The organism is Acinetobacter sp. YH16031, from assembly GCF_013417335.1.
In the GTDB taxonomy this organism is placed as follows: domain Bacteria; phylum Pseudomonadota; class Gammaproteobacteria; order Pseudomonadales; family Moraxellaceae; genus Acinetobacter.
Genome location: NZ_VPED01000016.1, coordinates 1 through 57,241 on the forward strand (window position 1 = coordinate 1; position 57,241 = coordinate 57,241).

A 57,241-nucleotide genomic window follows, 5' to 3' on the forward strand; every position below is an offset into this window, starting at 1 on the left:
TAGCAAGAGTGAACCACCTGATCCCTTCCCGAACTCAGAAGTGAAACCTCTTAGCGCTGATGGTAGTGTGGGGTCTCCCATGTGAGAGTAAGTCATCGCCAGCTCATTATTCCAAAAGCCCTCTGCTCACGCAGAGGGCTTTTTTATGCGTGGGATTTCATGGTTATAGATTTTTCTATTGACACTTTATGATCTAAAAAAAGAGTTAAAGAGTAACAAGGTGCAGCCAAAACTTCAGAGCTATTAGCTGCACCATATTGTTTGAAGTAATTAAATTTTATCTATCCTTCTTTAAGATATTTAAGAATTGTCAATTACTTCCTGTTGATCAAGCTGACGACGAGCATGTTTAAATGCTGTTCTTAGCCCTTCTTCTAAAGTCGGATGATAGTAAGGCTTTGCCAGAATCTGATGAATATCCTGCTCTGCATCAATCATCCAGGCTAGTATGTGTGCTAGATGTTCGGCTTGAGGGCAGAATAATTCAGCACCTAATAATTTTCCTGACATTTTATCTATATATACTTCAGCCCCACCTTTATTTTCTGAAAGAATTAACGCGCGTCCCTGTCTTTCATAAGATACAAAGCCTCTAATATATTCCGTATTTTTCTCTTCTAGCTGTTTGAAACTTTGTCCAATAATCGCCATTTCTGGTTGGCTAAATACGATTGCCAAAGGAGTTAGGACAGAAATAGGCTGAACATCTGGAAAATTTAAGCAATTTTGGACCACTTCTTTACCATTATGGGCAGCTTCATGTTGAATTGGGGCATCAGGGGCTGCATCTCCAACAATAAAAATAGGCAAGTTTTCTAATTGCTTGGTTTTTTTATTAATAGGTAGTTTTCTAACCTCTTGAAATTCAGAATTAATTTTTTCCAAATCTAATCGATCTAAATTAGAGCTACGACCAGTGGCTGAGAGTACATAATCTACTTCAATACTTTGCTTTTGATTATTCTTTATATAGTCAATTTTCACCTGATTATTAAGGAGTTTGACTTGATTTGGTAACGTTTTAAATTTGATATCTAGCTCGTTATTTAACTGCTCTCTAACCAATGCTTGTAAAGTTGGGCTGGTGAGTGCACCTATTTTCTGACTACGAGTAAATATAGTAGTACGCACCCCTAAACGTTGCATGGCTTGAGCCAATTCAATTGCAATAACGCCACTACCAATCACTGCTAAGGATTTGGGCAAATATGAAAGCTCAAAGATTTCATCAGATGTCAGGAGTTTATCGCTTATTTTATCTTTTAAGGTAGCATCAAAATTTGGTCGAGAGCCTACTGCAATAATAAAACTTTTAGCTTGATAAGATTTTCCCTCTACTTGAACTGTTTGAGCATTAGTAAATTTGGCGTGACCAGATAACTTATGGGCTGAATCCCATTGTTCTACTTCTTTTAAAGTGGCCCGAATATAATGATCACGAAGCTTATGTAAGCGATCCATGACAGCTGAGGTATTTATTACTGCGTCGTGTTGTAGTCCGAGGTTTTCTGCGGTTTCAACCTCATGCATACGGTTAGCAGAAGAAATCAGAAGCTTGCTCGGCATACAGCCTACACGAGCACATGTAGTCTCCCATGAACCGGCATTAATAATTAAAATATTTTGGGTATGCTTAATAGCTTCTTTATAGGCACTGATTCCTGCTGTGCCTGCGCCGATGATGATTAAATCGTACATTTATTGCTCTTATCAAATTTATTTGATTGTTATAAGCTAGCATATAAAACATTTGGCTTACCTTTATTTACATAAAAGCTTAACTGTGGTTACATAACGCATAATTAAATAAAGATTGATAACAAACTCTAAAGATAGAGGAATTTGGGGATTTAAATGATTAGTAAACAATTAAGTACGAAGTTATCTGCTCTTACTTTGGCACTAATGTTGGCCGGCTGCGGCGGCGGTGGTAGTGACGGATATTATAATAACAGTGGATCAAATTCTGGTAATACTGGGGGAGGTTCAGATAATGGTATTGAAAATCCTGAAGTTTTTAAACTTAATATTAGTAATGTAGAAATCATTGATGAGAATGGCAAAATAACTACAGTAATTACAAGTGCTGGTGCTATTGCGCAGGTTAAAGTGACAGATGAAAATAAATTACCTTTAAGTGGTGTATTAGTTACTTTTTCAGGTGAAGGAATTGCATTTAGTACTAGCAATGCTTCTGTATTGACAGATATGAATGGTGTCGCTGTCATTGCAATTAAACCAGCTGATGATCAAATAACAGGTGCGTATAAAATTTCAGCTGCAGCTGAGATGAATGAAAATACTGCTCAATCCGCGGCAACAAACTTCACTATTGGTCAATTACAAACTAAGTTTGATAACGTTAAATTAGAAAGTACATCAATTGAAGCGGGTGGCTCAGTTAGATTAACTGCAAATACTGTTGATAAAAATACTGGTGCACTTTTAAACAATATTAAGGTTAACTTTGAAGCTGAATGTGGAACATTTAGCACGAATGAAATTTTTTCTAATCAAGGGATTGTTGAAACTATCTATACTGCTATTTCAAGCGGTGGTCAATTATGTACTGGTACTCAAAAATTAACACTTTTAGCAAACAATGGGGCTGTCACTACAACTCAAAATGTGAATATTAATGCGATTAAGGCAAACTCCATAGTTTATACTTCTGGAGAGTTAAAATTAGGCATTCTAAGTAGTGGATCAAGTTCATCTGGAAAAGTTGAATTTACAGTATATTCAAACAACATTCCTGCACGCAATCAGGATGTGAACGTTGAGTTAGTTTACGCACCAAATGATTTTTCATTTGTTTCTTTAAATAATAAAACAAGTAAAGTAATTAAGTCTGATGATCAAGGGCGAGTTATTGTTGATGTATTCCCAGGAAGTATTCCTGGCCCTGTAGAAATTAAGGCGACTTTAGTAAGTGACTCACAGGTTACTGCATTATCTAAAGATGTTTCAGTAGCAACAGGCCGTGTAACACAAAATGGTTTTAGTCTTTCTGTAAGTAAAAATGCTTTACAGTGGAATGTAGATGGGGATAAAGCTACTATCACAGCTCGACTACGTGATCGTGTAGGAAATAAAGTACCAGATGGTACAGTCGTAAGTTTTAATACAGAGGGTGGTAGTATTACACCAAACTGTTCAACTGTGAATGGCGAATGCAGTGTGGAATTACAAACACAAGATCCACGTCCTGCTGACAATCGTGTAACAGTATTAGCGTATGTTGAAGGGGATAAATCTTATATCGACAAGAACTCAGATAATTTATATACAGCGGGTATTGATGAATTAACTAGTAACATTGGTGATTTTTTCCGCGATGATAATGAAAATAATATCTTTGAAAATGCGCTTGGTGAGTTTTTATATAAGAGAGGTGCCATCGGTAATACTTGTACACCAAGTAGTATCACACAGCCTAATATACAAGGTACTTGTAATCAGAATTTGCAAGCAGTAATACGTCAACAGTTAGTATTTGCTTTCAGCTACGACACCCCTACTGTAGTAGATGAGAAAATTACAGATAGAGCTAAATTCAGTTTTAATGTTTTTGGTAATAATGCTCAATCAGTACCAATGCCAACAGGAACAGTAGTATCAGTGACTGCTGAAGATAATACTAAAGATAATGAAAAATCATGTACTGCAGAGTTATGGAGCGGAAACGCTACAGTGCCAAATGTATTTAATCTTTTAACTCCTAATAGCTTTAAAACAAGTTCTCAAGTTTATTATGAATATAAGCTTAAAGATTGTGATGAACGCGATAGTCTGATTTTAAGTATTACTGCGCCAAATGGAAAAGTACGTAAGAAAGAATATATTCTTAATTAATAAAAAAACAGCGCTTCGGCGCTGTTTTTTTATGAAAGCTAAAATTCAAAAAATTAAATAGAAGTTCCCATACTGACACCCACAGTAGGCTTAAAATTCATGGAACTACAACCCATCAATGCAAGACTGCAACATATAACCAGTAAGAATTTATTCATAGGTCGATCTCTGAAATTAAAAGGAGATGTTGACTAAAAGTACATCTCCCCCAAATATCTTAATCATCCAGCAGATCCATCTGTTTCGCCAGCTGATATAAATTGTTGGAGCGATTTCCTGTACGGCAGAACATCAAGATCGGTTTTGGTAATTCGTTATAATGGTTAGCAAAGGTGCGCACATCAAGCTCGGTAATCTGGCCGGCAACTACAGGCTGGAAGACATAATCCAGACCTGCACTACGAGCAGCTTCCTCAATTTGTACGCTGGTTGGCTGTTCAGGGCCACCTTCCATATCTGGACGGTTATTGATAATTGATTTAAAACCTTTTTCAACTACTTGAGAGATATGTTCAGGACCAATTTGGCCAGCAAAGCCTACATTTTCGCTCATGATGTCACTCCATTATGTCATTTATCTTGATATGCTTTATGATAGCATTAAGCTGAAAACATGATGGCCTAGTTCTGAAAAATTTATAAACGATTACAACTATAAAATAACGCAATGGAGCGCGTATGTACGCCTATACAGTCGAACCACTGTATGTCAAAAGCGGTCAGGAAGTGATTGCTGCGGATTTCTATCGTCCTCAACAGATTGACAAACCAGCTGTGATCTTGATGGCTCATGGCCTGGCTGCTTTACGTCATTTTAAACTGGTACAATATGCCCAACGTTTTGCCAGTGCAGGTTATGCGGTGGTTCTGTTTGATTATCGCTATTGGGGAGGCAGTACCGGGCGTCCGCGTGAACTGGTATCGATCGGTGCTCAACTTGAAGACTGGCGTACAATGATTCAGCATTTGCAGGCACGTAAATCCATTGATGCTAAACGGATTGTATTATGGGGAACAGCATTGAGTGGCGGGCATGTACTGACATTGGCCGCAGAACTAAAAAATATTCAGGCGGTAATGGTACAGGTACCCTTTGTTGATGGTGCAGAAAGTGCCAAACTTTATCCTTTGCAGCAATTGCCCAAAGCCCTGAAGATTTCCAGTCAGGATTATATGGGGGCAAAGGTAGGAATGGCGCCCAAGACCTTGCCGGTGGTTGATCGTCATGAACTCTGTTTTATGCCGACACAAGACAGTTATGAAGGATATCTATCCATTGTGAATCCAGATTATTACTGGAGTGGTCATATCCCAGCCCGGGTATTCTTTAAATTGATGCGATATCGTCCTATTCAGGAAGTCCGCAAAATCACTATTCCTGTCCTGTTTATCGCAGCACAACAAGACAGCCTGATTCCCATTGAAGCCAGTCGGGAAACCGCAACCAATATTGCACCATTTGTACAATATCATGAGTGGAATATGCGGCATTTTGATATTTATCATGGTGAATGGTTTGAAAAAGCAGTCTCGACCCAATTAGAATTCTTACACCAACATATTGGAGTGCGCTAGATGATCATTGTATGCCCGAATTGCCAGGCTAAAAATCGTGTGCCTGAAGAAAAATTAACGGCCGATCCAGCATGTGGTCAGTGTCATCAAGCTTTAGTTCCATTAGCGCCGATTGAGCTAAATGAACAGAACTTTAGTCAGTTTGTCACCCATAGTGATCTTCCCATCCTGATTGATCTATGGGCAGACTGGTGTGGTCCATGTAAAATGATGGCACCGCATTTTGCTGCTGTAGCAAAAGAAAATCCACAAGTGGTATTTGCTAAAATTGATACCGAAGCCAATCCGCGATTAAGCTCAGCATTTAATGTACGTAGTATTCCGACGCTGGTTTTGATGAATAAAACCAATGAAATTGCTAGAATAAGCGGTGCATTACGTTCAAGCGAACTACAAAAGTGGCTTGATCAGCAGTTAAATAATGCTCAATCCTAATTTAAAAAGCCTGGAGTTCAAGTGACAGATTCTCATATTAAACCAGAGGGAGTACTTTCCCTGCAGACGATTGCAATGCCTGCGGATACCAACTGGAGTGGAGATGTATTTGGTGGCTGGATTGTTTCACAAATGGACTTGGCGGGAGCAATTCATGCAGAGCGCTTTAGTAAAGGACGCTGTGCAACGATTTCGATTAACCAGATGACCTTCCTGGTTCCTGTGAAAGTCGGCGATGTCATTAGCTGCTATACCAAAATTCTAAAAGTCGGTAATACTTCAATCCAGATGCAAATCGAAGTATGGGACAGTCATGATAACTCACGTGCACCTGTACGCGTGACTGAAGGGGTATTTACCTTTGTCGCAGTGGATGTCAAAGGCAATAAACGTCCAATTCCGGATGAAGCAAAACAGAAATTTGCAGAATCTCAGCAGAACTCATAATTCATTAAATAAAAAATCCCAGATCAATAATCTGGGATTTTTTTGTCTGTATTGAAATTAGCCTGGCTTCAACTGGTTCTTGGCAATCCAAGCCCAGAGCATTTCACATTGAATCGGTGCTTCACCAGATTCATCAGTTACAATAACTTGTACTAGCGTTTCACCTTTTTCTGAACTTTGCATCAATTGCTGCTGTTCAGGAGTCAACGTAGCCACCGCAGTCATGGCACCTTTGGTTGGACGCTTAAAGTCCACTTTTAGGCTTTTAATCAGAACCACTGCGCTGTCAGGTACATTCATCGCAGTCACAAAGCCGGTTGCTGTTTCTGCCAGCAGTGCCATCGCACAGGCATGAATCTGACCGATATGGTTCTGCATGGCCTTATGATTGGCCATACTCACCACAACTTTGGCTGCACTGATTTCCTGATAGCGAATCTTGGCAGAGCCAACCATTGGAACCACTCGGCCAAAGGTCTTACTTAATAAAGCAGTACGTATACCTTGCGGTAATCTTGATGTCGCTTTGACCAGTCTGGTCAGTCGGTTGCTCTTTGTCATAATTCCATCTTCAGACGTTGAGATATCTTAGTCTTTAAAGTTGTTGAACTGTAAAGGCAGACCGAATTGTTGTTCTTTCAGGAATGCCATGACTTGTTGCAAGGTATCGCGTTTTTTATCAGTCACACGAATCTTGTCACCCTGAATTGAAGATTGCACTTTAATGCCGCTTTCTTTAATGGCCTTATTAATTTTTTTCGCCGTATCTGAGTCAAGGCCATCTTTAAGCTTGATCACTTGAACTACATTTTTGCCTGAAGCGGTCATTTTTTGTGGATCTAGCGCCTGAATATCCACTTTACGCTTGAAGAAATGGTTTTCCAGCATGGTATACACTTGCTCACATTGGAAATCACTTTCTGTGCTAATTTTGATTTCCTTGTTTTTTTCATTTAGTTCAATAGAAACATCCTGTCCACGGAAATCGAAGCGGGTTGCAATCTCTTTTTGGGTATTTTGAACTGCATGATTTACTTCAAAAATTTCTAATTCAGAAACAATATCGAAAGAAGGCATAGTTTAGACCTTTACAAAGGGAAAGAATATCTGAGATGCTAGGGATGTTTTCTTAATTTGCCAAGTGTTGTTTACATCAAAGGAGTGCGCAATGATCCGTAAACAAGAAATTACAACATTTGAGTTCCCAGAAAATGCTGTAATCTGGGATGTACGAGATGCAAGTGCTTATGCTGAAGCACACGTGAAAGGGGCGGTCAATCAGCCCATTAACGATCTTTCAGCAGACAGCCTGACTCAGGTGTCAGCGGATCAACCGATTTACATTTTATGTGGTGGTGGGAGTAAAGCTCCACGTGCAGCTGAAAAGTTAGAAGGTTTTGACAGCTCACGTGAATATGTCATCCTGATGGGTGGTACTCGTGCTGCTCGTGATGCAGGTATGCCACTGGAACAAGGTGCATAATTGACCTTGTGAAAAAAAGCGCCTAAGGGCGCTTTTTTGTTGTCTGGATTTCTTCAAAGTCCCCCTTCTTTAAAGGAGGATTTAGGGGAATTAAACTCTTTCTAAAACTTCCTCCCTTGCGGAACAGTGTTCCTCACTCTTTATTAAAGGGAGGAGCTCTTTAATTTTGAGGCTTAAAATAAGGCTTCTTGGCTTTTACCTTCTTTTGAAAACGTGTTACGTCGAGTTTTTTTACCAAGTTTGAAGGTGCGGGGCAGGCTTCTCCCAAAATCTGGGCTGCCAGAATTTCACTACACAGTGGTGCAAATAGAAAACCTTTAGAGCCAAGACCCGCAAAACTGTAAACTTCTTGATCTACATTCATCTTACCGAGCAAGGGAAAATAATCCTGACTCTGGGCGCGTACTGCTGCTCGACCTTGCCAGGTTTCGGTAGAGGGTAATAACTGTGCATATTCAGGAAAGACACTGTGGATAAGTTCATAATTATGCACATGATCTTCTATTAAGACTTCTGCATCATCCCGACCCGGATAGAATGAAGCACCCAAAATCAGTTGTTCTGGATTGAGTTGCATACAGTAACCGCCATAACTATAGGCTGTATCCTGATTTAAGGGCTGATCTTGATTATTGACCCAGCTGACCTGTCCGCGAATTGGTTTCAAGACTGGATAATTTTTAAAGAACTGTTGCGTATCACGCGCGGTACATACAACGATGTGATCAAACTTGCCTAAGGATTGCTGATCTGCAAATAACTCAGGTTGTTCAGCAGCCTCAATATGACTAATTTTGGCTTGTTTATACTGAATAAGAGGATGCTGCAAAATTTCATCACGCAGTTGATGGGGTAAAACTGCACCCGCTGCTAATAGTTTTAAAGCTGGAAATTCAGTTTGAATCTCTTGGTCTGTTGCACTTTGAGCAGCAAGAATTTCTGCGGGATATTCATCTGCCAATCCTAAAAGCTGTTCAGGATTTTTTAAGGCAAGCTGATTGACCTGAATTGAGCGAAAAGCTTTAAATTTCTGATAATGATTTAAGGCATGCTGCCAGGCCACCGTCATCAGATGTTCAGCACTTTGCTCAACTGGACACAGTTTAGGATTAAGCAGAGCAAGGGGATTGCCGGAACCACCTGAAAGCGGCGCTGACTGGTCGTAAATCGTGACTTGATGACCACGATGAGCAAATGCCCATGCTGTACTTAAACCTGCGATTCCAGCGCCAATCACAGCGATTTGACGAGGTCTGGTAGGACGCTCTAGATCGGGTTCAGTTTTTTTTTGAACAATTTCCTGTTCTAAAGCTGTTTCATTACCTTTATTTTCTTCAACAGGATTCCAGATCGCTTTCAGCATTTCACGTTTATGGCCAAATCCACATGGACGGGAAATAGAGATTCCATGCTGTTTTAAACCACGCTTTAACACACCTGCAACACTGAAAGAAGCAAAAGTCGTTCCGATCTCGGATAAACGCACGATGTTATTTAAAACATTTTCTTCCCACATGTCCGGATTGCACGAAGGAGCGAAGCCATCCAGAAACCAAGCATTAACGGGTGCAGTTTTTTCAATGACAGGAAAGACATCATGTGCATCTCCCAGCCACAGGTCCAGACTGAAACGCTCTTCAGGAAAGCTGAGACGATGACAACCGGCAATCGGCATTGGATATTGGGAGATGAGTTGATCTGCTAGTGGTTTCAATTCTGGCCAGGCATTTAAGGCACGGACTAAATCTGCTCTAGAAAGCGGAAATTTTTCTACTGAAATCGCATGCAGATGGCTTTGGTTATCCGGACGAACCTGTTGCCAGAGTTGCCATAACGCCAGAATATTTAAACCCGTACCAAAACCCGTTTCACCGACACAGAAATATGCAAAAGGTTTTAATTCGGCAAGGCGGGTACTAAGGTCATTACCATTCAAAAAGACATGCCGGGTTTCCAGCAATCCATTGTCTTTGGAAAAATATACATCACCAAATTGCTTGGACACAGGCACATCAATGCCATCCACCAATTGCCAATCCAGATCGGCAGTTTGAATTGCATGCGACAAAACGGGTACAACCTTAAAGATATTTGGATGGCTTATAGATTACCACTGACGGCGACGTTTGGTATAAACATAGCTCGCAATCAGAAAGCCAAGTAATACACCGACTGCCAAAGTTGCCGCGCCATAGAGAAACATCTGGGCACTACGTTCACTTTGCAGGACCTGTACCTGAACCCCCAGATTGTCGTTCTTGAGCTGTAATTCCTGATTTTGTGACAGGGCTTCCAGATTGGCTTTTTCCAGTTGCTGTAGACGCGTTGCTTGATCTTTGACTAAAGCTTTGACTTTGGCATCTTGCTGGGCTTTCTGCTTAGCAATTTCTTCTGCAGTGAGCGGCTTTTTTTCAGTTGGCTGAACTGTCTGAGCTGTTGTCGCAACTGCTGGAATAATTCCAGCCTGCTGTGCAGAAGCGCCCTGAGCAGGTGCTTGTGTGGTAACAGCTTGTACAGGAGCAACTGCTGGCTGTGTAGCCGGGGCAGAAACTTCAACAGCCCAGGCAGAAGGAATCATGAAACAAAAGCCAATGAAACTGGCGGTAACAGCGCGCATGAACCTTATCCTTTAGGAAATGCTTTATTAAATGGTTTCACATCAATATGCGCGTACACGCCTTCTTTCAGGAATGGCTCATCCTGTAACCATGCATCCAGCGCTTCACGACTGTCAAAATCAACGATGATGGTGCTGCCATAGAAACCGGCTTGCGAATTGGCTGGATCTTTAGGCATGGCACCTGCAACAATCAGACGACCTTCAGCATCTAACTGTTCCAGACGTGCAAGATGCTGTGGACGAATCGCAAGGCGTTTCTCAACTGTACCTTCCCGGTCGGTACAGCTAACGACGAATAATGGCATGATGACTCTCTATCGTTTGTAGTTGGACTTATTCAGCTGTTCTAAAGTATTTGCGCAATACAATAAACTGAATAATGATAAAGGAAAACATCACAATCATGTCACCGAATGCAGTAAATTCGCCCCAATATTTTCCATCCATCCATAAATAGGCGAAGAATGTGTGCAGAAATGACATGAGAGTAAACATACCGACCCAGGCATAGTTCAATTTAAGCCAGCCTTTGGCGCTCAAATTAAATACCGGACCAAACAGGCGCTGGATGAGTGGCTTCTTATCTTTGCTAAACCATGGCGATAACAGGAAGACACCAGCAAAAACCAGATTTAATAGAACTGCTTTAAGACGGATATAGAAATCATCGCTGAGCATCAGGGTGATCCCACCGAAGATCACTGTCATAAACAGAACGATCCATTGCTGTTTGTCTAGGCGGAATTTTTGCATGACAAATAACGCACCATAGACCACCAGCATGGAAATGATCAGACCCGTAGTTGCAACGAGAATATTGTTATTGTCGACACCCCCCGCAGAACCGATCAATTGTAAAAGTTGATGGTCAGTGTCTTTTGGATCTACAGTTTTATATAAATAAAAGAAAATAATGAGTGGCACAAAGTCTAAAAGTGCTTTCATGTTAGAGTATCTAAATCTGATCAAATAAATGTCATAGTATAGAGATGCACGGCGTAGATTTACATACACATAGTAATATTTCTGATGGAACTTTGAGTCCTCAGCAATTGGTCGAAGCGGCTGCGGACAAACTTATCCATACTTTGGCCCTGACTGATCATGACACTATGGACGGTTTAGTGTTGGCTGAAGAAGCTGCCAAAAATCATGAGATTAAGATAATTTCTGGAGTCGAGATTTCCAGCCAATGGTCACGTCCAGCGACCAAGAAAAATTATGGCGTGCATATTGTGGCACTCAATGTTCAGAATCCTGAGCCGTTACAAAAAGCCCTCAATCAGCAGAAGATCATTCGTGCCGAACGCTCTAAACAGATCTGTGACCTTCTGGTTCCTTTAATTGGTCAGGATATTTATGCTGACGTGATTGCCAAAGTCGACAATATTCCTGATCGGGTTACCCGAACTCATATTGCCAAAACGCTGGTAGAAAAAGGCATTGTGACTCGTCCCCAACAGGCCTTTGATAAGTACATCAAGGAAGGTAAAAAGGCCTACGTCAAATTTGATGGTCTGGGCCTGGAAGAAACCATTCAGGTGATTCATGACAGCGGTGGCTTTGCCGTGTTGGCGCATCCAACCCGTTATGATTTGTCAGCCACCAATATTCGCTATCTGATTGAGATCTTCGCCAAGTTTGGTGGAGATGCGGTGGAGTTACCGCCAACCATTGATCCAAGTTCAACCCGTCAGATGGTCGACCGGATGATTGCAGAGCAAAGCCTTAAAGTATCAATAGGAAGTGATTTTCATGGCGACAATATGCCCTGGGTTAAACTCGGTCAGGTGCCAAGCCTAAAACCAGGACAGGTTGGAATTTGGGAGAGTTTTGTTTAATGAGTTAAGCAGCAGTCGCAACACTGCTACCCATCCCAGTATGAAAGAATTCCCTCTTTTGATAAGAGAGATAATCTATTAAAGCAAATTATTATCTTGAGCCTGAATCGGCGGAGGTGTCGGTTTACCTAAAGTTCCCAAGAGTTCAATTTCAATAGTACGAACCATAGAGTCAAGTGGTAAGTCATTGCTTTGGGTACCAAAAGGCTCTTCAATTTCTGAACTTAAAGCGTCCAGTCCTAGGAAGGTATAAGCGAGAATGCCGACCAGAAAAGGAGTGAATAAACCTAATGTGGCACCAAGGCTAAACGGCAAAATAAAACAGAAGAAATAAACAGTACGATTCAGCAGAACTGAATAAGCAAAAGGTAAAGGAGTCGTCGCAATTCGGTCACAACCTGTCTGCACAATACTGAGTTCTGCGACATGATTATTCATCTGCATATAAATGATGTCAGAGATTTCACCTTCTTTGAGAGCCTGCATCAGCTCCCATTGAATCAGGCTCAAGGTATATTGCGGTGCATTGGCCTGTTGATAGAGCTGGGTAATTGCCTGCTGGCTCATCCCACTGGTTTCCACCAGTTCAGTCGGATTGGCTGTCTGATGGCGTAGACGGTCACGCAGGACATTTGCGAAAACGATGACGTGCTGAATGACACGTTCACGACGGCCTTGAGACAACATCCGGCAGTCCCGGTCAAAATGACGTGCATTGGCAATCAGAATACCCCAGAGTTTACGTGCTTCCCACCAGCGGTCATAACAGGCGGTATTTTTAAATCCGAGAAAGATAGACAGCACCACGCCGATGAGAGTAAAGCCGACGAGAGGGAGTTCTGGAAAATGAAAATAACCTACACGTGAAAAACCACCAATAATGGCTGAAATCAGCATGACCACACCTAAAGGAGGTAAAACCTTAGGTAAAATCGTTCCTCGCCAGGAAAATAATAATTTAAAAACGTTCTGCTGGTCGCGTACGATCATTTATTGGAATCATCACAATTTTTTTCATGATCTTCTTGAGTTGTAGCTGCTTTGTCAAGTGCTATTCCCCCTTAGACTTCAGGTTTGATGAGTTGCTGCTCAGCAAAGGAAAAACTGCCTTCCAGAGCAATGATGCAATGGTCAATTAAACGGATATCGACCAGTCGACATGCCTGCTGAATCTGGCGGGTCAGATACAGGTCAGCTTTAGAAGGAGTGGCTTGGCCCAAGGGATGATTATGCGCAATCACAATTGAAGTTGCCTGTTGCGTAATGGCATATCGGAGCAACTGATTAATCGAAATATCACATGCATTCACAGAACCATAAAACAGCTTTTTAAATGCAATTTTCCTTAAACTGGCGTCCAGACACAGGACCGCGAACACTTCCTGATTTTCCCCCAGTAATTCGAAACGTAAATAATCCCGCAGTCTATTTGAATTACTCAGTTCTAAGGCATCCTGTTTAAGATGCTCGGCAATATAACGCCGTCCTAATTCTTTAACCGCCATCAGTTGGGTATATTTGCTAATGCCCATGCCATGAAACTGGCTAACTTCTTTTAAAGGTGCATCAAGTAAAGCAGTTAAATGGCCAAAATGTTGAATCAGTAGCCGGGCTAATTCTACGGCTGAATGCTGTTGTGAACCTGATCGGAGAAAAATGGCCAGCAGTTCTGCATCAGATAAACTTTCTGCCCCATATTGAATTAAACGTTCCCGCGGCCGTTCCAGTTCAGGCCAGTTTTTGATTGAAAATTGCATAGTTATTAGACTTATTTATTATGAATTATGAGTTTTCCCTGAAGCTGATCTCTTGGGAATGCAATTATTTAATGCTATTGTGAGCCCCACTGCAACAGAAAGGTAAGCTGTTCGTGAGCTTTGATCTAAGTGTAATTCCTCATAAAAATATCATTTTAGCAGTCACTGGCGGTATTGCTGCCTATAAAAGTGCCATTCTGGTTCGCCGTCTGAAAGATGCCGGGTTTAATGTGCGGGTTGTCATGACTCAAGGCGCACAGGCTTTCATTACCCCTTTGACCTTTCAAGCCTTGTCAGGCAATCCGGTACATACCGAGTTGCTGGATCCTGAAGCTGAAGCGGGCATGGGGCATATTGAGCTGGCACGTTGGGCTGATCTGTTATTGGTTGCGCCAGCCAGCTGCGACACGCTGGCAAAATTTGCAGCAGGCCTTGCAGATGATTTGCTGAGCACTTTGTATCTGGCAACCAATGCACCGGTCTGGGTCGCACCAGCCATGAACCAGCAGATGTGGGCTGCCAAAGCAACCCAGCGTAATCTTGCGACTTTGATTGAAGATGGCGTACATGTGATTATGCCGGATGCCGGTTCACAAGCTTGTGGTGATGTAGGCTTGGGCCGTATGCCGGAGCCGGAAGAGCTGGCACGTCAGGTCACAGAATATTTCCATAAAGCTCAGCGCGCGATTGCAGAAAAATTTGGCATGCTGGCGGGTAAGCAAGTCACGATTACAGCTGGTCCGACCCGTGAAGCGATTGACCCGGTACGTTATATTTCCAACCATAGTACCGGGAAAATGGGTTTTGCATTGGCAGCAGCCTGTTATGCAGCTGGAGCGAATGTCACCCTGATTGCTGGTCCGGTGAGCCTAGATACCCCAAATGGCGTCAAACGTAAAAATGTTTCTTCGGCAGTGCAAATGCTGAATGAAAGCATGCAGATGCTGGAGCAGGGTTGTGACATCTTCATTGCGACCGCTGCAGTAGCTGATTATCGTGTCGCACAGGTAGCCGAGCATAAAATCAAGAAAGCAGGCGATGAGCTGAATGTCGCTTTAATAAAGAATCCGGATATTGTGGCGACCATCGCACAGCAGGAAAAACGTCCATTTATGGTAGGCTTTGCTGCAGAAACCCGAAATATTGAAGAATATGCAGCGGGTAAACTGGTGGCGAAAAAACTGGATATGATTGCCTGCAATGATGTTTCGCGTGCGGATATTGGCTTTGCATCCGATGAAAATGCCATGACGGTATTCTTTGCCGAACACTATCATCTGGATAAGCGTGATCTGGACAAAGCCTCTAAACAGGAAATTGCCCAGCAACTGGTTGAAGCGATCCATGATGCCTTGCACCATGATCCTGCTGCAGAAGATGATTTTTAAGTTTTAAATGACGATTAAAGCCCTGACTGGTTCAGGGCTTTTTTATAGGGTTTTTTACCATGAAGTTAAAAAGCCAGTACAACATAAAAATAAAAACGACTTTATAGACTAAGGATTTATTTATTCATTTATTTAAAAAAAGTATAAAATGGATCACAGAATAATCCAAAGATGAAAAGTTTTACACATCTGTAAAGCAGTGAGAGAACACAAGGGGGCGGGATGAAAAAAATCATAATGATATTGATGATCGCCTGTCTGGCTGGATGCAGCTATTTTGTATCGATTGATGAACTGGCCAGAAATATTCAAGGACAAATGCAGCAAGAATTTAATGCCAATCCGAATTATCAGCATTATCGTCTGACTGTAGTAAATGTAAAAATCCGCCATCGCAAAGGCAATGAGTTTGAAGCAGTTTCACATCTGAATTATCAGGGTAATGAATATCCCATTAACGTTAAAATTTCAAAGGTGAATGGTGGTTATAGCTGGGCCATTGAAGATGATGCTTTTGCCTTTATCGATGAAATCGAGATTGAAAAATATCGTCAGCAACTGGATCGTGAACTGGAACAGTTGGCCTCATCACTTGATGATCTGGAACCTGTGCATGAACCTACCAATATTGAGTTAGGGCCAGATGTCCGTCCAGTTACAGAGCCTGTTCTGCAAGCGGCTTCCTATGATGAAGAACCGATTCCGGTCGGAAATATTACGGCCTATACCCACTAATTTTTATTTTAGGTCATAAAAAAGCACCGGATCTCGGGGCTTTTTGATTTTAAGGCTGAACTTGATGTTCACGCAGATAATCTTCAGTGCGCTGCATGGCTTCCTGAATATTCAATAATGCTGTTTCTATATCTTTTAGCGTTTTGGCATTGCCACCGCTTAAAGCCTGACGCCATTTACGTGCACCTGGTAAGTTCTGAAATAAACCTAAAATATGACGGGTAATAATCGACAATGGTGCACCTTCAGTCATACGTTGGGCAATATAAGGCAGCATCTGTTGCATAATCTCAAAACGGTCCGGTGCTTCGAGATTCCATAGTTGACCCAGCTCGGCTAACAGGTACGGGTTGTGATAGGCTTCGCGGCCAATCATCACGCCATCAACATGCTTGAGATGTTCAAGCGTGTCTGCGTAGGTTTTAATCCCGCCATTAATTTCAATGGTCAGTTCCGGCCGGTCCTGCTTCAGACGGTAAACATCTTCATAGCGCAGTGGCGGGATTTCACGGTTTTCTTTAGGCGAAAGACCTTGGAGTAAAGCAATTCGGGCATGTACAATAAAGTTATCGCAACCGGTTTTGGCAACCGTATCCACAAAATGCAGCATTTCTTCATAAGAATGCATGTCATCAATACCAATGCGGTGTTTCACACTCACCGGAATATCAACGGCATTACGCATTGCATCAATACATTCTGCGACCAGATCAGGTTCGGCCATCAGGCAGGCACCGATTTTATTATTCTGTACCCGATCACTCGGACAGCCGACATTCAGGTTAACTTCGTTATATCCCCAGTCCTGAGCCATTTTAGTACAAGTTGCCAGATCTTGAGGATTTGAACCGCCGAGCTGTAACACAATTGGATGCTCTTCTTGATTGAAGTCCAGATGACGTTTGGCATCGCCATGAATGATGGCGCCTGTCGTCACCATCTCGGTATATAAAATGACATTTGGATTAAACAGGCGCGCAAAGAAACGATAATCTTTGGTGGTCCAGTCCATCATCGGCGCAACACTGATGCGAGGTTGAAGTTTGTTTTCAATGGTGCTGAGATCAGTCATTCAAAATCACGCCTTAAATGAAATGGAAGAGTAATAGCAGTACAAGAATGAGCGGGAATTGCTGGAAATCTGCTCAAAAAAGCAGTACTGCAAAAAGAGGGCGTAATACTAGCATAAAATTTGCATGACCAAAGGCTGAACTGCATGAGGAACTATAACTGTCATTCCAATAAAGATATTTAACAAGAGAAACTGTGGGAACGGAAAAAATAAACTCCCAGTCATTCTGCAATGCTATATTTTGAGATATTTAAGATTAAGATAAAGAAAACGAGATAAATAAGGAGAATAACGATGCTCATGTTGGAGGAGATTTATAAAAGCAAAAAACCTCAGCATTCAGACTATTTTAATTTACGGATTCAACGGGGACTTAGCTGGTTTAAAAAAGCATTAGAGTTGGATCAGGAATTAGAGTTTAAGTTTATTAGCCTGTGGATTAGTTTTAATTCGATTTATGCACAAGAAACAGAGGTTCGTCAGGATCAACGAAGCCTACATCAATTTCTGGAAACCCTCTGTCAAAAAGATGTGGAACGAAAACTTCAGCATATTGTCTGGGAAAAATACAGCCAGCCAATTTCTGCACTGTTGGATAGCCCTTATACCGATCAAGGTTTCTGGGATTATCGTCATCATAAAGTCAGTCTGGAAAGCTGTCGTGAAGCATTAGACCAGCAACAGCAGAAAATACAAAAGGCTGTACAGGAACGGAATTTAAGTGAAATTTTATTGGTGATTTTTAACCGTCTTTCCACTTTGCATTATCAGCTTATGCAGGGCGGTGCGACTTATCAAAGTTCATTTAATATAAAGCAGCTACAAGACAGCTGTCGGGTTTTGGCCGGGTTACTGCCCACTTTTATCTGCATCCTTTTAGACAATGCAGCAACTTGGGATTCCGGTAAACCTTATTATCCCGTGGTACAAGTCAGCTAAATTTGTTTAAGCTCTTGCTCGATGTTGCTGCCATTGATCAATTAGCGCAAACAGGGTAGCGCATAGTGCCAAGCCAAGCCCAAACAGACAGGTCATGCTCCAGCCACCATGATGCCAAGCATATACCCCCAGAGCTGAACCACAGGCACCACCAATAAAATACAGCGTCATGTAAATAGAGTTCAGTCGTGATTTGGCATCCGGGCGCAAGCGGAAAATCACGTTCTGATTACAGCTATGAGTAATCGCCAGACCTAAGTTAATCAGGGCATAACCCAGAATATAACTGAGCAGAGATATGCCACCAAAATATAAAAATAGCCAGCTTCCTGCCAGAATTGAACAGCCAATCCAGGTCAGGATATTGATATAACCACGATCCGCCCATTTGCCTATAACTTGAGTTGATAGCGCACCGAAAACACCAACTAGGGTTACTAGGCCCACCATCACATCAGAAAGATGAAAAGGTTTTTGGGTCAGCAGCAGGGCAATGGTTGAAAACAGCATGCTCATGGCTGCAAAGGCACATGCACCAATCAGGGAGCGTAAGCCCAGTCGAGGTTCCTCACGCAGTAACATACCCATGGATTTAAAAATTGCTGCATAGCTGATGCGCATACGCGGCATGCTAGGTAATTGTCCTTTTAAGTAAAAGCCCAAAACCAACAGTGCCATACTGCTGAGCGCATAAATGGTTTTCCAGTGAAACAGGTCTGAAAGCAATCCGGCAATACTGGTCGACAATAAGATACCGACTAATAAGCCACTCATGAGAAAACCGACCACTTCTCCGGTTTTTTCAGGTCGGACGGCCATCGTAGCTAAAGGAATCAGAATCTGGGCAGCAACAGAAAATAGCCCGGCAATGATAGTCCCCACCCAGAGCATTGGCAGGTTGACTGCTGTGGCACAGATCAGCAAGCCTAAGGCGGCACCAAACATCAAAAAAGGAATGAGTCTGGACTTATTCAGCATGTCTCCTAAAGGCACAATAAACAGCAGGCCCAAGGCATACGACACCTGCGCAAAGGTCACGGTCAGCGCCACTTGGGATTCTGGTACCTGATAATATTGCTGAATCGAGGAGATGAGCGGTTGGCAATAATAGTTTGCACCTGCACATAAACCACATGCGATCGCCATCAGCCATAACAAAGATTTATTTTGACTGATATCGAGAGGAGGAGTCATGGCAAGTACCTTAAGCTCAGGGAGAATTTTTATAAAGAACATCAAAGATGATGCATAAGTTGCAGGCACTATAGGCGAAAACCCGTCAGGATAAAAGTAGAAAAATAGTGCAAAGTACTCGAACTCATAGAAGGGAAGTGCTACAAAAAAGTACTTTTCTGGATTAAGAAGAGATGAAAATTCGCTAGAAATTTAACTTTTTCACTTAAGAAAATGTACGTGGAAGCGCTTTGTATTAAGTCATCTCATTTAAAACCAAGTGACAGAGATCAATCTAAATCATTGATTGCCCAAAAATGGTGCAAAATAAAGAATTTGTAAATCTGACAGTGGGCTAAGTATTAATATAATAAATGTTGCAGAATATTTTTTTCACCTATTTCAGGCAAGTCTTAAGACTTGAGCTGAATAAGTCAAATAAGTGAATCCCCAATCAATTTTTTCATCATCAATTCATATTTTTTATGAGTGAAAAATGAAAAAGTTATAGGAAAACAGTATTTTTAGATATTAAAAATGGATATTCCAAAGTAGATTAAATTTGTCAAAAAGGTCAAAAACAGAAAACTGCCCTAGAAAAGCGCCTTAATTTAAGCTTTATCAGTTCATTTGAAATAAAGATTTGCTTAGCAGGAAAAATGAAATATCTGTCAGAATGATCAATGTAACAAAATAAAACAAAAAGTAATCTAATAAAAAATAACCAGGAAAACAGTCATCGTTCAAGAGAATGAATATCGTTTATAAATTCAGCAAATCAAAATAATCAGGCTCAACTAATAAATGCTATATGACAGCATCATTTTTATGAATCGTCAGTTCAAAATATGGGTATTTATTAAATAAATAATAGGTAGTAATTTCTAGAAGTTTAATTAGAATCCAAAAATTCAACAAAAACACATCCTGAGGGGAAGCACCGTAAATCACGGTGTTTACTTAAGAAAAAATTAGCTTGAGGGACGCTCATGCAGATTGGAATTCCAGCCGAAACTGTCGTCGGTGAAAATCGCGTCGCTGCGACGCCTGAGACAGTAAAGAAATTGATCAGCGCTGGTCATAGTGTGGTGATCGAACGTGGAGCAGGTGTTAAAGCTGCCTACATCGACAGTGCCTATGAGCAAGTTGGTGCCAAAATTACGGATGATGCCTACACCGGTAGCCAGATAGTTTTGAAAGTTCGTGCACCGAAGGGTGAGGAAATTCAAAAGCTGTCAGCCAACACCACGGTTGTAGCGATGTTTGACCCATACCGCAATACCGAGCTTGACCAGTTCGCGGCACAGAATGTGTCTGCCTTTGCTCTTGAGCTTTTGCCACGTACGCTGTCACGTGCGCAAAACATGGACGTATTGTCTTCGCAAGCGAACCTTGCAGGTTATAAATCAGTGCTATTAGCCGCTGCTGAATATCAGCGCATGTTCCCAATGCTGATGACAGCGGCAGGTACGGTAAAACCGGCTCGTGTCGTGATCATGGGTGTCGGGGTAGCAGGCCTTCAAGCAATTGCAACAGCGAAACGCCTAGGTGCAGTCGTAGAAGCAACTGACCTTCGTCCGACTGCCAAAGATCAGGTTGAGTCTTTGGGCGGTAAATGGCTAGACGTACCGATGTCTCCTGAAGAGCAGGCACGTGCTGATGAAGCAGCTAAAAACGGTTATGGCTGGATGCCAGGTGAACAGTACATCAAGGATCAGGCAGCGATTGTCGATAAAGCGGTATCGAATGCCGATATCGTGATTACCACTGCCTTGTTACCAGGTCGTGATGCACCACGCTTAATCCGTGCTGAAACTGTAGCCAAGATGAAACCAGGCTCAGTGATTCTGGATATGGCAGTGGAATCAGGCGGTAACGTTGAAGGTTCTAAGTGCGGCGAAACTGTTGTGACTGAAAACGGTGTGAAGATTCTGGGTGTTCCAAATATTCCATCAACGGTATCGACTGAAGCTTCAGCGCTATATGCACGTAACGTCTATAACTTTGTTGAAACACTTTTTGATGCAGACAAGAACTTTGTCCTGAATCAGGAAGATGAAATTCAAAAAGCCCTACTTGTCACTCACGGCGGCCAAGTGCTGTTAAAACGTGGTTAAGGAGCAGACTCATGGTTGAAACAATTACGATTTTCGTCCTGGCCATCTTCGTGGGTTACTACGTGGTTTGGGGGGTAACACCAGCACTACATACGCCATTGATGGCGGTGACCAATGCCTTGTCTTCGATCATTATCGTGGGCGCAATGATTCAGACCGTTGGCCTGCCAATGGTGGGCGTTGAAGGCAGCGTGGATTTCCAGACCATTAACGTGGTGAGTGTACTGGGGGCAATCGCAGTATTTCTGGCGAGCATTAATATTTTCGGTGGCTTTGCCGTGACTGCACGTATGCTGGAAATGTTCAAACCTAAGCAAAAGAAAAAAGAGGGTTAAACCATGGAATTTATTCGAGAGTATGCGGATTGGTTCTACCTGATTGGCGCCGTTCTTTTTATCTTAACGCTACGTGGTTTATCTGGTCCTAAAACTGCAATTGCAGGTAACCGCTACGGTATGATTGCCATGGCGATTGCTGTAGTGACCACATTCTTTGTTGCTGAAAATCCAGTAGTCTGGATGATTCTTGCAGCAATGGCTGCGGGTGCAGTGGTGGGTATTGCGCGTGCACGTACTGTACCAATGACCCAGATGCCAGAAACTGTGGCACTCATGCACTCACTGGTGGGTCTGGCTGCGGTACTGATTGCAGTTGCCGCAATTATCCATAACAACAAGCTGGTTGAATTGGGTCCGGACCTGTTAGCTGCAAATGGTGTGACTTTCCATGAAATGAGCAAGGTTCACCTGTTTGAACTGTTTGTGGGCTGTTTTGTGGGTGCGATTACCTTTACTGCTTCTGTATTTGCATACGGTAAGCTGGCTGCAAAGAAATGGGCAAAAACCATTTCAGGTGGCTGGGTAAAACCGGTTCAGGCTCTGATCTTTATTGCAATGCTGGCAGCAGGGATTCACTTCTTCCTGACAGGTAGCATGACATCTTTCTGGGCAATGACTGGTCTTGCACTAGCATTTGGCTGGGTATGGATTGCGCCAGTAGGCGGCGGCGATATGCCGGTTGTGGTTTCGCTGTTGAACTCATTCTCAGGCTGGGCAGCAGCAGGGATTGGTTTCACACTGGAAAACAACATGCTGATCGTTGCGGGTTCGCTGGTCGGTTCTTCAGGTGCGATTCTGTCTTACATCATGTGTAAAGCGATGAACCGTTCAATCATCAATGTATTGTTTGGTGGTGCGATGGGTGGTGCAGCTGCGCCGACAGCTGCTGCGGGTGCACAAGTGCAACGTAACTACCGTTCAGGTTCTGCAGATGATGCTGGCTTCCTGATGTCAAATGCAGACAGCGTTGTCATTGTACCGGGTTATGGTATGGCGCAAGGCCGTGCACAAAACGCAGTCAAAGAACTGGCAAACTTGCTGAAAGAGCAGGGCGTGACTGTACGTTTTGCGATTCACCCGGTAGCTGGTCGTATGCCAGGTCATATGAACGTATTGCTTGCAGAAGCTGATGTTCCTTATGAAGACATTCTGGAAATGGACGAGATCAACTCGGACTTCCCGGCAACTGACGTAGTACTGGTTATTGGTGCAAACGACGTTGTAAACCCGGCTGCAAAAGACGATCCGAACTCACCGATCTACGGCATGCCAATTCTGGAAGCTCACAAGGCGCGTACCATCATGGTCATCAAGCGTTCTATGGCGACCGGTTATGCAGGTCTGGACAATGACTTGTTCTATAACGACAAGACCATGATGATTTTCGGTGATGCGAAGAAAGTTGTGGAAGATATGACTAAAGCGATTAATGGTACAGGTCACTAAGACTTTCCATTCGCTGAATCATCTTAAATCCTCCTTTTAAAAGGGGGGTTTTTCCATTTAAATTACAGATAAATTCTCCTTCCTATATAAAAGGTGAATCGGGAAGAATTACAAAATAAAATTAGCTATGGTGTTTTATTTTTAGAAAATTGGTCTAGATAAAATTGCAACAAAACGTTTAAAAAATGGGCTGACTGATTAAATCTGATCAAAAAGCGAATTTATTAAAGTTAGTGATCCATAAATTTCTACGTTAATTCAAGTTAAACAATATAAAAAAAGCGACCTACATAGGTCGCTTTTTTTGAATATTCGATATTTATGCTACAGAATCTGCAGGATTGCGCCATAGGCTTTCTAGGTCATAGAATTTACGCGCTGTAGGCAGCATGCAGTGCACTACAACAAAACCTAGATCAATCAGGATCCATTCTGCATCACGTTCGCCTTCGATACCAAGCGGACGGAAACCTGCTTTACGTGCTTCTTCAGCAACATTGTCTGCAAGTGATTTGATATGACGGGTTGATGTACCGCTTGCAATCACCATGGCATCTGCCACGTTACTGATGCTAGCAACATCAAGCTGAACAACTTCTTTAGCCTTTACATCTTCAAGGGCTGCATGTACAACTTTTAAGCATGCGTTTACTGCTTGTGCATGAGAATTCATAGTGTGATCGTGAGAATTAGAAGCGCTGGGCGATGGTTCTAAATTCATAGGGAGTATAATTTCCTAACAATTATGCATGATCTAATATAGCGGTTTTAGCCCAAAATTTCAAATGTACCTTCCATCGCTTTAGTCATACTCCGGGAAGAACTGTTCTTTCCAGCCAAAGGACTCTCCCGAAGTTCCCAGAGGCTTATATTCGGCTGCGACATAACCATTGTATTGGCTATTCTCTAACCATTGAAAAATCTCATAATATGGAATGGAAGCGGTATTGGGTTGATGACGCCCCGGGCAGTCTGCAAACTGGATATGACCAATCTCTGCAATATTTTCTTTTAAGGCTTCAAGTACATCTTCACCCATCATGGCCATATGATAACAGTCATATTGCATTTTTAAGGCAGGATGATTGACAGCTTCCAGCATCTCCTGAGCTTGAGCCACATTCTGAATCAGGAAGCGTGGCATGTCCTGACCGTTGATCATTTCAAAGACCGGCTGAATCTGATAATCAGAGAGCATGGAGCAGGCAATTTTTAGATTACTCGCCAAGGTGTTCAGGCAAGGAAGCAGATCACAATACAGTGGCTGTTTGCCGGCCAGAATATTAACACTCGGCACATTCAGAGCAGTCGCATATTGAATGGCTTGCTCTACGGCATGACGAAACTCGATTTCCTGTCCAGGGATACCAGCAAGACCGTGTCCACCTTGCATCAGATCACCGGCAGGCACATTAATCAGGCAGATATCCAGATCATGCAACTGAAGCTGCTGCTGAATCTGCTCAATACTCAGTTCATAGGGGAACTGGATTTCCACATGTTTAAAACCGTGCGCATGAGCCAAGGCAAAACGTTCTAACAGCGGTACTTCCGTAAAAATCATGGAGAGGTTAACGGCGAGTTTGGTCATGGGCTTTTCCTTGCTCAAGGCAGAATATTGAAATGAAATATTTAATGGTCTACGTGCTTGATTACAGTAGCCAGATCGGCCTCAGCAAATCCGTCTTGCTGATGGGCTTTGAGCTGAGACAGGGCCTGGCTTGCCACAGGGATATCCAAAGATAAAGTAGCAGCCAGTTGCACCGCATTGTTCAGGTCTTTCGACAGTGTCTGCACTTTCCATTGCACGGGTTCAAACGTCTGGCTGGCCATACGTGGGGCCAGAATCTGAAAAGGCTTGGAGTCAGCAAAACCACCGGCTAATGCTGGTGCAAGCAGGGCAGTATCTACACCGGCACGATCAGCCAAAGCTACTGCTTCAGCAATCAAGGTGCTATTCGCTGCCACAATCAGCTGATTACAGATTTTAGTCGCCTGACCGGTTCCCGTATCCCCCATACGAGTAACACGTTGTGAAAGCACGGTATAGATGGGATCAAGTGCGGTAATAGTTTCTGTATCACCACCAGCGAAGATGACTAGCGTGCCTTGTTCTGCACCGGCTGTACCGCCAGACACAGGAGAGTCAATCCAGATCGCTTGTTTAGCTCGGGCCTGTTCAGCTAGAGTTTTGGTTTGATGTACGGAAAGACTGGAAAAATCGACAATAACCTGTCCAGCCACCAGATTGGGCTGAATCTGCTCAAAGACCGATTGCACTGCGGCATCATCTGCCAGACAAGTCAGAATAACCGGATAATTTGCAATTTGATCTAGAGATAGCGGAGTGGCTCCAAGAGCAAACAAAGGATCGCAGGCACTGGCCGTACGGTTCCAGACTGCAACTTGAAAACCTGCTTTTAGCAAGCGGGTTGCCATACGACTGCCCATGAGTCCCATACCTAAAAAGGCAATTTTGCTATCATGATCGAATTGCATTTTATCTCTCATCTTTTGATTTTGCTTCAGTCATAATTATCGATATTGACGTGGCACAAACTGCACGTCCGGATTTTTATCCTTCTTGCGTGCCAGTTGACTGTTTTTACCGAGTAACAGTTTAAGCTGCCAGATTTTTTCCATACGCAATGACTTGTTGGGTTTGTGCTCCATCGCATCCAGCACAAATTTAGAGGCCATCAAGGCATCTGGAGAGCGTTGTAACATTTCTTCAGCCAAAGCTTGTGCTTTTGCTAATGGCTGTTCATCAACATGGGTGATCAGGCCAATTTCTTTGGCATAGGCACCTTCAAAAATACGTGCGGTTAAGGTCAGCTCTTTGGCCAGATCAATCCCAATCAGACCTTTGAGTGAACGCGTTAGCCCCATGTCTGGTACTAGACCCCAACGAGTTTCCATAATTGACATTTTGGTCGCAGGATGCGCGATCCGGATATCCGCAGCCAACGCAAGTTGCATACCTGCACCAAAGCAGAAACCTTCAATGGCTGCAATGACGGGTACAGGCAGTTCCTGCCAGACCAGAAAAGCTTTCTGAAATAAGCTCTGTCCAGGACGAATCAGTTCCCAGGCCGCATAGGCCCGATTTTTAGGATTATTTAAATCGGCCAAGTCAATACCGGCACTAAAGACTTGCGCTTCACCGGTTAAAATGACACACCGCACCGACTTGTCTTTTTTAATCCGGTTCGCAATCTGCACCAGTTCACGCAGCAGGGCAAAGCTCATGGCATTACGTTTGTCTGGACGGCTGATAGTAACCGTGGCAATTCCATTATTTTTTTCAAAGCGCACAAGTGACATGGTATTCATCCTTAATTTTTCTGTAAGCGAGCATAGCATGAGCGATCTGTGCTTGCATGACAGCGCAGTCATACAGATATGAGTGATTAAAACAGTAATTTTTTAACCACTATGCTTGTTTAAAATTTGCTGAGCTGCCTGTTCTACCTGCTCAATCACTGCTTTCAGTTCATCCAGATATTTCAGTACTTCCTGAACAAAACTGTCATCGGCCTTACGGCGTTCCTTACGCAAGGTCGAGACAAACTGCTCAAAACTTCCGGTAACTTTTTGCAGAGTCGGTGTGCCGACATAACGAGTAGCCCCATAGAGACGGTGCAAAACATGTTCCAGCTGCGGAAAATCTTCCAGCTCAATTAATTGCTCAATTTCATCCAGCTCTTTTTCAAAACTGTCGACCAGCATGCTGAGCAGATCGACGGCCAGATCTTCTTTATTGGCCGCCAGTTGCAGGCTTTGCTGCCAGTCCAGAATATTCGGATCTAGCGCATCAATGACATTGGCACGTTCCAGCACCGGAATCTTTTTAAAACTCTCAGTCGTCCAATGCGTCAGGATCTGCACGATCTGATCAATCTGAATAGGCTTAGTGACATAATCATCCATACCATTTTGTAGCAGTTTCTGTTTCTCATCGGAAAGGGCATGTGCCGTCAGGGCAATAATCGGCAGACGCTGATGATTTTCAAAAGTTGATTCCAGTGAACGGATTGCACGGGTGGTATCGATACCGGACATCACTGGCATCTGGATATCCATAAACACCAGATCAAAAGATGGCAGGCCCTGTTCATAACGACTCTGAATGATATCAATCGCTTCCTGTCCGCTAATGGCTTTGGTTGTGGTGACATTCAGTTCGGCCAGTAAGGCTTCTAGAACAATCAGGTTCGGCAGATGGTCATCAACAGCCAGAATATGCAGTCCCTGACCATTAAAGTCTTCATGCTGTTCCTGATCGAAGACGGGTTGATTGCCGAGTAGCTGAATCAGGGCACTACGACTCAGGGGCTGATGCAGGGCACGGGCACGATGGTCATTCAGCATGTTCGGATCAAGCTGCATCTGATAACCATACACAGCCAGATGTCCCTGATAGCGAGAGCGAATCTCTGTCAGTAGAGCCTGGCTATCGCCACTATGGTCGACAATCAGCCAGGTATTCTCGATATTTTGTAAATGGTTCAGACGACTGAACAGATCCAGAATGGACGTCGACTCAATATGTTTGACGCGATAATTTTCCAGATAATGTCTCAAAACATTCGCTGTTGCCGGATGGGCAAGATAAGACACAACGGTCAGATCACTGAAGTCCGGATGTTCATGAACAATATCTTCATCCACCGGGAATTGGGCGGTAAACCAGAAGGTTGAGCCTTTTTCTGTTGGAGCGCGTTCCTGGTTATCTTCAAAGCCGATTTGACCATGCATCAGGTGAACCAGCTGTTTAGAAATGGCCAGTCCTAGACCTGTACCACCGAATTGGCGGGTGACCGAGGTATCGCCTTGCGAGAACGATTCAAACAGTTTCTTGCGGTCAGTTCCGCTCAGGCCAATGCCGCTGTCCTGAACGCTAAAATGCAGCAGACATTGTCCGATATCATCATGCTCCATGCGTGCCCGAACAATGATTTCGCCATCTGGAGTAAACTTGATCGCATTGGAAATCAGGTTGGTCAGAATCTGCTTGAAGCGTAGTACATCACCAATCACATGTTTTGGCACATTGTCTGCAAAGTAGAACGCCATATCGATATGCTTCTGTGCAGCCAGTGGTGAGAGCATGTCCATCACATCGAAAATGGCTTCTTCCAGATCAAAAGGTGCGGTTTCCAGTTCCAGTTTGCCGGCATCGATCTTGGAGAAATCCAGTACATCATTGATTAGGGCCAGCAGATGCGCAGAAGATTTGCGGATGGTCTGTAAATACAGGCTTTGCTCATTGCTAAGATTGCCTTGACGCAGCAGCAGGTGAATAAAACCATCAATACTATTTAAGGGTGTGCGTAATTCATGGGAAATATTGGCCAGAAACACCGACTTGGCCTGGTTGGCCGAAATCGCCTGATCACGTGCCTGACGATAAGTAATATTTTGAACTTCTAAAGTATCTAGAGTACGGCGCAAATCATCTTCAGTCTGTTCGGTATGCTCGCGCAATTCCAGAAAACTGAAATGCAGACGTTTCACCACATTGGCAATATCACGCTGCAAAAGACGCAATTCACCGGTACTGTTAATCACCATATGCTGATCTAGGGTGTCGGCATTCAGGCGTTGCAGCTGCATGCGAATTTCATACATCGGTGCAATCCAGCGACGAGAATAGAAATTCAGACATAACAACAAGAGCAATAAGGTCAATAAGCCGGTCGCAATCAAAACGATCAGGACCCGGTAGCGGGCAATTTCTAAGGGCTGATTGTCCAGTTCGATCGCCAGCCAGCCTGCATTCATGCCATTTTCATTTACTTTGACTGCATAAATATGATTGTTTTTATCTAAGATCGGGCCAACAAAATTGCCGTCTTTTTTAAAGTCCGGCCAAGGCGCCTGTTCCTGAAACCCAATACCGAGTTTACTTTTACCATTTTCATCCAGAATAGCCGCACGAACCAGATGCTTTTCATTCAGCATATTTTGCATGGCGTCATGAGCTTGTTCATATTGCCATGGATAAAGGCTCAAAATGTCCAGCGCATATTCAGAAGTGGCCTGAAAACGGGTCAGAATCGCAATGGCCATCTGCTTTTGCTGGGCACGTGCGGCATTGGAAGTTTCCGAGATGACCAGAGCAGCGCCGACACAGGCCAGAATAGTAATGGGTACAAAAATCAGTGCAATCAGCTGTCCATAAGCATGATTTAAGTGTAGGCGTTTAAACAGCTTTTTGTTGATATTTGACATGATTCAAGCAGTATTTTCCTTATGCTTTGCATATTAGCATGCTTTAAATCTACTGTTAAAATTTCAGCATTATTTTTCTAAAGCTCCAGATTAACGCAGAAAATAAGAACCATTGCGCTGAACAGTCATTATGGGTGTTTAAGCAAATCTTTTCAGGGGGAGAAGTGAGCTAAGTCACTGTCACGATTGAGGAGTTTTATCAAGCTAAAACGGGATGAATTGGCCATGCCGATTGTGATTTATACAGTTTTATGCAAAAGCACTGCTATAAATGGGTGCAGGGAAATGCATTTTTTCATACAATAGCCGCACCTCGATATAGGTGCAAATAATGAGTAATACCACCCCTGATTTTCAAGCAGACGAATTTTTACTGGACCATTATGTAGGCAAAACGCCACTGGTGCGTTTGCAGCGTCTGGCTAGTCACACTCAAGCCACAGTACTCGCAAAACTCGAAGGAAATAATCCGGCAGGCTCGGTCAAGGACCGTCCAGCGTATAACATGATCATGCAGGCGGAAAAGCGCGGACAGATCAAACCGGGTGATACCTTGATTGAGGCGACCAGCGGAAATACAGGGATTGCATTGGCGATGGTTGCGGCCATGCGTGGTTACAAGATGCAGCTGATTATGCCGAATAACATGAGTCAGGAACGTAAGGACGCAATGCGTGCTTATGGTGCTGAACTGATTGAAGTGACCAAAGAGCAGGGCATGGAAGGTGCGCGTGATCTGGCCTTGCAAATGCAGGCTGAAGGTAAAGGTCTGGTGTTAAACCAGTTTGGTAACCCGGACAATGTCGAAGCACATTATCTGACCACTGGTCCTGAAATCTGGCAGCAAACTGGCGGCAAGATTACGCACTTTGTCAGCTCAATGGGTACTACAGGTACAATCATGGGCGTATCTAAATATCTGAAAGAAATGAATCCGGATATTCAGATTGTGGGCCTACAGCCATCTGATGGTTCTAGCATTGCCGGTATCCGTCGCTGGCCAGAAGAATATTTGCCAACGATTTTTGATCGTAGCCGTATCGACCGTATTATCGATATTCCACAGATTGAAGCGGAACGCACCATGCGTAAATTGGCGCAAAAAGAAGGCATCAGTGCCGGTACATCTTCTGGCGGTGCAGTTTGGGCATCGATCAAGCTTGCAGAAGAAAATCCGGATGCAGTGATTGTATGTATCATCTGTGACCGTGGTGACCGTTACCTGTCTACAGGCTTGTTCTCTGTACAAGACCCTGAATAATTTTTGAGAAATCTTTTATGCGCCTGCCTGTTTTAACTTTCGATATTGAAACCCAAACCGATCTTAAATCAGGCGCGCATCTGTTTGGTCTGGATCTGCCCGAGGCTGATCTGGATCAGGCCCTGACCAAGTTACGCCGTCAGGAATCAGGCTCGGACTTTCAGCGTCTGCCTTTGCATGAAATTGTCTGTATTTCCGGTTTATGGATGGATGAACAGGGTATGCGCCTGTTTTCTTTCAGCCGTGAACAATACAGTGAAGCAGAAATTTTAAAAAAATTCTTATCCATTTTTGACAAGCGTCATCCGACGCTAGTCAGTTGGAATGGCTCACAATTTGACCTGCCGGTTATTCTTTATCGGGCCATGTATCATGGTTTATCTGCCCCAAGTCTGTTCGATCAGGGCGAAATTGATACGCAAAAGCGTTATAATAACTACCAGAATCGTTACCATCAGCGTCACGTCGATTTGATGGATGTCATGGCCATGTTTCATGCTCGTCATTTTCAGAAACTGGATGATGTTGCTCATTTACTGGGTTATCCAGGCAAGCGTGGCGATGGTGGCTATCATGTACCGGAATATGTACGTAACCAGCAATGGAGCGAACTCACCAGCTATTGCGAAGGTGATGTGCTCAATACCTGGTTGGTTTATATTCGCTGGCTGTTGCTAAAAGGCCAGTTGATGTTGCCTGATTATCAGCATCTGGTGCAGAGTACGATTCAATATCTGTATACCCAGCCGCAACATGCAGATTTTTTATCAGTCTGGCGTGAAACCTCACAAAGAACTGAATTCACCCGTTTTGATTTTCCCATCTCCACATCCTAGGTTTTCATGAAACGTCGAGCACAACCACGTCCAGCACCGCAATCCGAGTATATTTTTCAGGTTGAATCACTCTCACATGAAGGACGTGGCATCGCTCACTATGGTTCACATCTGGATCATCCGCTTGAAAAGCATGGCAAGAAAGTCTTTATCCGTTATGCCTTGCCGGGTGAAACCGTTCGTGCCCGCATTACCCGTGAAGTCAAAAAACTGGAAGAGGCGGATAGCCTTGAATTGCTCAGTGAGGCTTCCGAGATCAGGGTCAAACCTGTGTGTCCGCATTTTGGCGTATGCGGTGGCTGTAATATGCAGCATATCCATCCCGATGCCCAAATTGAACTTAAGCAGAATGTTCTGAAATCACATTTGCAGCATTTTGCCGGGATCCAGCCTGAAGAATGGTTGCCACCGCTACGTTCACAACGTGAAGATTACCGTCGTAAAGCCCGGATTGGGGTGCGTTATCTGCCTCAAAAAGACAAGCTGGTGGTCGGTTTTCGTGAAAACCAGTCCAACAAACTGACTTCGATTGACCGTTGCATGATTCTGGATCGCGAGTTTGGATCGGTTACACGTCTTAAACAATTGCTCCAAAGTCTCGATGGTCAGGCAGATATTGGTCATATAGAATTGGCTATGGGTGATCATGACATTGCGTTGCTCATTCGTGAAACCGCAGAATTATCGGTAACAGATGTCAACCGATTGCGCCAATTTACGTTAGAGAAAGGTTGGCAGCTTTATTTGCAGCCTGCAGGCCAAGATTATTTGAAGCGGATTGATGAGCCTGAACAGGCAGCACGCTTACACTATGGTCTTGATGACTTTGATGTGGAATTCGGTTTTAATCCATTGGACTTCACTCAGGTCAATTCAACGATCAATCCGCAAATGGTGCGCTTGGCATGTGATTTGCTTCAATTACAGCAGGGCGAACGCGTTCTGGATCTGTTTTGTGGATTAGGAAACTTTTCTTTGCCACTGGCGCGCTGTGTTGGTGCGTCTGGTCAGGTGGTTGCGGTTGAGGGAAGTGAGGAAATGGTGCAACGCGGTGCGGAAAATGCTAACAATAATGGTATTGCACAAGTTTCGTTCTATTCACAAGATTTAACCAAAGATTTTTCGCACCAGTCTTGGGCAAATCAAGGATTTGATGCATTATTAATCGACCCGCCACGTGCTGGAGCAGAAGAAGTCATGCATTATATTCCTCAGTTTGGTGCCAAAAGAATCGTTTATGTGTCATGTAATCCTGCTACGCTTGCAAGAGATGCAGGGCTACTGATACAACAGGGTTATCAACTAACCAAAGCCGGTGTGATGGATATGTTTACGCATACCGGACATGTCGAGTCGATTGCCTTGTTCGAAAAAGAAAATTAAATAAACGATCAAAGAGATGATGTATCTAAAAGTAGGAGAAGGGTATGGTCACAGTACGTGAGCAACTGCCTGGGCGGCTCAATGAGTTGTCACAGGAGGCGACTGTAGAACATGCCGAACAAGCACAGCAGGATCTGACTGAATGGTTAGATCGGGTTCGTGGCATATTAGACGGGGCTCCCCTGAAGCAGCTCGAAGAAGTTGCCCGTTTAACCTTAGAAAAAGAGCTACAAAGTACGGTTCAGCATCGCTCTAATACCTTCTATACCGGTATTGAAATGGCGGATATTCTCGCGCATCTCTATGTCGATGAAGATACCTTGTCTGCTGCCATGCTTTACCGCGCAGTACGTGAAGGCGTTATGCCATTGACAGAAGTGCAGGAAAAATTCGGTGAACAGGTCTACAGTCTGGTCAAAGGCACGCTGTCCATGGGTAAGCTGTCTGAGCTGATTGAAAAAAATAAACGCCTGGAAGACCATTTTAATAATAACCAGCGTGAACATCTGTCTGGCATTTACAAGATGCTGATTTCAGTGACAGAAGATGTCCGCGTCGTGTTAATCAAGCTGGCAGAACGTACCTATGCACTGCGTGAGCTGGCCAATTCTTCACGTGAACGGCAAGAACGGGTCGCACGAGAAATCCTCACCATTTATTCTCCTTTAGCGCATCGTCTCGGGATTGCCCAGCTGAAATGGGAGCTCGAAGATCTGGCCTTCCGCTATCTGGCGCCGGAACGCTATAAAGAAATTGCCTCTCTGCTGAATGAAAAGCGTCTGGAACGTGAACAATATATTCAGTTTGTGATTGATAAATTGCGTGAAGAGCTGGCAGAATACGGCATTGAAGCTGAAATTAATGGCCGGGTAAAGCACATTTATTCGATCTATCGGAAAATGAAAAGCAAAAGCCTGAGCTTCGACCAGCTGTATGACATCCGTGCGCTGCGTGTACTGGTGAAAAGCGTGCCTGAGTGTTATCACACGCTCGGGATCGTACATCAATTGTGGCGACATATTCCGCATCAGTTTGATGACTATATTACCAATCCGAAAGCCAATGGCTATCGTTCTTTGCACACAGCTGTGATTGCGGAAAACAAGTCACTTGAAGTGCAGATTCGTACTTATACGATGCATGAAGAGGCCGAGCTTGGCGTATGCTCGCACTTTAACTATAAGGAAGGCTCGAAAAATACCGATACTTCCTTTAATCATCGTCTGCATTCCTTGCGTGCAGTGATTGAGCATTATCAAGAACGCAATGAAGCCAGTGCACATAAAGATGAAGAAGAGGAAGTTGAAAATTTTGAGCATATTCAAGATTTTGAAGGCTTCGAAAAAATCTATGTGTTCAGCCGTGATGGTGATATTAAAGAGTTACCACGGGGTTCAACCGTACTCGACTTTGCCTATCATGTGCATACGGAAGTCGGCAACAAGTGCTATGCGGCCCGGGTCAACCAGCGCTATGTACCTTTAACCTATGCCTTGAAAACCGGTGAACAGGTTGAGATTCTGACCAAGAAAGACCGTGAACCGAATCGGGACTGGTTGGTTAATTCACTGGGTTATATCAAGACTGCCCGTGCCCGTGACAAGTTACGTCATTGGTTCCGTCAGCAGGATCGCAGTAAGAACCTGGAAGTGGGTCGTGAAATTCTGAATAAAGAATTGGCACGTCTGGCAATTCATCCAAAATCAATTGATCTGGGTGATTATTGCAACCATTTCAATGTGAAGAGTGGCGAAGACATTCTGATTGGTCTGGTGAATGGTGATATCAGCCTGCATGCCCTGATCAATCAGGTGAACCGTCATATGCATCTGGATCAGGATGAGCCTGAACTGGTGCTGAAACCAGCCTTGAATCCGCGTGCCAGCCATACCTTATCTGCACATGGTATTCTGATTGATGGTCTGGATAACGTCGAACTGCATGTAGCCCAGTGCTGTCAGCCGGTGCATGGTGAATCGATAGCGGGTTATATTACGCTGAATCGCGGTGTAAGCATCCATAAGGTAGCTTGTCCGGATTATGTACGCATGATCTCGCAAGAACCGGAACGTGCAGTAGAAGCCGACTGGGAAATGCAGCCGACTCGTGGCCAAAGTGTACAGATCGTGGTGGAAGCCTATGACCGTCGTGGTCTGCTCAAAGATCTGACTCAGGTGATTTTCTCGGATCAGATCAATATCCGTCAGGTAAATACTATTTCTGAAGCAGATGGTATTGCCAATATGAAGCTGTTGATCGAAGTTAAAGGTCTGGCTCAACTTTCCAAACTATTGGCCCGTCTTGAACAGCAGCCGGGAATTATAAGTGCCCGTCGTCTGGTACAAGGCAACTGATTCTTTTTAGGCACGATTAGAAAAGCCCGCAATTCAATTGCGGGCTTTTTTGTTATAAGGTGTGCTTAAGAGGGAGAAGAGCAAATAACATGAGTGCCACGGAAATATTTGAACTGAGACGAAATAATCTAGCCAAAGTGATTGATCAGTTGATTGATAGCCAGCAGTTTAACAATGGCAAAGAGATTTGCGAGCACTTTGGTCTGTCTGCAGCCTATATTACCCAGCTATTGAACAGTAAGCGCCAGATTGGAGAAAAGGCTGCACGAGAACTTGAACAGCAACTGGGTTTGGAATGTTTAATATTGGATCGTGCTGAAGCACCTGTCATTGAAGTGGCATCTAGTCCTGTAAAAATAACTTTGTTCCAGATGCAGGTTGTTGAGCAGCAAGCCTTTAAAATGAAAACTATAGATTCGGCAGAAAGACTTTTACCATGGCTTAAATTGGAGCTTCAGCATTATGCCATTCAGGTCACAGGACAATATTATTTTCCGAGCCTAAAAGCAGGCTGGTGGTTGGTCTGTGATGCGCAAGCTGTATTACAGTCATCTGGCTTAGCGTGTCTTTATTTAATTAATGGACTGCAACTCATTGTGGAGCTGATGTCGGAAAACCAGGACAGCTATCAGATCCAAAGTCTGGATGAAAGCCGCAAGGTCAGTTTCCAAAAGTCTGATGTAGCTAAAATCCATCCTGTGATTGCCATAGTGCCTCAGCATTCAATTTTCTTAGACCAGAAAAAATTCAGCCCATCATAAGATGGGCTGAATAGTGAAATCGAAAACGGGCAGCTTATGGAAGCTGATTTTCGTCCTCAAATTCTGGTTTCACCTGAACAATAAAGTCCTGACGATTCAGACCACGCCATAGGGCGAAGGCTGTACCGATATAGATCGAAGAATAGGTACCGACAAAGACACCTACAAACATCGCAATCGAGAACCATTTCAGACCAGCACCGCCCATGATCATCATGGCAACTACAACCAGTAATAATGTCATAGAAGTATGAATGGTACGGCGTAAGGTTTCAGTCAAGGCAATATTGATAATTTCAACAGGTTCGGCACCCCGGATCTTACGGAAGTTCTCACGGATACGGTCAGAGACCACGATATTATCGTTGAGTGAGAAACCGATGATCGCCAGTAGTGCAGCCAGAACTGTAAGGTCAAATGGCCACTGCATCATGGCAAAAATACCAATCGTCACCACGATATCGTGGAACAATGACAGTACCGCACCCATCGCCAGTTTGAACTCAAAGCGGATAGTGACATAGACCAGCATCAGCAAGAGGGCAAGAGCAACTGCACCCGCAGAACGTACATACAGCTCATTACCGACCTGTCCACCGACTACATCGACCTTAGGTACCTGAGCCGCATTGCCTGGCAGCTGAACTGCTGCAGTAACGGCTTTGGTAAGGTCTTCTGCTTCAATATCTTCCTGAACCGGCATACGTACCATCAGGTCACGTTCCGCGCCCAGCGTCTGCACGACAGCATCATCAAAGCCAGCTTTGCTGAGTGCCTGAGTTACATCATCAGGTTTTACCGGATTGGTATAGTTCAGCTCTGCTGATACACCACCGGTAAAGTCCAGACCGAGGTTCAAGCCTTTAGTCGCAATAAAGAAGATGCTGGCAACCGTCAGGATGATAGAGAACACTGCCGCAGGCAATGCAATCTTCATAAACGGAATGATACGTTCGTCTTCAGGACGACCATACTGTTTTTGATTCAGTTGAGTATTTTCAGTCATCATCGATCTCCTAAATGCTCAACTTTTTCAAGTTACGTTTTTTGCCATAGATGATCTGTACGATCGCACGGGTTACCGTAATCGCCGTAAACATCGAGCAGACAATACCAATCATCAGGGTGACAGCAAAGCCTTTGATCGGACCAGTACCAATTGCGAACAGAATGAACGCTACCAGGAAGGTAGTTAAGTTCGAGTCGAAAATGGTGTTATAGGCCCGATCATAACCGGCCACAATTGCCTGTTTCGGCGAGGCGCCCCATTTCATTTCTTCCCGTATCCGCTCACAGATCAGTACGTTGGCATCGACCGCCATACCGATAGTAATCACGATACCGGCAATACCCGGCAGGGTGAGGGAAGCGCCAATCCATGACATCACTGTCAGAATCATCGCCAGGTTAACAACCAGTGCGAAGTTGGCAATGACACCGAATAGACGGAAGAATACGACCATCCAGATTGCTACCAGAATGAAGCCGATTTGAGTAGAGAGTACGCCTTTATCAATATTTTCCTGACCCAGACTTGGACCAATCACACGTTCTTCAACGAAGTACATTGGCGCAGCCAGAGCGCCGGCACGTAGCATCAGGGCAAGCTCAGAAGCTTCCTGAGGTGAGTCCAGACCGGTAATACGGAATTGAGAACCCAATACTGCCTGAATGGTTGCAGCGTTAATTACCACAGATTCGGTATATGGTGTACGCACTTCAGTTTGTGCACCAGTTGCCGGATCTTCAACATAGCTGATCTTTTGCTTGTTCTCGATGAACAGTACCGCCATACGTTTGCCTACGGCATTACGTGTGGCATCTGCCATCAATTTACCGCCAGCGCTGTCCAAAGTAATATTAACTTCAGCACCGCCAGTATCCTGACTAAAGCCAGAAGATGCATTTTGTACGCGTTCACCGGTCAAAATACGGTTACGGTTCAGCAATAACTGACGACCACTGTCCAGAGATTCATAAGCAAACGCCTGAGTTCCTGCTGGAGCTGTACCACTTAATTGGCCAGTATAAGGATCGATATATTGATCATTCAGATCAGAAACCAGACGGAATTCCAGGTTCGCCGTACGACCTAAGACACGTTTTGCTTCTGCGGTATCCTGTACACCCGGTAGTTCAACCACAATACGGTTACTGCCTTGGGTTTGTACCAATGCTTCAGCCACACCTAACTCGTTAATACGGTTACGTAAAGTAGTCAAGTTCTGGTTCACCGCATAAGATTCGATTTCTTGCTTACGCGTATCGGTATAGTTGAGGCGTAAAGTCGAACCGGTTTCAGTCGCCACTGCCTGCTGGTTGAATTCATTGCCATTACGGCGCAAGAAATCCATGACGGCAGCACGATCATCATTATTGGCAAACTGCACAACAATGGTGTTATTGCTTAAATTCAGACTGTTGAATTTCAGGTTGTTATCACGCAGCTGACGGCGCAGGTCAGTTGCAGAGGTGTCCATGCGCTGTGCAATCGCCTTTTCCATATCCACTTCGAGCAGGAAGTGAACACCACCACGTAAGTCCAGACCCAGTTTCATTGGTTTGGCACCAAGTTTCTGTAGCCATTCTGGGGTGGTTGGAGCAAGGTTAAGTGCTACGACGTATTCATCACCTAAACCACGGCGTAAAGCTTCTTTGGCTTTCAGCTGTGCTTCACTTGAATTTACACGTAATAAAGCAGCGTTATTACTAAAGCTATTGTCGTGAGTTGCAATATTTTCAGTTGTTAAAATCTGCTCTGCTTTTTGTACGATGCCTGCGTCAATCTGAGTACCGGCTTTGGCACCCGAAATCTGTACAGCAGGTTCATCTGGATACAAACTTGGCAGGGCATATAAAGTACTGACCACCAGGACAACCAGGATCAGCACATATTTCCATGCTGGGTAACGCATTCGTTTTCTTCTTAAAATGAAAAAGTCGTGCGGGGAGCACGACTAATTTTGATTAAATGTTATTTAAAGTGCCTTCAGGCAGAACTGAGATCACACTCGCGCGTTGAACTTTGACTTCTACACCGCGGCTCAACTCAACCACTGCGAAATCACCTTCAATTTTAGTGATTTTGCCCATTAAGCCGCCTGCAAAAACGACTTCGCTGCCTACGCCAAGGCTGTCAACCAGAGCACGGTGCTCTTTGGCACGTTTTGATTGAGGGCGCCAGATCAAGAAATAGAAGATTGCAACAAAAACCGCAATCATCAAAAGGTTAGCCATCAAGCTTGGTTGTTGTGCAGCTTCACCTGCAGCGTGAGCAGTCGAAATAAATAGGCTCATTTCATTTTCCTAAAATAAAAAACTGGTGATCAACTTGATAATAAATTGACATATTCTTGCAATTTACCCTGTCTTTTTCCTCAGCGCAAATGCTGAAAGATTAATCTTGTGGACAAGGTGGAACTTCCAGGCCACGACGAGCGTAAAAGTCCTGAACAAATTCATCAAAAGTTCCGTTATCCAGCGCATTGCGGATATCTTCGGTAAAACGCTGGTAATAACGCAGGTTATGGATGGTACCGAGCATAGAACCCAGCATTTCTCCACATTTCTCTAAATGGAACAGATAAGCGCGGGTAAAGTTCTGACAGGTATAACAATCGCAATGTGGATCAAGCGGGCTTTGATCATGACGGTATTGGCTATTACGGATACGCACCAGACCATCAGTCACGAAATAATGACCGTTACGTGCATTTCGGGTTGGCATGACGCAGTCGAACATGTCTACACCACGACGGATGCCTTCAACGATATCTTCCGGTTTGCCGACACCCATCAGGTAACGCGGTTTATTTTCCGGCATTTTGTTCGGAAGATAATCCAGTACCTTGATCATTTCTTCTTTCGGTTCGCCAACGGACAGACCGCCAATCGCATAACCGTCGAAGTCAATCTCAAGCAGGCCTTTTAAGGATTCATCACGCAGGTCTTCATACATCCCGCCCTGAATAATCCCGAACAGGGCATTTTTATTGTTGAGTTCGTCATGATGATGCTTCTTGCAGCGCTCAGCCCAACGTAAAGACAGCTGCAAAGATTTTTGCGCTTCTTCATGGGTCGCTGGATAAGGCGTACATTCATCAAAAATCATCACGATATCGGAGTTCAGCGTATGCTGAATTTCCATCGAAATTTCAGGTGAAAGGAAAACTTTTGAACCATCGATCGGGGAGCGGAAGGTCACGCCTTTTTCTTCAATCTTGCGCATTGCACCCAGACTAAAGACCTGGAAGCCGCCTGAGTCAGTCAGAATCGGTTTATCCCATTTCATGAAACCGTGCAGGCCACCATGCTGCTTGATGACTTCAAGACCCGGGCGCAGGTACAGGTGGAAGGTATTACCGAGGATAATCTGCGCTTTAATGCCTTCAACATCACGTGGCAACATGCCTTTAACCGTGCCATAAGTACCAACTGGCATAAAGACAGGTGTCTCTACTACGCCATGTTCAAGCGTTAAACGACCACGACGGGCACGACCCGACTGACCTAATTTTTCAAACTTCATAAGAGTTCCAAATCAAGGCGAAAAAACAGTTCGCTGATTACTAATGCGAATTAAAGGGCGCTATTTTCCTTGATTCTGACCTTAAACGCCAGCATTGTAGAGAATTCACTCTGTAATTTTATTTATCGATGAATAAAGGAAAGATCAAGTGAAAGAGGTGAGTTTGCAGAAAACTGCTGTAAACGCTGCATGATTTCTTCCCGGCTCAAAGCACAGCTGCCGTCAGGTTCAGCCGCCATGGCAGCAATATGCTGGATCAGTTTCTGGATATAGATATTGCTGTCGACAAAATAAGATTCCAGCGTCAGTAAATAGGCATCCTGCGCCACTTGCAAATAGTCATAAGGCTCCATAGCCAGCATCTGTTCCAGATCAATTAGGATATCTTTATCGCTTTGCGAAAGCTTGAAGCGTTTATGGGATGCAGGCAAAGGCTGAGCTTGTCGGGAAGTTAAAAAGTCCTGCAATAAGCGACTGTCGGAATTGAGTTCAAGTGCAGATTGGTATTCACATTCAGGTTGGGTCGGAACGCTGAGGAAAAAAATAATCGAATCTAGATCCAGACCATAAGCTTCAGATAATTTGCGTTTGGCTTGTTTAAAAGTTTCTAGCAATAAATCCAAGTGAGTAGCAGGAAGCTGTTTTTGTTGAGCTAAGACAGGATGGCCAAAACTATGTTGGGTTTTAAAATACTCTGCCAGCAAAGTTTTAAAAGGCATGAGTTCAGATTGTGAAGAGGCTTGAGTTCTATAGCGCCATTTTCGTACATTCCAGCGATCCCGTTCTGCCAGATATTGCTGTGAATCTTCAGGGTCCTGAAAAATGCTACGTTCTGTGGAAATCGCCAGATCATCCAGCAGCAAAAATTCATCAAAGACCAAACTACAGGCATAGATGTGATCATCCTGATAGCGGTCATACAGCTGATAAAATTCCTTGACCAGCGTCTGTTGCAAGTGTTCTAAATAATCCAGCATGATTTTTTATTCTTTTTATTGGGTTTTTATAAGTGTATTGCTTTATCTCTCGCTATTGCATCATAAGCCAATGTATTGCAAATCAAAAACTATAAAATGTAATGATTTTTCTCAGTGAAAGTTCGGACGATAGTCAAAGTTTTGAGTCACGGTCTGGTCACGGAAAGGGCGTACTGCTTTCTTTCTGAGAAACATGTTATTGATAATATTGTGCGGGAAAATCTGAATCTGATTATTGAAGAGTTCAACATTGCGGTTGTAGATGGTAATTGCAGCGCCGACATTTTCATTCTGTTCTTCAATTTCATTCATCATTTTCAGATAAATGTCATTAGCTTTCAGTTCCGGGTAGTTTTCAATCACCACATTCAGGCTGCGCATCAGTTCTTTATTCAGGTTTTCAACCCGCTGTAACTGGGCAATATCGGCATCCTGAATATTCAGGTTCATAATGTTCTGGCGCAGTTCAGTGACTTTCTCTAAAGTCCCTTTTTCAAAACTGGAATATTGCTCAACCAGAGGTTGCAGACCATCCAGGATTTTTAGTTTTTGCCGCTCATAGCTGGCGACATCGGACCATGCACGAATAGTGGAGTTATGATGACGCACAATGCTGTTACGAATCATGATAATGGCAATAATGACCAGAAGCGGGATAATGACAAAAACAAAAAATCCCATAAAAGTAGTCCCCAGAAAAAATAATTATTTTAAAAATTGCGTCAGATCAGTATGTAACTTTTCCAATTCTATTAATTTAAACGTTCTGAGATGGCCACGCAATGTGGAAATATCGTTAATTTTATGGTGTTTACTGGATACCTGAAATAAATCATGTGGTCCCAGATAACAGAGCATATGGCTCTCCGGGTGAAACAATAAATCGCCCTGACGCTGTTCAAAAAAGTCCGCTAGTCGAAGTACAAAACCAGGCGTGAGCATTTTGGCCATTTGCATCGGATCACTGCCAAAGAAGTTTAATTTCTGATTGGTGCGAATGTCGCTGCTGTGCCAGGGATGAGCATACGGATAATGAAATTTCTTTCTGGAGGTAGTCACGGCTAGTCCCTGAATCTGAACATCAAAAACAAATACCCCCCAAAGGTCTTTATGTACCTGGGTCAGTTTGACTGGTTGGCCTTCCTTATTGCGTACCTGAACTTCATGCACATAATGATATTGAAAGACCAGAACCTGATGTTGTTGACCATCTTCATCTTCCCAGACAGTGCTGGCATAGCGTGAAATCTCATTACTTAGAGAACCTTGATTAAATACCGGGAACAGACGTTTTAAATGGCTAATAAAATGTAGGGGATTGAGTGGAATCGAAATATGTTGTGGCTGTTTCTGAAAAGCCAGCTGGTATTTTTTGGCGAGCGCCTCATCTTCCAGATAGCGAATGACTTCATCTAGTGGCTGGCGATGTTCATAGCTGATATAAGCCCAGAATACCAATAGGCATCCAAAGAAAACACCGCTTTGCATCCAGATATTGGCAGGCGCTACAAAGATGCAGCCAATCAGAAAGAGTCCGATTCCGGCCAGAGCAAGCGGTAAATTATTTTCAAATTTTAAGCTAATTGGGCCGTTCCATGGATGCAAGCCATCCAATAATTCCTGATGGCTTTTGGCCTGACGACCCAAATCCCAGAGCCGTGCGATATTGCGAAACACCACTTCATTTTTCTTACGTCGAATATGAATGGAGTGCTGCACAGACTCGATCGGCATCGGGACGGTTCCTGCTGATTACTGCGCTTGATCAATCAGCATGGCATCGCCATAACTGAAGAAGCGGTATTTGCTTTCAACCGCGTGTTTGTAAGCATTCAGAATGTTTTCACGGTTAGATAGAGCCGAAACCAGCATGAGCAGAGTAGATTCTGGTAAATGGAAGTTGGTGATCAATCGATCCACCACTTTGAACTCATAACCCGGATAGATGAAGATTTGAGTATCACCGGTCCAGCCTTTCAGTTCACCACCATTGGCCTGAGCCGCACTTTCGGTCGCACGGGTTGCGGTCGTACCCACAGCAATGACTTTATTACCGCGTGCTTTGGTGGCCTTGATCAGCTCCATGGATTCATCCGACACCTGACACCATTCACTGTGCATGATATGGTTTTCGATATCATTGGTACGAACCGGCAGGAAAGTACCTGCACCGACATGCAAGGTCACAAAGGTTTTCTGAATGCCTTTTTCTTCCAGTTTCTTCAGCAATTCTTCATCGAAGTGCAGGGAAGCGGTAGGAGCAGCAACGCTGGCCAGTTTTGTTGGATCATTGAAAACAGTCTGATATCGAACTGTATCAATTTCTTCGGCTTCACGGTTGAAATAAGGTGGAATTGGCAGTGCGCCGTATTTATCCAGCACATCCAGAATCGGCTGAGAAAACTCGACAATAAACAGATTTTCATGACGGCCTTGAACAGTGACTTTGACTTCATCTGGACCAATAAATAATTCTGCACCGGCTTTGGGTGTATTACTGGCTTTGATATGACAGTGCGCAATGAACTGATCCATCATACGCTCAACCAGTACTTCAACTGCACCACCAGAGGCACGTTTACCTTTTAGGCGCGCTTTCATCACTTTGGTATCGTTCAGAACCAGCAAATCGCCTTCATTCAATAAATCCAGAATATCGGTGAACTGGTGATCGTGATATTGGCCTTGTGCATCAAGGTGTAACAGGCGAGAAGCACTACGTTGTTCAAGAGGATAGCGAGCAATCAGCTCATCAGGGAGATCGAAACTAAAATCAGAAAGTTGCATGACAATTTACGATAAAAAAACTGCGGCTAGTATAAACTTTTTTCTTTTTTATGGCGGGAATTGCTCGATTATAAAACAAAAAAATAAGAATTGTTTTAAAATTAGGCAAATGTGTTTTTTCTGCGTTGACAAGTTTTTGAAACAGAGTAATATAGCCGTCATCCACTCCCGAGGTGGTGAAATTGGTAGACGCGGCGGACTCAAAATCCGCTGTCAGAGATGACGTGTCGGTTCGAGTCCGACCCTCGGGACCAAAATTCTGAAGAACCCCAAGCATATTAAGTCTTGGGGTTTTTTATTGCCTAAAAATAAGCACGTAGATGTGGACCTCATTGATTGATCGCATTCTGTATCTTTAATTTGGTAAGGCATCTTTCAGGATAAGAACCTTAATCAGCACTTAAATAAACTAATTGCCTTTATTCTGAATATAAAAAAACCCCACTCACCAAATTTTTCTTTTTTCACTATTAAAAATAAAATTCAGGAGTGGAGCTAGATATTACAGTCTTAATAAATTAAGAAAATTCACCCGTTGAGCGTTCTTTGGCCCAGTCACGCAGGATAAATTTCTGCAATTTCCCGGTTGAAGTTTTTGGAATCTCGGTAATCACCACATCTTTAGGTACTTTAAAACGCGCCAGATGTTGCTTGCAGAATTCGATAATCTCTTCTGCTGTGGCAGTTTGTCCTACTTTCAGTTCGACAAAGGCACATGGCACTTCCTGCCAGCGAGGATCTGGTTTTGCCACCACGGCTGCCGTGAGAATAGCAGGATGCTGATAGAGCACTTCTTCCACTTCCAGCGATGAAATGTTTTCACCACCCGAAATAATCACATCTTTAGAGCGGTCAGTGATTTTTGCATAACCATCAGGTTGGCATACTGCCAGATCGCCAGTATGGAACCAGCCACCGGCAAAGGCTTCTGCAGTTGCTTCCGGATTCTTTAAATAACCTTTCATGACGATGTTGCCACGGAACATGATTTCACCCATGGTCTGACCATCATGTGGCACTTCCTGCATGGTGTCAGGATCAAGCACTTTCATGCCATCTTGCAGTGGATATGGTACACCTTGACGAGAATGCAGTTGTGCCTGCTCCTGAATTGACAGATCTGACCAGCCTGCCTGAGACGCACAGAGCGCAGAAGGGCCATAGGTCTCGGTCAAGCCATAGACGTGAGTCACATTAATACCGATATTGCGCATGCCCTCAATGATTGCAGCAGGAGGCGCAGCACCGGCTACCATCACTTCGACACGATGATCAAACTTGGTCTTTTTCTCTTCAGGGGTATTGATCAGCATCGACAGCACAATGGGTGCACCGCAGAAATAATCCACTTTATGTTCAGCAATGAGTTTAAAGATCAGTTCCGGATCAACTTTACGTAAACAGACGTTCGTACCGCCATTGGCTGCCATGGTCCAGGCAAAGCACCAGCCATTACAGTGGAATAGCGGTAAGGTCCATAAGTAAGTGGCACGTGGCATCATGCCACAGGCAATGATATTACTGGCTGCATTAATATAGGCGCCACGGTGATGGTAAACCACGCCTTTCGGGTTACCTGTGGTTCCAGAAGTGTAGTTCAGGCTAATCGCATTCCATTCATCATCCGGTAAATGCCATTCAAAATTGGCATCGCCTTGAGCCAGCCAGTCTTCATATTCAATCTGGCCGATACGGGTATTTTCACCCTCGAATTCCTCATCAGTCACGTCAATCACATAAATGTTCTGCTGTGGAACGAGTGCCAAAGCTTCTGTTGCAACTGCAGAAAATTCTGGATCGACCAGCAGTACTTTAGTCTCAGCATGTTCCAGCATGAACGCCAAAGTTTTAGCATCCAGACGGGTATTTAAGGTATTCAGTACCGCACCCGCCATTGGCACAGCAAAGTGTGCTTCGATCATCGCAGGTACGTTTGGCAGTAAAACTGAAACGGTATCATTTTTACCGATGCCTAAATTCTGGAGCTGGTGGGCAAACTGACGGCAACGATTGTATTTTTCACGCCAAGTAATACGACGCTTACCATGAATGATCGCGTTTTGATTCGGGTAGATATAAGCTGCGCGATCGAGATAGCGTAAAGGTGACAGCGCTACAAAATTGGCAGGGGTGCGCGGTAATTCATCGTATGCCTTAACCATTGTAAAACTCCGTTCTATATTTATTTTTCATATCCTGTTAAAAAAGATATGCAATTCTTGGAAGTCTTGCAGTTATGCTTTAGTCGAGTGCGAATGTATAATTTTAAAAATTTAAATAACTGAATATTAATAAAATTATTTTTAAGCACCGATTTTTTTGAACCTATGGGTTCCCATATTTGCCTTTTTAGGTATTTTACTCTAAATGGGTGTTAAAAATAGCCCCAGCCAAGGAATAATAATGAAAATACAACAGGCGGATGCAAAATGGCGCAACTGGTCAGGAAGCCAGTACAGTTCTCCTCAAATTTTTGAGCCTAAAGAAATTAATGAATTGCAAAATCTGGTGAAGTCACATGCGCAGATTCGTGTGGTGGGTGCAGGACATTCATTCAGTGCACTAGCTAAAACCGATGAGGTCTTGATTCGTCTGGATCATTTCAAAGGCGTGATAGATGCAGATGAAGCGACAGCTCAATGTACTGTACAGGCAGGTACGCGTTTATATGAGTTGGGTGAATATCTAGCCCCTCTTAATCAGGCTTTGATCAATCAAGGCGATATTGATCAGCAAAGTCTGGCGGGTGCAGTCTCGACCGGTACGCATGGCACGGGAATTGATTTGCCGTGTTTATCTGCTTTCGTTCAAGGCTTTGAATTACTGACTGCAGATGGCGAATTATTGCAATGTGATGAGCAGCAAAATACGGAAATTTTTCAGGCAGGGCGGGTAGCACTGGGCAGTCTCGGAATACTCACCAAAATCACCCTGCAAAATCGGCCGCGTTATAAATTAAAAGAACAGATCCGGTTGTGTCCGTTAAAAGACATATTTTCCAATATCGATCAATGGAAACATCAGTATCGGCATATTGAGTTTTGGGCTTTTCTGCATGCTGATCAGGTCATGTTGAAAACACTAGATGAAACTGATGACCGCATTCAGCCGAGAAAAGAAAGCTGGCCATCAGAAGATAGTTTATTGACGTTATGCTCAGAATTGACACGGTTATTGCCGTCTACCAATCCTTATCTGCAAAAGCTGCTCGGTGTTTTTGTCAAACCCACCTGTTTTGTGGATTGGTCCAGTCAGATTTTCCCCACACCGCGTAATACCCGATTTAATGAAATGGAATACCAGATTCCGGTCGAACTAGGCTTGCAGTGTCTGGAAGAAGTGCTGCATTGTTTAAGGCAGCATCGTGTGCCGATGTTCTTTCCGATCGAGTTTCGTTATGTCAAAGCGGATGATATCTGGCTCAGTCCATTTTATCAGCGGGATTCAGTCTCAATTTCTATCCATCAGTTTTATAAGCAGGATTATCATGTCATTTTTAATCTAATTGAACCGATTTTTCAGAAATATCAGGGGCGACGGCATTGGGGCAAATTACATAGCATGCATGCTGCATCACTGCGCGATTTATATCCAAAATGGCCTGAATTTATAGCGCTACGTCAGCAGCTGGATCCGCAGCAAAAATGGCTGAATCCCTACTTGAAACAACTGTTTCTGGCTAAGTAGCAGGAGTAGAAGATGCGATCAACTTATTTTCAGCAACTGACTCAAGACCTAAAACAGCAGGGTACAGGTACACCACAACTGATTCTCGATTTGGCGCAATATCAGAATAATCTGGATGTTGTGCAGTCAAAGCTCCCTGTGCAATTAAAGCCACGTCTGGTGGTGAAATCCCTGGCCAGTACCGAGTTGCTTCAATTCGCTAGTGAAAAGTTGAATACCCAGCGTTTTATGGTATTTCATCTGCCACATCTTCAGGAAATTATCGGAGCATTTCAGCAAGCCGACATTCTGCTCGGTAAGCCAATGCCGGTTCATGCAGTGCAGCGCTTTTATCAAAGCTGGTTTGGTCAAAAGGGCTTAAATCTTCAAGTAAATATTCAATGGCTGATCGATAGTCAGGCACGGCTGGAGCAGTATCTGCAACTCGCCCAAAACCTGAATTTCTGCCTGAATATAAATATTGAAATTGATGTGGGGCTGCATCGCGGAGGAGTAAGCAGTCAGGAACAGTTTGTAGCCCTACTCAAGCTGATTCAGCAGCATCCTCTGAATCTAAAACTTTCCGGATTAATGGGCTATGATGCGCATGTAGCCAAACTGCCAAAGATTCTCAAAAGACTTGAAAAAAGTTATCAGCAATCACAGCAGATTTATCAACAATTCAAGATGACGCTGCAGCAATTTCCTGATTTATGGCATGAAAACCTATGTTTTAATGGTGGCGGCAGTCCGACCTTTATGCAGCATTGCCAGCAGAGTGTTTGTAATGATCTGGCTTTTGGTTCCATGCTACTTAAACCCAGTGACTTCGATCTGAAAAATCTCTCTGCTTTAAAATGTGCCTTGTGGATTGCCACACCAATTTTAAAAGTGCTGCCTTATGGCCAGATTCCCGGTCTGGAAGTATTTAATTATCTACCGCATCAGTATAAAGCATTATTTATTTATGGTGGCTACTGGCAGGCGGACTATTATTTTCCAGAAAAAAGCCAGCCGCATATTTTATATGGACGCAGTAGCAATCAGGAAATGGTTCTGGTATCGAAATCTTGCGAACTGAAAGTCGATGATTATGTGTTTTTAAGACCAACTCAAAGCGAAGCCATCATTCCCCAGTTTTCTCAATTGTATGTCTATATCGAAAGGCAATTTGAAGCGTGGCAAACCTTTAGAGAATAAATAATTCTTGAGCGAATAATGATCTTAACTCATTGCAGCTCAAAAGAACTTTTTGGTGATAAATCCTATTTTTATTAGGGAAAAGGTTTAATCATTGGCTCAAGCCGTGTAAAATTCTAGGCGATTTTTTATTTATCCACCGTTTTTATCTTTTGAGGTTCTCCCTCGATCATAATCTCGCGGTGACATGCTCCATGGTACGGGGCATCACTCCTTAAGGATTTCATATGCCAATTATCACTTTGCCAAATGGCGATCAAAAACAGTTTGATCACGCCGTATCTGTGATGGAAGTTGCTCAAAGCATCGGTCCTGGTCTTGCAAAAAATACCGTTGCAGGTCGTGTAAACGATCGTCTAGTGGACGCGTGCGATCTGATTACTGAAGACGCAACCTTACAAATCATCACGCCTAAAGATGAAGAAGGTGTCGAAATTATTCGTCACTCTTGCGCACACTTGGTGGGTCATGCCGTTAAGCAATTGTTCCCAGAAGCAAAGATGGTCATTGGTCCAGTCATTGAAGAAGGTTTCTACTATGACATCTGGATGCCACGTCCATTTACTTTAGATGACATGGCTGCGATTGAAGAGCGTATGAAAAAGCTCATCGATCAAGACTATGACGTCGTAAAAAAAATGACTCCACGTGATGAAGTGATTGCAGAATTCACAGCACGTGGTGAAGAATACAAATTGCGCCTGATCGCAGACATGCCTGAAGAAACTCAAATGGGCCTGTACTACCATCAGGACTATCTGGATATGTGCCGTGGTCCGCACGTACCAAATACCAAATTCTTAAAATCATTCAAGCTGACAAAAATCTCTGGTGCTTACTGGCGCGGTGATGCGAAAAACGAACAGCTACAACGTATTTATGGTACAGCCTGGGCTGACAAGAAACAGCTCGCAGCTTATATCAAACGTATTGAAGAGGCTGAAAAACGCGATCACCGTAAAATTGGTAAAGCCTTAGACTTGTTCCATATGCAGGAAGAAGCACCAGGTATGGTGTTTTGGCATCCGAACGGCTGGACCATTTATCAAGTGCTTGAACAATACATGCGTAAAGTTCAGCAAGAAAATGGTTACCTTGAAATCCGTACACCACAAGTAGTTGATTTCACGCTTTGGGAAAAATCAGGTCACGCAGCGAACTATGCTGAAAACATGTTTACGACTCATTCAGAGAACCGTAACTACGCTGTAAAACCGATGAACTGTCCTTGTCACGTGCAAGTGTTCAACCAGGGCTTAAAATCATATCGTGATCTTCCAATCCGTTTAGCGGAGTTTGGTTCATGTCACCGTAACGAGCCATCGGGTTCTTTACACGGCATCATGCGTGTACGTGGTTTTACCCAAGATGATGCGCATATTTTCTGTACTAAAGAACAAATCGGTACTGAAGTTGCAGACTTTATCAAATTGACACTAGACGTATACAAAGATTTTGGCTTTGAAGAAGTACAAATGAAGTTATCTACACGTCCTGAAAAACGTGTGGGTGATGATGCACTTTGGGATATGGCAGAAAAATCTTTGGCAGATGCTTTAGATGCTGCTGGCCTAGATTGGGATTTACAACCAGGTGAAGGTGCATTCTACGGTCCGAAGATCGAATTCTCATTGAAAGACTGCTTAGGCCGAATCTGGCAGTGTGGTACCATTCAATGTGACTTCAACCTTCCAGAACGTCTGGATGCCTCTTATGTTACTGAAGACAACGATCGTGATCAGCCTGTGATGTTGCACCGTGCAATTCTTGGCAGTTTCGAACGTTTTATTGGTATACTGATTGAACACTACGCGGGCTTTATGCCACCTTGGTTATCACCAGTGCAAGCGTGTGTCATGAATATTACTGATGCTCAAGCCGAGGCTTGTGAGTCAGTCGTCGCGAAACTTAAAGAAAACGGAATTCGTGCAATTTCTGACTTGAGAAATGAGAAAATCGGCTTTAAGATTCGTGAACGTACTTTAGAGCGTATTCCTTACTTATTGGTACTTGGGGATCGTGAGGTAGAGGAAGGTACTGTGAATGTCCGTACCCGCTCAGGAAAAAATTTGGGTACTATGTCAATCGATGCTTTCGTTGACTTAGTAAAAGCAGCCGTTGCCGAACGCGGCCGGTACATTGTGGAGTAACAGCGATTAAACAGCCTGACCGTAATCAACAGGGCGGTAATAAATCAAACCGTCCTGCCTTGAATGATGAAATTCGTGCTAAAGAAGTTCGTCTTGTAGACGAAAATGGTGAGCAAAAAGGTATTGTAAGCCTTGCGGAAGCATTGCGCGCAGCAGAAAATGTTGAGCTTGATCTTGTTGAGATCGTAGCCAATGCTGAGCCACCTGTTTGCAAAATCATGGACTTCAATAAGCATTTGTTTGATCTGAAACAAAAGCAGAAAGAAGCGAAGAAAAAACAACATCAAGTCCAGGTGAAAGAAATCAAGCTACGTCCTGCGACAGATGTAGGTGATTACAACGTAAAATTACGTGCAATCATCAAATTCCTTGAAGAAGGAAACAAGGTTAAAATTACCCTGCGTTTCCGTGGTCGTGAAATGGCTCACCAGCAACTGGGTCTGGCTCAACTGCAAAAAGTTGAAGCAGACGTCGTTGAATATGGTGTTGTTGAACAAGCACCAAAAATGGAAGGTCGTCAAATGGGTATGCTGCTTGGTCCTAAAAAGAAAAAGTAAGCATCTCTTGATGAAAAAAGCCCTGCATTTGCAGGGCTTTTTTATGAGGTAACTTAATTTTTTATTGAGTAGGGTAGGATTTTCCTGCTTCTACAATCGGAATATTGGCCTCAGTGGGTACATAAATTATTTGTTGAATACGACCTTCACGTAGGGCTTCACCAAATGCACCAATAAATTCCTGCTTGCGATATTCAGGATAATCTTTAGCTGCCTGCCCAACGAGTTTAATAGCTTCTGCACGCAGTTTGGCACTTTCCAGTTCCGCTTTTGCAACTTGCACTTGAATCATTTTGGATTGTTCTGCTTCAGCCAATGCTGCCTGACCATCCATCCCTTGTTTCCAAACTTTATAATGTGGCCAGCCAAACAGTAGCAGTAAAATAACAATCAATAAAAAGAACAGCAAGCTCAATAGCATGAATGGACTCAGGGCGTTGCGATGGACATAATTCATAGTGCACCTACGGCAGATTTTTTTATCTATGGTATTTATTGAATGTTTTCTTCTGTTTCAGAAAAAGCATAGCCGAAATTTTATGTAAATCAAATATATGTAGTGATAGGGGAAAGTCCTAACCAGAACACCATTTTTTAATAACTGCTTTTTATCCTTTGGAATCTGATGAGATAAATTTCTTTCAGCTTAAACTTCATGATTAAAATTGCTTTTGAATCAGCCTTTATGATCTTAAATTCCAAGCACTGTACATGGCTTGAATGATTTCCTTAGCTTGCTGGCGGGAAAACATCGATAAATGAATCCGGAATAATCTTAAACAGAGCTGGTCGCGCCAACTGGGCTGACAAAGAATAAAATCGAGCGTGCCATCTCGCTGATTAATTTGATGAGCGGGAAGTCCGATTAGCCAGCGTTTGGTACGTGCCTTAATTGAATCATATTGAGGATTGATAAAGCTGTAATGGACGGTTTCACGATATAAACACAGACTGATCCGGTATCCTGCCAGGGTGTAATAAATTGTCCGCGAGGTGATTTTTAGTTTAATGCTATATACCAAGAGCGATAGCATCAGGAAACCTAGCATATAGCCATAAAAGCTTGGAGACTCCTGCCATAAAAATACCAATCCTCGAACAAAACTGGAAGGAGGATCTGGAGTATGAAGGTACAAGGTCATCAAAATCCCAATGGGATAGCAAAGAAGGAGAAGTCCCATATGTTTCATCGTCTGGGCACTTTGATGAAACAGAATAATATCTGATGTGTTCATATTATTATTTTTATAAGGAGTGAAAATTGAGCACTTTCAAGCTTAAGGATTCTGTCCTAAAAAAGAAAGACCCATTCGGGCCTTTCTTTTGGCAGGTGATTAACTTTGTTGCTCGTTAGATTCATTTTTTTCAGCTAACAGTTTTTTGCCAATCGGAATCTGACGAGGCAATTTTTCTTCCGGTACATTGCGCTGCAATTCAATTTTCAGTAAACCATTTTCAAATTCAGCTTGTTGTACCTCTACATGTTCATCCAGACGTAAAGACAGTTTGAATGAACGGTGGGCGATGCCTTTATGTAGGAATTCCACAGTCGTATCTGAATTTTCTTCCACCGCTTTACCGCTAATGGTCAGAACCTGATTTTCTAGATTGATCTCTAGCTGGTCTTCATTGAATCCGGCAGCAGAAACTACAATGCGGTAATTGTTGTCGCCGGTTTTTTCAATGTTGTAATGCGGATAGTTCGGTGCCTCACTTTGCATTGCATAATCAAAAAGGTCATTAAAGCGGTCAAAACCGATACTACGACGGAATAGTGGGCTAAGACTGAAATTGCTCATTGATCTTACCTCCTGATCTCAGAAAAGTTTTATAAACAACATGCAATTCTTCAATATGAACTCAGTGATTAGAAACAATCTCCTGAATAGATCATTGCTCTATTTCTAATATAGGATTGAGGTGAAGCTTTTCAAGACTCAAGATTTAAAAATATTTGAACCCATCTTGAGCTAAAAATAATGCTTTAAATTTAGAGATTTTACTGCTGAATCTATAACAAAATATGCGGAAGTGGGGCTTTAAATCGTGCTATAACTAGATCAAATTTCAATAATGTCATGTAAAAACGAAAAGGTAACAGGTAATAACATGATTGATCTCTTTTATTGGGGAACGCCCAATGGCCATAAAATTACCATCGCATTAGAAGAAATGGGCTTGGAATATAAAATTTTCCCGATCAATATTCTGGAAAATGACCAGTTTCAACCTGATTTTTTACGTATCTCTCCAAACAACAAAATTCCTGCGATTGTAGATCAGGATGGCCCGCGTGGCGAACCGATTTCAGTTTTTGAATCTGGCGCGATTCTGCAATATTTGGGTCGTAAAACTGGCCTGTTTTATCCGGATGATGAGCAGCAACGTGTTGAAGTTGAGCAATGGCTTATGTGGCAAATGGGTGGCCTGGGTCCGATGCTGGGGCAAAATCATCACTTTAGCCGTTTTGCTCCTGAGCGTATCCCGTATGCCACTGATCGTTATGTCAATGAAACCAAACGTCTATACGGGGTTCTGAACAAACAGCTGATTGGTCAGAAATATGTAGCTGGTGAGTATTCGATTGCGGATATGGCTATTTTGCCATGGGTGCTACGTCATGAATGGCAGCAGATTGATCTGGCTGATTATCCGGAAGTACAGGAATATGTGACACGCCTGACTGCGCGTCCAGCGGTGCAAAGAGCGTTAGCAATACAGGTCAGATAAGTCTGGCCTTTGTGCTAAACTAGATAAAAGTAGATTAAACCACCTTTGGGTGGTTTTTTATTGGGTGAGTATATGAAAGATTTTTTCCTGAACTTTACTAAAATCGTGGAAACGAGTCCTCGAATTTACTGGAGTATTATTTTCGGTATCGCAGCTTGTCTGCTGCTGTTTATTGCTGAAATTGTGCATGTGGATCAGGTGATCAGCGCCTTGAATACCAAAGATCGCCAGATTTTAAATGCAGCGCTTGAACCGATCACCCAAAAATATCAATGGTCACGTATTTTGGTCATGGTTATGGCTATAGTCTGGTCTAATTGGGAATATCTTAAAGCCAAGAAAAAACTGGGTTTAAGCCGCTAGTCTCGGGATGTCTCTGTTTCTGCTCTTTCTTGCCGCTTTTGGTGCAGCGACTTTATTACCGCTGCAGTCAGAAGCGGTTTTGCTGGGTTTATTATGGCAAGGGAGCTATTCGGCGGCCTTGCTCATCATGATCGCAAGTGCTGGAAATATCTTGGGTTCCTGTGTGAACTGGTATCTGGGGTTCAAGATTGAGCAATATAAGCATAAAAAATGGTTTCCAGTCTCTGAGCAGCAGATGCTTAAAGCTCAAAGTACCTATCAGAAATACGGCTATTGGTCATTATTGCTGAGCTGGGTGCCGATTATTGGCGATCCAATTACATTAATTGCCGGTTTGCTTAAGGAAAATTTTACCCGTTTTATCTTGATAGTCAGTATTGCCAAAATTGGACGTTATCTGTTTGTCTATTGGGCTTATGCGATGTTTTAAAAAAAGAGGCATAAAGCCTCTTTTTATTTATATTCATCATTAGTGCGCAGAATTTTCTTGATTGAAAAACCTTTGCACATCAGAACTAAAAATTATTTTTCATTTCCTTTGGTAATATCAACCCCAAACAGATCCTTGGTTCTCGCCCAGCTGATGGCAACTACCAGTAGGGTCATGCTGCCACCAAACACTGTAGCCATAATCGTGCCCATATATCTCGCAGCCAGACCAGACTCAAAAGCACCCAGTTCATTACTAGACGAGACAAACATGCCGTTTACTGCAGCAACCCGGCCACGCATATTATCGGGTGGATAAATCTGTAAAATCGTCTGACGAATCACCACTGAAATACTGTCACAAGCCCCGGTCATGGCAAGAGCAAACAGAGATAGCCACATCGAGTTGGAGAAAGCAAATAGTAAAGTAAAGACACCGAAACCTGCGACTGCAAGCAGCATATTACGCCAGGCATGTTGCGTAGGCGGAAAGCGGGTCAGGACAATCATGGTTATCAGCGCACCAATGGAAGGAGCAGCCCGTAAATAACCCAAACCCTCTGGACCAACTTTTAGAATATCTTCGGCAAAAATCGGTAAGAGGGCAATCACCCCACCAAACAGCACCGAAACTAGATCTAGGGAAATTGACCACAGTACAATTTTACTGTTCCAGATGAAGCGGAAACCATCGCCCAGACTATGCAGGACATTTTCAGTTTCAATTTTAGGAAAATCGCGCTTTTGCAATAAGTTAATCAGAACAAAACAGATGCTGACCAGTACTGCGACAGTTAGAAGACTGGTTTCCCGACCTAAAAACGCCAGCATAAAACCACCGAGCATCGGCCCGATAATTACACCACTTTGCCAGCCAATTGTGGTCCAAGTTGCACCATTGGCATAGAGTGCACGTGGAATCAGAAAGGGTTTTAGTGAAGTTGCTGAAGGATTATAAAAGCCACGAATGGTACCCAGACAGAAAATGACGGCATAAATTCCCCAAGATAATTGACTGGTGCTGAGGTTTCCCAAACCGTGATAATGAAACAGTGACCAGAGAATGACAGGCATCGGAATGGCAAAAAATAAACAGATTTTCATAATAGTCTGCTTATTAAAACGATCCGCAACATATCCACCCCATAAAGAAAGGGAAATAAATGGAATCGCTTCTGCCAGACCAATCAGTCCTAAGGTCAGCGGGTCTTTGGTAATCTGATACAGTGAATAGGCAACAATAATTTCCTGAATCAGAATGGCTAAAGTCAGGCAAAACTGATTTAAGGTAACAATAGAAAAGTCTCGATAACGGAGTGCGGCAAATGCATCGGGCTGAATGTGCATAAAGAGCTGTAACTGAAAAAATTGACAAATTATAAAGTGATATCGCAAGCAGTATATAAATTCATCATTCAATTCTTATCGTAAAAAATGCTAAGTTTGCAGATTCATCAAGAAAAAAAGACTAGTGCTTTTGTTTTAAGCAAAGATGCATTAGAATATCGGCTCCCTTACCTGCAGGGCGTTCTTGCAATGGTGCAGACGTGCCGAACAGGTGTTCAAAAGAGGTTGTTATGCCTAAGATGAAAACTCGCCGTGGTGCAGCTAAACGCTTCAAAGCGACTGCTAACGGTTTTAAGCGTAAACAAGCGTTCAAACGCCACATTTTGACCAAAAAATCTGCTAAGCGTATTCGTCAATTGCGCGGCTGTGTAATGGTTCACGTAAGTGACGTTGCTTCAGTTCGTCGTATGTGCCCGTACATCTAAGGAGATTATAAATGGCTCGTGTAAAACGTGGT

Annotated in this window: 56 protein-coding genes, 1 tRNA gene and 1 rRNA gene (1 of these 58 cut by a window edge); 28 read left to right on the forward strand and 30 right to left on the reverse strand. The window is 43.4% G+C overall.

The genetic code is table 11. From position 1 onward, the window contains the following. A 5S ribosomal RNA gene (rrf, locus tag FTV31_RS08640) occupies positions 1-104 on the forward strand; the annotation flags it as partial. Positions 105-300: 196 nt separating this feature from the next. On the opposite strand, the gene FTV31_RS08645 is transcribed toward rrf, so the two are convergent. After that, entirely contained in the window at positions 301-1,698 is a 1,398-nt protein-coding gene (locus FTV31_RS08645; protein WP_180014299.1) for a dihydrolipoyl dehydrogenase, read from the reverse strand. Between the two features lie 156 nt (positions 1,699-1,854). On the opposite strand from FTV31_RS08645, the gene FTV31_RS08650 reads away from it, so the two are divergent. Beyond that, positions 1,855-3,855: a hypothetical protein gene (locus tag FTV31_RS08650; protein ID WP_180014301.1), complete on the forward strand. Its 2,001-nt coding sequence runs from the start codon at positions 1,855-1,857 to the stop codon at positions 3,853-3,855. Positions 3,856-4,072: 217 nt separating this feature from the next. Here the strand turns inward: FTV31_RS08650 and FTV31_RS08655 are convergent, their stop codons facing one another. Beyond that, on the reverse strand, positions 4,073-4,408 hold the full coding sequence (locus tag FTV31_RS08655) for a TIGR01244 family sulfur transferase (RefSeq protein ID WP_004783676.1): 336 nt from the start codon (positions 4,406-4,408) through the stop codon (positions 4,073-4,075). 125 nt (positions 4,409-4,533) lie between these two features. Between FTV31_RS08655 and FTV31_RS08660 the strand changes: the two genes are divergently transcribed. From FTV31_RS08660 to FTV31_RS08670, 3 genes are all read left to right on the forward strand, one after another. Next, positions 4,534-5,430 carry an alpha/beta hydrolase gene (locus FTV31_RS08660; RefSeq protein ID WP_034170861.1) on the forward strand — a complete coding sequence of 299 codons (897 nt, stop codon included), beginning with the start codon at positions 4,534-4,536 and terminating at the stop codon, positions 5,428-5,430. Continuing rightward, entirely contained in the window at positions 5,431-5,865 is a 435-nt protein-coding gene (trxC, locus tag FTV31_RS08665) for a thioredoxin TrxC (RefSeq protein WP_004783672.1), read from the forward strand. Between the two features lie 75 nt (positions 5,866-5,940). Then, positions 5,941-6,312, forward strand: a complete 372-nt coding sequence (locus FTV31_RS08670; RefSeq protein WP_171523022.1) for an acyl-CoA thioesterase — start codon at positions 5,941-5,943, stop codon at positions 6,310-6,312. Between the two features lie 57 nt (positions 6,313-6,369). On the opposite strand, the gene FTV31_RS08675 is transcribed toward FTV31_RS08670, so the two are convergent. Both FTV31_RS08675 and FTV31_RS08680 read right to left on the reverse strand, forming a co-directional pair. Continuing rightward, entirely contained in the window at positions 6,370-6,873 is a 504-nt protein-coding gene (locus FTV31_RS08675) for a DUF4442 domain-containing protein (RefSeq protein WP_180014303.1), read from the reverse strand. Between the two features lie 27 nt (positions 6,874-6,900). Further along, the gene (locus tag FTV31_RS08680; RefSeq protein ID WP_004783667.1) at positions 6,901-7,389 is read right to left on the reverse strand and encodes a YajQ family cyclic di-GMP-binding protein; all 489 of its coding nucleotides are present in this window, start codon (positions 7,387-7,389) and stop codon (positions 6,901-6,903) included. A 91-nt stretch (positions 7,390-7,480) separates the two neighbouring features. Between FTV31_RS08680 and FTV31_RS08685 the strand changes: the two genes are divergently transcribed. Next, positions 7,481-7,795: a rhodanese-like domain-containing protein gene (locus FTV31_RS08685; protein ID WP_005233835.1), complete on the forward strand. Its 315-nt coding sequence runs from the start codon at positions 7,481-7,483 to the stop codon at positions 7,793-7,795. Positions 7,796-7,955: 160 nt separating this feature from the next. Here FTV31_RS08685 and mnmC read toward each other — a convergent pair whose 3' ends face one another. Genes mnmC through FTV31_RS08705 form a run of 4 tightly spaced genes read right to left on the reverse strand, consistent with a single transcriptional unit; the run spans position 7,956 to position 11,360 of the window. Beyond that, on the reverse strand, positions 7,956-9,863 hold the full coding sequence (mnmC, locus tag FTV31_RS08690; RefSeq protein ID WP_180014305.1) for an FAD-dependent 5-carboxymethylaminomethyl-2-thiouridine(34) oxidoreductase MnmC: 1,908 nt from the start codon (positions 9,861-9,863) through the stop codon (positions 7,956-7,958). A 39-nt stretch (positions 9,864-9,902) separates the two neighbouring features. Further along, positions 9,903-10,412, reverse strand: coding sequence for a hypothetical protein (locus tag FTV31_RS08695; protein WP_180014307.1), 510 nt, complete (start codon positions 10,410-10,412; stop codon positions 9,903-9,905). A gap of 5 nt (positions 10,413-10,417) precedes the next feature. Further along, positions 10,418-10,720 carry a YciI family protein gene (locus FTV31_RS08700; protein ID WP_180014309.1) on the reverse strand — a complete coding sequence of 101 codons (303 nt, stop codon included), beginning with the start codon at positions 10,718-10,720 and terminating at the stop codon, positions 10,418-10,420. Positions 10,721-10,748: 28 nt separating this feature from the next. Continuing rightward, complete coding sequence (locus FTV31_RS08705) at positions 10,749-11,360, reverse strand: septation protein IspZ (RefSeq protein WP_005233839.1); 612 nt, start codon at positions 11,358-11,360, stop codon at positions 10,749-10,751. A gap of 44 nt (positions 11,361-11,404) precedes the next feature. Here FTV31_RS08705 and FTV31_RS08710 point away from each other — a divergent pair, with 44 nt between their 5' ends. Further along, a complete protein-coding gene (locus tag FTV31_RS08710; RefSeq protein ID WP_180014311.1) occupies positions 11,405-12,256 on the forward strand; it encodes a PHP domain-containing protein in 852 nt (283 codons plus the stop codon). A 78-nt stretch (positions 12,257-12,334) separates the two neighbouring features. Here the strand turns inward: FTV31_RS08710 and FTV31_RS08715 are convergent, their stop codons facing one another. Together FTV31_RS08715 and radC are read right to left on the reverse strand one after the other, a co-directional pair. Continuing rightward, positions 12,335-13,246 carry a bestrophin family protein gene (locus FTV31_RS08715; protein ID WP_004783652.1) on the reverse strand — a complete coding sequence of 304 codons (912 nt, stop codon included), beginning with the start codon at positions 13,244-13,246 and terminating at the stop codon, positions 12,335-12,337. A 71-nt stretch (positions 13,247-13,317) separates the two neighbouring features. Continuing rightward, complete coding sequence (gene radC, locus FTV31_RS08720; protein ID WP_180014313.1) at positions 13,318-14,013, reverse strand: DNA repair protein RadC; 696 nt, start codon at positions 14,011-14,013, stop codon at positions 13,318-13,320. 113 nt (positions 14,014-14,126) lie between these two features. Here radC and coaBC point away from each other — a divergent pair, with 113 nt between their 5' ends. After that, positions 14,127-15,401 (forward strand): bifunctional phosphopantothenoylcysteine decarboxylase/phosphopantothenate--cysteine ligase CoaBC, encoded by a 1,275-nt coding sequence (coaBC, locus tag FTV31_RS08725; RefSeq protein WP_159123089.1) that lies wholly within the window; start codon positions 14,127-14,129, stop codon positions 15,399-15,401. 222 nt (positions 15,402-15,623) lie between these two features. Next, the gene (locus tag FTV31_RS08730; protein ID WP_166135648.1) at positions 15,624-16,136 is read left to right on the forward strand and encodes a hypothetical protein; all 513 of its coding nucleotides are present in this window, start codon (positions 15,624-15,626) and stop codon (positions 16,134-16,136) included. A 49-nt stretch (positions 16,137-16,185) separates the two neighbouring features. Here the strand turns inward: FTV31_RS08730 and dusA are convergent, their stop codons facing one another. Beyond that, positions 16,186-17,208 carry a tRNA dihydrouridine(20/20a) synthase DusA gene (gene dusA / locus FTV31_RS08735; RefSeq protein WP_180014315.1) on the reverse strand — a complete coding sequence of 341 codons (1,023 nt, stop codon included), beginning with the start codon at positions 17,206-17,208 and terminating at the stop codon, positions 16,186-16,188. 294 nt (positions 17,209-17,502) lie between these two features. Here dusA and FTV31_RS08740 point away from each other — a divergent pair, with 294 nt between their 5' ends. Next, positions 17,503-18,147: a HEPN domain-containing protein gene (locus FTV31_RS08740; RefSeq protein ID WP_180014317.1), complete on the forward strand. Its 645-nt coding sequence runs from the start codon at positions 17,503-17,505 to the stop codon at positions 18,145-18,147. Positions 18,148-18,153: 6 nt separating this feature from the next. On the opposite strand, the gene FTV31_RS08745 is transcribed toward FTV31_RS08740, so the two are convergent. Beyond that, positions 18,154-19,341 carry an MFS transporter gene (locus tag FTV31_RS08745; protein ID WP_180014319.1) on the reverse strand — a complete coding sequence of 396 codons (1,188 nt, stop codon included), beginning with the start codon at positions 19,339-19,341 and terminating at the stop codon, positions 18,154-18,156. A gap of 968 nt (positions 19,342-20,309) precedes the next feature. On the opposite strand from FTV31_RS08745, the gene FTV31_RS08750 reads away from it, so the two are divergent. The 3 genes from FTV31_RS08750 to FTV31_RS08760 are packed head-to-tail and all read left to right on the forward strand — an operon-like array spanning position 20,310 to position 23,221. Beyond that, positions 20,310-21,437, forward strand: a complete 1,128-nt coding sequence (locus FTV31_RS08750; RefSeq protein ID WP_034170850.1) for a Re/Si-specific NAD(P)(+) transhydrogenase subunit alpha — start codon at positions 20,310-20,312, stop codon at positions 21,435-21,437. Between the two features lie 11 nt (positions 21,438-21,448). Next, entirely contained in the window at positions 21,449-21,772 is a 324-nt protein-coding gene (locus FTV31_RS08755; protein WP_004783638.1) for a proton-translocating transhydrogenase family protein, read from the forward strand. Between the two features lie 3 nt (positions 21,773-21,775). Beyond that, on the forward strand, positions 21,776-23,221 hold the full coding sequence (locus tag FTV31_RS08760; protein WP_159123084.1) for an NAD(P)(+) transhydrogenase (Re/Si-specific) subunit beta: 1,446 nt from the start codon (positions 21,776-21,778) through the stop codon (positions 23,219-23,221). Positions 23,222-23,540: 319 nt separating this feature from the next. Here FTV31_RS08760 and rsfS read toward each other — a convergent pair whose 3' ends face one another. The 5 genes from rsfS to FTV31_RS08785 form a co-directional block, all read right to left on the reverse strand. Next, positions 23,541-23,942, reverse strand: coding sequence for a ribosome silencing factor (rsfS, locus tag FTV31_RS08765; protein ID WP_004783634.1), 402 nt, complete (start codon positions 23,940-23,942; stop codon positions 23,541-23,543). 81 nt (positions 23,943-24,023) lie between these two features. Beyond that, positions 24,024-24,812, reverse strand: a complete 789-nt coding sequence (locus FTV31_RS08770) for a hydroxypyruvate isomerase family protein (protein ID WP_180014321.1) — start codon at positions 24,810-24,812, stop codon at positions 24,024-24,026. Between the two features lie 41 nt (positions 24,813-24,853). Beyond that, a complete protein-coding gene (locus FTV31_RS08775) occupies positions 24,854-25,720 on the reverse strand; it encodes an NAD(P)-dependent oxidoreductase (protein ID WP_180014323.1) in 867 nt (288 codons plus the stop codon). Positions 25,721-25,756: 36 nt separating this feature from the next. Further along, positions 25,757-26,545, reverse strand: coding sequence for a crotonase/enoyl-CoA hydratase family protein (locus FTV31_RS08780; protein ID WP_180014325.1), 789 nt, complete (start codon positions 26,543-26,545; stop codon positions 25,757-25,759). A gap of 102 nt (positions 26,546-26,647) precedes the next feature. Further along, positions 26,648-29,455, reverse strand: a complete 2,808-nt coding sequence (locus tag FTV31_RS08785) for an ATP-binding protein (RefSeq protein WP_179992987.1) — start codon at positions 29,453-29,455, stop codon at positions 26,648-26,650. A 331-nt stretch (positions 29,456-29,786) separates the two neighbouring features. Here FTV31_RS08785 and cysM point away from each other — a divergent pair, with 331 nt between their 5' ends. The 5 genes from cysM (at position 29,787) to FTV31_RS08810 (ending at position 36,050) form a co-directional block, all read left to right on the forward strand. Continuing rightward, entirely contained in the window at positions 29,787-30,716 is a 930-nt protein-coding gene (cysM, locus tag FTV31_RS08790; RefSeq protein ID WP_034702431.1) for a cysteine synthase CysM, read from the forward strand. A 17-nt stretch (positions 30,717-30,733) separates the two neighbouring features. Then, positions 30,734-31,552, forward strand: coding sequence for a 3'-5' exonuclease (locus FTV31_RS08795; protein ID WP_180014327.1), 819 nt, complete (start codon positions 30,734-30,736; stop codon positions 31,550-31,552). 6 nt (positions 31,553-31,558) lie between these two features. After that, positions 31,559-32,935 carry a 23S rRNA (uracil(1939)-C(5))-methyltransferase RlmD gene (gene rlmD, locus FTV31_RS08800; RefSeq protein ID WP_180014329.1) on the forward strand — a complete coding sequence of 459 codons (1,377 nt, stop codon included), beginning with the start codon at positions 31,559-31,561 and terminating at the stop codon, positions 32,933-32,935. 44 nt (positions 32,936-32,979) lie between these two features. Continuing rightward, positions 32,980-35,289, forward strand: a complete 2,310-nt coding sequence (locus tag FTV31_RS08805) for a bifunctional (p)ppGpp synthetase/guanosine-3',5'-bis(diphosphate) 3'-pyrophosphohydrolase (RefSeq protein WP_180014331.1) — start codon at positions 32,980-32,982, stop codon at positions 35,287-35,289. Between the two features lie 89 nt (positions 35,290-35,378). Next, complete coding sequence (locus FTV31_RS08810) at positions 35,379-36,050, forward strand: hypothetical protein (protein WP_179992983.1); 672 nt, start codon at positions 35,379-35,381, stop codon at positions 36,048-36,050. 34 nt (positions 36,051-36,084) lie between these two features. On the opposite strand, the gene secF is transcribed toward FTV31_RS08810, so the two are convergent. The 8 genes from secF to queA form a co-directional block, all read right to left on the reverse strand. Further along, on the reverse strand, positions 36,085-37,059 hold the full coding sequence (gene secF / locus FTV31_RS08815) for a protein translocase subunit SecF (protein ID WP_180014333.1): 975 nt from the start codon (positions 37,057-37,059) through the stop codon (positions 36,085-36,087). A gap of 7 nt (positions 37,060-37,066) precedes the next feature. Beyond that, positions 37,067-38,965, reverse strand: a complete 1,899-nt coding sequence (gene secD / locus FTV31_RS08820; protein ID WP_180014335.1) for a protein translocase subunit SecD — start codon at positions 38,963-38,965, stop codon at positions 37,067-37,069. A 52-nt stretch (positions 38,966-39,017) separates the two neighbouring features. After that, positions 39,018-39,347, reverse strand: coding sequence for a preprotein translocase subunit YajC (gene yajC, locus FTV31_RS08825; protein WP_004783613.1), 330 nt, complete (start codon positions 39,345-39,347; stop codon positions 39,018-39,020). A gap of 100 nt (positions 39,348-39,447) precedes the next feature. Further along, positions 39,448-40,578 (reverse strand): tRNA guanosine(34) transglycosylase Tgt, encoded by a 1,131-nt coding sequence (gene tgt / locus FTV31_RS08830; RefSeq protein WP_004783611.1) that lies wholly within the window; start codon positions 40,576-40,578, stop codon positions 39,448-39,450. Between the two features lie 122 nt (positions 40,579-40,700). Further along, entirely contained in the window at positions 40,701-41,555 is an 855-nt protein-coding gene (locus FTV31_RS08835; protein WP_180014337.1) for a DUF4303 domain-containing protein, read from the reverse strand. Between the two features lie 111 nt (positions 41,556-41,666). Continuing rightward, the gene (locus FTV31_RS08840) at positions 41,667-42,236 is read right to left on the reverse strand and encodes a LemA family protein (protein ID WP_180014339.1); all 570 of its coding nucleotides are present in this window, start codon (positions 42,234-42,236) and stop codon (positions 41,667-41,669) included. A gap of 24 nt (positions 42,237-42,260) precedes the next feature. Then, positions 42,261-43,289: a hypothetical protein gene (locus FTV31_RS08845; RefSeq protein ID WP_180014341.1), complete on the reverse strand. Its 1,029-nt coding sequence runs from the start codon at positions 43,287-43,289 to the stop codon at positions 42,261-42,263. Between the two features lie 18 nt (positions 43,290-43,307). Next, a complete protein-coding gene (gene queA / locus FTV31_RS08850) occupies positions 43,308-44,342 on the reverse strand; it encodes a tRNA preQ1(34) S-adenosylmethionine ribosyltransferase-isomerase QueA (protein ID WP_180002918.1) in 1,035 nt (344 codons plus the stop codon). A gap of 167 nt (positions 44,343-44,509) precedes the next feature. On the opposite strand from queA, the gene FTV31_RS08855 reads away from it, so the two are divergent. Further along, positions 44,510-44,596, forward strand: a tRNA-Leu gene (locus tag FTV31_RS08855). A gap of 264 nt (positions 44,597-44,860) precedes the next feature. Here the strand turns inward: FTV31_RS08855 and FTV31_RS08860 are convergent. Further along, complete coding sequence (locus FTV31_RS08860; protein WP_180014343.1) at positions 44,861-46,504, reverse strand: acyl-CoA synthetase; 1,644 nt, start codon at positions 46,502-46,504, stop codon at positions 44,861-44,863. A gap of 241 nt (positions 46,505-46,745) precedes the next feature. Here FTV31_RS08860 and FTV31_RS08865 point away from each other — a divergent pair, with 241 nt between their 5' ends. The 4 genes from FTV31_RS08865 (at position 46,746) to infC (ending at position 51,915) form a co-directional block, all read left to right on the forward strand. Then, positions 46,746-48,029: a D-arabinono-1,4-lactone oxidase gene (locus FTV31_RS08865; RefSeq protein WP_180014345.1), complete on the forward strand. Its 1,284-nt coding sequence runs from the start codon at positions 46,746-46,748 to the stop codon at positions 48,027-48,029. 12 nt (positions 48,030-48,041) lie between these two features. Further along, positions 48,042-49,208 (forward strand): alanine racemase, encoded by a 1,167-nt coding sequence (locus FTV31_RS08870; protein ID WP_180014347.1) that lies wholly within the window; start codon positions 48,042-48,044, stop codon positions 49,206-49,208. A gap of 227 nt (positions 49,209-49,435) precedes the next feature. Continuing rightward, entirely contained in the window at positions 49,436-51,358 is a 1,923-nt protein-coding gene (gene thrS, locus FTV31_RS08875) for a threonine--tRNA ligase (RefSeq protein ID WP_004783592.1), read from the forward strand. A 5-nt stretch (positions 51,359-51,363) separates the two neighbouring features. Then, a complete protein-coding gene (infC, locus tag FTV31_RS08880; RefSeq protein ID WP_081400954.1) occupies positions 51,364-51,915 on the forward strand; it encodes a translation initiation factor IF-3 in 552 nt (183 codons plus the stop codon). A 61-nt stretch (positions 51,916-51,976) separates the two neighbouring features. Here the strand turns inward: infC and FTV31_RS08885 are convergent, their stop codons facing one another. The 3 genes from FTV31_RS08885 to FTV31_RS08895 all read right to left on the reverse strand — a co-directional run bounded on the left by FTV31_RS08885 (position 51,977) and on the right by FTV31_RS08895 (position 53,714). Then, entirely contained in the window at positions 51,977-52,336 is a 360-nt protein-coding gene (locus tag FTV31_RS08885; protein WP_373686982.1) for a hypothetical protein, read from the reverse strand. A gap of 262 nt (positions 52,337-52,598) precedes the next feature. Beyond that, positions 52,599-53,150 carry a hypothetical protein gene (locus tag FTV31_RS08890; protein WP_081402663.1) on the reverse strand — a complete coding sequence of 184 codons (552 nt, stop codon included), beginning with the start codon at positions 53,148-53,150 and terminating at the stop codon, positions 52,599-52,601. 99 nt (positions 53,151-53,249) lie between these two features. After that, positions 53,250-53,714 carry an Hsp20 family protein gene (locus tag FTV31_RS08895; protein ID WP_004783582.1) on the reverse strand — a complete coding sequence of 155 codons (465 nt, stop codon included), beginning with the start codon at positions 53,712-53,714 and terminating at the stop codon, positions 53,250-53,252. Positions 53,715-54,024: 310 nt separating this feature from the next. On the opposite strand from FTV31_RS08895, the gene FTV31_RS08900 reads away from it, so the two are divergent. The 3 genes from FTV31_RS08900 (at position 54,025) to FTV31_RS08910 (ending at position 55,438) form a co-directional block, all read left to right on the forward strand. Beyond that, complete coding sequence (locus FTV31_RS08900; protein ID WP_180014351.1) at positions 54,025-54,645, forward strand: glutathione S-transferase N-terminal domain-containing protein; 621 nt, start codon at positions 54,025-54,027, stop codon at positions 54,643-54,645. A gap of 72 nt (positions 54,646-54,717) precedes the next feature. Continuing rightward, positions 54,718-55,008, forward strand: a complete 291-nt coding sequence (locus FTV31_RS08905; protein WP_166135701.1) for a hypothetical protein — start codon at positions 54,718-54,720, stop codon at positions 55,006-55,008. A 7-nt stretch (positions 55,009-55,015) separates the two neighbouring features. Continuing rightward, positions 55,016-55,438: a YqaA family protein gene (locus tag FTV31_RS08910; protein ID WP_034170828.1), complete on the forward strand. Its 423-nt coding sequence runs from the start codon at positions 55,016-55,018 to the stop codon at positions 55,436-55,438. Positions 55,439-55,530: 92 nt separating this feature from the next. Here FTV31_RS08910 and FTV31_RS08915 read toward each other — a convergent pair whose 3' ends face one another. Next, positions 55,531-56,784, reverse strand: a complete 1,254-nt coding sequence (locus FTV31_RS08915) for an MFS transporter (RefSeq protein WP_179992973.1) — start codon at positions 56,782-56,784, stop codon at positions 55,531-55,533. A gap of 230 nt (positions 56,785-57,014) precedes the next feature. On the opposite strand from FTV31_RS08915, the gene rpmI reads away from it, so the two are divergent. Beyond that, positions 57,015-57,209: a 50S ribosomal protein L35 gene (gene rpmI / locus FTV31_RS08920; RefSeq protein ID WP_004278281.1), complete on the forward strand. Its 195-nt coding sequence runs from the start codon at positions 57,015-57,017 to the stop codon at positions 57,207-57,209. Positions 57,210-57,220: 11 nt separating this feature from the next. Further along, positions 57,221-57,241: the beginning of a 50S ribosomal protein L20 gene (gene rplT, locus FTV31_RS08925; RefSeq protein ID WP_004647525.1), read on the forward strand. 339 nt of this gene lie beyond the right edge of the window; the window shows 21 of its 360 coding nt (coding positions 1-21); it begins with the start codon at positions 57,221-57,223; its stop codon lies beyond the right edge, outside the window.

Excerpts from the sequence above, each read along its gene's own strand:
- FTV31_RS08835 (WP_180014337.1), bottom strand. The coding sequence starts at position 41,555 with ATGCTGGATTATTTAGAACACTTGCAACAGACGCTGGTCAAGGAATTT.
- FTV31_RS08895 (WP_004783582.1), bottom strand. The coding sequence starts at position 53,714 with ATGAGCAATTTCAGTCTTAGCCCACTATTCCGTCGTAGTATCGGTTTT.
- FTV31_RS08755 (WP_004783638.1), top strand. The coding sequence starts at position 21,449 with ATGGTTGAAACAATTACGATTTTCGTCCTGGCCATCTTCGTGGGTTAC.
- FTV31_RS08680 (WP_004783667.1), bottom strand. The coding sequence starts at position 7,389 with ATGCCTTCTTTCGATATTGTTTCTGAATTAGAAATTTTTGAAGTAAAT.
- FTV31_RS08770 (WP_180014321.1), bottom strand. The coding sequence starts at position 24,812 with ATGACCAAACTCGCCGTTAACCTCTCCATGATTTTTACGGAAGTACCG.
- FTV31_RS08700 (WP_180014309.1), bottom strand. The coding sequence starts at position 10,720 with ATGCCATTATTCGTCGTTAGCTGTACCGACCGGGAAGGTACAGTTGAG.
- FTV31_RS08795 (WP_180014327.1), top strand. The coding sequence starts at position 30,734 with ATGCGCCTGCCTGTTTTAACTTTCGATATTGAAACCCAAACCGATCTT.
- radC (WP_180014313.1), bottom strand. The coding sequence starts at position 14,013 with ATGCAATTTTCAATCAAAAACTGGCCTGAACTGGAACGGCCGCGGGAA.
- FTV31_RS08645 (WP_180014299.1), bottom strand. The coding sequence starts at position 1,698 with ATGTACGATTTAATCATCATCGGCGCAGGCACAGCAGGAATCAGTGCC.
- FTV31_RS08775 (WP_180014323.1), bottom strand. The coding sequence starts at position 25,720 with ATGCAATTCGATCATGATAGCAAAATTGCCTTTTTAGGTATGGGACTC.
- secF (WP_180014333.1), bottom strand. The coding sequence starts at position 37,059 with ATGATGACTGAAAATACTCAACTGAATCAAAAACAGTATGGTCGTCCT.
- secD (WP_180014335.1), bottom strand. The coding sequence starts at position 38,965 with ATGCGTTACCCAGCATGGAAATATGTGCTGATCCTGGTTGTCCTGGTG.
- tgt (WP_004783611.1), bottom strand. The coding sequence starts at position 40,578 with ATGAAGTTTGAAAAATTAGGTCAGTCGGGTCGTGCCCGTCGTGGTCGT.
- FTV31_RS08780 (WP_180014325.1), bottom strand. The coding sequence starts at position 26,545 with ATGTCACTTGTGCGCTTTGAAAAAAATAATGGAATTGCCACGGTTACT.
- FTV31_RS08845 (WP_180014341.1), bottom strand. The coding sequence starts at position 43,289 with ATGCCGATCGAGTCTGTGCAGCACTCCATTCATATTCGACGTAAGAAA.
- FTV31_RS08670 (WP_171523022.1), top strand. The coding sequence starts at position 5,941 with ATGCCTGCGGATACCAACTGGAGTGGAGATGTATTTGGTGGCTGGATT.
- FTV31_RS08805 (WP_180014331.1), top strand. The coding sequence starts at position 32,980 with ATGGTCACAGTACGTGAGCAACTGCCTGGGCGGCTCAATGAGTTGTCA.
- FTV31_RS08860 (WP_180014343.1), bottom strand. The coding sequence starts at position 46,504 with ATGGTTAAGGCATACGATGAATTACCGCGCACCCCTGCCAATTTTGTA.
- yajC (WP_004783613.1), bottom strand. The coding sequence starts at position 39,347 with ATGAGCCTATTTATTTCGACTGCTCACGCTGCAGGTGAAGCTGCACAA.
- dusA (WP_180014315.1), bottom strand. The coding sequence starts at position 17,208 with ATGACTGATCTCAGCACCATTGAAAACAAACTTCAACCTCGCATCAGT.
- FTV31_RS08900 (WP_180014351.1), top strand. The coding sequence starts at position 54,025 with ATGATTGATCTCTTTTATTGGGGAACGCCCAATGGCCATAAAATTACC.
- rlmD (WP_180014329.1), top strand. The coding sequence starts at position 31,559 with ATGAAACGTCGAGCACAACCACGTCCAGCACCGCAATCCGAGTATATT.
- thrS (WP_004783592.1), top strand. The coding sequence starts at position 49,436 with ATGCCAATTATCACTTTGCCAAATGGCGATCAAAAACAGTTTGATCAC.
- FTV31_RS08675 (WP_180014303.1), bottom strand. The coding sequence starts at position 6,873 with ATGACAAAGAGCAACCGACTGACCAGACTGGTCAAAGCGACATCAAGA.
- FTV31_RS08810 (WP_179992983.1), top strand. The coding sequence starts at position 35,379 with ATGAGTGCCACGGAAATATTTGAACTGAGACGAAATAATCTAGCCAAA.
- FTV31_RS08705 (WP_005233839.1), bottom strand. The coding sequence starts at position 11,360 with ATGAAAGCACTTTTAGACTTTGTGCCACTCATTATTTTCTTTTATTTA.
- FTV31_RS08785 (WP_179992987.1), bottom strand. The coding sequence starts at position 29,455 with ATGTCAAATATCAACAAAAAGCTGTTTAAACGCCTACACTTAAATCAT.
- rpmI (WP_004278281.1), top strand. The coding sequence starts at position 57,015 with ATGCCTAAGATGAAAACTCGCCGTGGTGCAGCTAAACGCTTCAAAGCG.
- FTV31_RS08915 (WP_179992973.1), bottom strand. The coding sequence starts at position 56,784 with ATGCACATTCAGCCCGATGCATTTGCCGCACTCCGTTATCGAGACTTT.
- FTV31_RS08695 (WP_180014307.1), bottom strand. The coding sequence starts at position 10,412 with ATGCGCGCTGTTACCGCCAGTTTCATTGGCTTTTGTTTCATGATTCCT.
- FTV31_RS08745 (WP_180014319.1), bottom strand. The coding sequence starts at position 19,341 with ATGACTCCTCCTCTCGATATCAGTCAAAATAAATCTTTGTTATGGCTG.
- trxC (WP_004783672.1), top strand. The coding sequence starts at position 5,431 with ATGATCATTGTATGCCCGAATTGCCAGGCTAAAAATCGTGTGCCTGAA.
- FTV31_RS08840 (WP_180014339.1), bottom strand. The coding sequence starts at position 42,236 with ATGGGATTTTTTGTTTTTGTCATTATCCCGCTTCTGGTCATTATTGCC.
- FTV31_RS08655 (WP_004783676.1), bottom strand. The coding sequence starts at position 4,408 with ATGAGCGAAAATGTAGGCTTTGCTGGCCAAATTGGTCCTGAACATATC.
- queA (WP_180002918.1), bottom strand. The coding sequence starts at position 44,342 with ATGCAACTTTCTGATTTTAGTTTCGATCTCCCTGATGAGCTGATTGCT.
- rsfS (WP_004783634.1), bottom strand. The coding sequence starts at position 23,942 with ATGAATTTAGAACCATCGCCCAGCGCTTCTAATTCTCACGATCACACT.
- FTV31_RS08870 (WP_180014347.1), top strand. The coding sequence starts at position 48,042 with ATGCGATCAACTTATTTTCAGCAACTGACTCAAGACCTAAAACAGCAG.
- FTV31_RS08760 (WP_159123084.1), top strand. The coding sequence starts at position 21,776 with ATGGAATTTATTCGAGAGTATGCGGATTGGTTCTACCTGATTGGCGCC.
- FTV31_RS08650 (WP_180014301.1), top strand. The coding sequence starts at position 1,855 with ATGATTAGTAAACAATTAAGTACGAAGTTATCTGCTCTTACTTTGGCA.
- cysM (WP_034702431.1), top strand. The coding sequence starts at position 29,787 with ATGAGTAATACCACCCCTGATTTTCAAGCAGACGAATTTTTACTGGAC.
- FTV31_RS08660 (WP_034170861.1), top strand. The coding sequence starts at position 4,534 with ATGTACGCCTATACAGTCGAACCACTGTATGTCAAAAGCGGTCAGGAA.
- FTV31_RS08750 (WP_034170850.1), top strand. The coding sequence starts at position 20,310 with ATGCAGATTGGAATTCCAGCCGAAACTGTCGTCGGTGAAAATCGCGTC.
- FTV31_RS08865 (WP_180014345.1), top strand. The coding sequence starts at position 46,746 with ATGAAAATACAACAGGCGGATGCAAAATGGCGCAACTGGTCAGGAAGC.
- FTV31_RS08685 (WP_005233835.1), top strand. The coding sequence starts at position 7,481 with ATGATCCGTAAACAAGAAATTACAACATTTGAGTTCCCAGAAAATGCT.
- FTV31_RS08910 (WP_034170828.1), top strand. The coding sequence starts at position 55,016 with ATGTCTCTGTTTCTGCTCTTTCTTGCCGCTTTTGGTGCAGCGACTTTA.
- FTV31_RS08710 (WP_180014311.1), top strand. The coding sequence starts at position 11,405 with ATGCACGGCGTAGATTTACATACACATAGTAATATTTCTGATGGAACT.
- FTV31_RS08740 (WP_180014317.1), top strand. The coding sequence starts at position 17,503 with ATGCTCATGTTGGAGGAGATTTATAAAAGCAAAAAACCTCAGCATTCA.
- FTV31_RS08730 (WP_166135648.1), top strand. The coding sequence starts at position 15,624 with ATGAAAAAAATCATAATGATATTGATGATCGCCTGTCTGGCTGGATGC.
- FTV31_RS08885 (WP_373686982.1), bottom strand. The coding sequence starts at position 52,336 with ATGCTATTGAGCTTGCTGTTCTTTTTATTGATTGTTATTTTACTGCTA.
- FTV31_RS08890 (WP_081402663.1), bottom strand. The coding sequence starts at position 53,150 with ATGAACACATCAGATATTATTCTGTTTCATCAAAGTGCCCAGACGATG.
- FTV31_RS08905 (WP_166135701.1), top strand. The coding sequence starts at position 54,718 with ATGAAAGATTTTTTCCTGAACTTTACTAAAATCGTGGAAACGAGTCCT.
- FTV31_RS08715 (WP_004783652.1), bottom strand. The coding sequence starts at position 13,246 with ATGATCGTACGCGACCAGCAGAACGTTTTTAAATTATTATTTTCCTGG.